Source organism: Catellatospora bangladeshensis, assembly GCF_016862575.1.
In the GTDB taxonomy this organism is placed as follows: domain Bacteria; phylum Actinomycetota; class Actinomycetes; order Mycobacteriales; family Micromonosporaceae; genus Catellatospora; species Catellatospora bangladeshensis.
Window position 1 is genome coordinate 111,849 of sequence record NZ_BONF01000028.1, and the last position, 57,284, is coordinate 169,132.

At 71.8% G+C, this 57,284-nt stretch carries 50 protein-coding genes (1 of these 50 only partly in view); 32 read left to right on the forward strand and 18 right to left on the reverse strand.

What is annotated here, in order from left to right; translation table 11 throughout:
- Window positions 1-276 precede the first annotated feature (276 nt).
- Window positions 277-666 carry a transposase family protein gene (locus Cba03nite_RS40670; protein WP_373315765.1) on the reverse strand — a complete coding sequence of 130 codons (390 nt, stop codon included), beginning with the start codon at window positions 664-666 and terminating at the stop codon, window positions 277-279.
- Window positions 667-810: 144 nt separating this feature from the next.
- Between Cba03nite_RS40670 and Cba03nite_RS23390 the strand changes: the two genes are divergently transcribed.
- Both Cba03nite_RS23390 and Cba03nite_RS23395 read left to right on the forward strand, forming a co-directional pair.
- On the forward strand, window positions 811-1,257 hold the full coding sequence (locus Cba03nite_RS23390) for a peptidase inhibitor family I36 protein (RefSeq protein ID WP_203750040.1): 447 nt from the start codon (window positions 811-813) through the stop codon (window positions 1,255-1,257).
- A gap of 147 nt (window positions 1,258-1,404) precedes the next feature.
- Window positions 1,405-2,721, forward strand: coding sequence for an LCP family protein (locus tag Cba03nite_RS23395; RefSeq protein WP_346112785.1), 1,317 nt, complete (start codon window positions 1,405-1,407; stop codon window positions 2,719-2,721).
- 78 nt (window positions 2,722-2,799) lie between these two features.
- On the opposite strand, the gene Cba03nite_RS23400 is transcribed toward Cba03nite_RS23395, so the two are convergent.
- The gene (locus tag Cba03nite_RS23400) at window positions 2,800-3,582 is read right to left on the reverse strand and encodes a glycosyltransferase family 2 protein (RefSeq protein WP_239125966.1); all 783 of its coding nucleotides are present in this window, start codon (window positions 3,580-3,582) and stop codon (window positions 2,800-2,802) included.
- 22 nt (window positions 3,583-3,604) lie between these two features.
- On the opposite strand from Cba03nite_RS23400, the gene Cba03nite_RS23405 reads away from it, so the two are divergent.
- The 11 genes from Cba03nite_RS23405 (at window position 3,605) to Cba03nite_RS23455 (ending at window position 25,343) form a co-directional block, all read left to right on the forward strand.
- Window positions 3,605-3,760 (forward strand): hypothetical protein, encoded by a 156-nt coding sequence (locus tag Cba03nite_RS23405; RefSeq protein WP_203750205.1) that lies wholly within the window; start codon window positions 3,605-3,607, stop codon window positions 3,758-3,760.
- Window positions 3,761-4,085: 325 nt separating this feature from the next.
- Entirely contained in the window at window positions 4,086-5,510 is a 1,425-nt protein-coding gene (locus Cba03nite_RS23410; RefSeq protein ID WP_203750042.1) for a hypothetical protein, read from the forward strand.
- Window positions 5,507-6,403, forward strand: a complete 897-nt coding sequence (locus tag Cba03nite_RS23415; RefSeq protein ID WP_203750045.1) for a glycosyltransferase — start codon at window positions 5,507-5,509, stop codon at window positions 6,401-6,403. The genes Cba03nite_RS23410 and Cba03nite_RS23415 overlap by 4 nt, the downstream gene beginning before the upstream one ends.
- Window positions 6,384-7,754, forward strand: coding sequence for an oligosaccharide flippase family protein (locus tag Cba03nite_RS23420; protein ID WP_203750048.1), 1,371 nt, complete (start codon window positions 6,384-6,386; stop codon window positions 7,752-7,754). The genes Cba03nite_RS23415 and Cba03nite_RS23420 overlap by 20 nt, the downstream gene beginning before the upstream one ends.
- On the forward strand, window positions 7,754-8,923 hold the full coding sequence (locus Cba03nite_RS23425; protein WP_203750052.1) for a polysaccharide pyruvyl transferase family protein: 1,170 nt from the start codon (window positions 7,754-7,756) through the stop codon (window positions 8,921-8,923). The genes Cba03nite_RS23420 and Cba03nite_RS23425 overlap by 1 nt, the downstream gene beginning before the upstream one ends.
- Before the next feature lie 76 nt (window positions 8,924-8,999).
- Window positions 9,000-10,121, forward strand: coding sequence for an endo-1,4-beta-xylanase (locus Cba03nite_RS23430; protein WP_203750055.1), 1,122 nt, complete (start codon window positions 9,000-9,002; stop codon window positions 10,119-10,121).
- Between the two features lie 134 nt (window positions 10,122-10,255).
- Window positions 10,256-11,794 (forward strand): sugar transferase, encoded by a 1,539-nt coding sequence (locus Cba03nite_RS23435; RefSeq protein ID WP_203750058.1) that lies wholly within the window; start codon window positions 10,256-10,258, stop codon window positions 11,792-11,794.
- A 114-nt stretch (window positions 11,795-11,908) separates the two neighbouring features.
- Window positions 11,909-13,483, forward strand: a complete 1,575-nt coding sequence (locus Cba03nite_RS23440; protein WP_203750061.1) for a S1 family peptidase — start codon at window positions 11,909-11,911, stop codon at window positions 13,481-13,483.
- 308 nt (window positions 13,484-13,791) lie between these two features.
- Entirely contained in the window at window positions 13,792-17,460 is a 3,669-nt protein-coding gene (locus tag Cba03nite_RS23445; protein ID WP_203750065.1) for a M4 family metallopeptidase, read from the forward strand.
- Window positions 17,461-17,706: 246 nt separating this feature from the next.
- Window positions 17,707-19,323, forward strand: coding sequence for a hypothetical protein (locus tag Cba03nite_RS23450; protein ID WP_203750067.1), 1,617 nt, complete (start codon window positions 17,707-17,709; stop codon window positions 19,321-19,323).
- A gap of 464 nt (window positions 19,324-19,787) precedes the next feature.
- Entirely contained in the window at window positions 19,788-25,343 is a 5,556-nt protein-coding gene (locus Cba03nite_RS23455; RefSeq protein ID WP_203750069.1) for an RHS repeat domain-containing protein, read from the forward strand.
- 72 nt (window positions 25,344-25,415) lie between these two features.
- Here Cba03nite_RS23455 and Cba03nite_RS23460 read toward each other — a convergent pair whose 3' ends face one another.
- On the reverse strand, window positions 25,416-26,279 hold the full coding sequence (locus Cba03nite_RS23460) for a hypothetical protein (RefSeq protein WP_203750071.1): 864 nt from the start codon (window positions 26,277-26,279) through the stop codon (window positions 25,416-25,418).
- A gap of 363 nt (window positions 26,280-26,642) precedes the next feature.
- Between Cba03nite_RS23460 and Cba03nite_RS23465 the strand changes: the two genes are divergently transcribed.
- The 3 genes from Cba03nite_RS23465 to Cba03nite_RS23475 all read left to right on the forward strand — a co-directional run bounded on the left by Cba03nite_RS23465 (window position 26,643) and on the right by Cba03nite_RS23475 (window position 29,164).
- The gene (locus Cba03nite_RS23465; RefSeq protein WP_239125967.1) at window positions 26,643-28,100 is read left to right on the forward strand and encodes an MDR family MFS transporter; all 1,458 of its coding nucleotides are present in this window, start codon (window positions 26,643-26,645) and stop codon (window positions 28,098-28,100) included.
- A gap of 151 nt (window positions 28,101-28,251) precedes the next feature.
- Complete coding sequence (locus Cba03nite_RS23470; protein WP_203750075.1) at window positions 28,252-28,671, forward strand: VOC family protein; 420 nt, start codon at window positions 28,252-28,254, stop codon at window positions 28,669-28,671.
- Between the two features lie 10 nt (window positions 28,672-28,681).
- Window positions 28,682-29,164, forward strand: a complete 483-nt coding sequence (locus Cba03nite_RS23475; protein ID WP_203750077.1) for a GNAT family N-acetyltransferase — start codon at window positions 28,682-28,684, stop codon at window positions 29,162-29,164.
- Between the two features lie 35 nt (window positions 29,165-29,199).
- Here the strand turns inward: Cba03nite_RS23475 and Cba03nite_RS23480 are convergent, their stop codons facing one another.
- The 3 genes from Cba03nite_RS23480 to Cba03nite_RS23490 form a co-directional block, all read right to left on the reverse strand.
- The gene (locus Cba03nite_RS23480; protein WP_203750080.1) at window positions 29,200-30,120 is read right to left on the reverse strand and encodes a LysR family transcriptional regulator; all 921 of its coding nucleotides are present in this window, start codon (window positions 30,118-30,120) and stop codon (window positions 29,200-29,202) included.
- A gap of 122 nt (window positions 30,121-30,242) precedes the next feature.
- Window positions 30,243-30,383 (reverse strand): hypothetical protein, encoded by a 141-nt coding sequence (locus Cba03nite_RS23485; RefSeq protein ID WP_239125968.1) that lies wholly within the window; start codon window positions 30,381-30,383, stop codon window positions 30,243-30,245.
- A 195-nt stretch (window positions 30,384-30,578) separates the two neighbouring features.
- On the reverse strand, window positions 30,579-31,244 hold the full coding sequence (locus Cba03nite_RS23490) for a DUF4097 family beta strand repeat-containing protein (protein WP_203750200.1): 666 nt from the start codon (window positions 31,242-31,244) through the stop codon (window positions 30,579-30,581).
- 236 nt (window positions 31,245-31,480) lie between these two features.
- Between Cba03nite_RS23490 and Cba03nite_RS23495 the strand changes: the two genes are divergently transcribed.
- On the forward strand, window positions 31,481-32,221 hold the full coding sequence (locus Cba03nite_RS23495; RefSeq protein WP_203750084.1) for a helix-turn-helix domain-containing protein: 741 nt from the start codon (window positions 31,481-31,483) through the stop codon (window positions 32,219-32,221).
- On the opposite strand, the gene Cba03nite_RS23500 is transcribed toward Cba03nite_RS23495, so the two are convergent.
- The 3 genes from Cba03nite_RS23500 to Cba03nite_RS23510 form a co-directional block, all read right to left on the reverse strand.
- Entirely contained in the window at window positions 32,218-32,673 is a 456-nt protein-coding gene (locus Cba03nite_RS23500) for a DUF3291 domain-containing protein (RefSeq protein ID WP_203750086.1), read from the reverse strand. The two genes, Cba03nite_RS23495 and Cba03nite_RS23500, sit on opposite strands and share 4 nt — an antisense overlap.
- Window positions 32,674-32,704: 31 nt before the next feature.
- The gene (locus Cba03nite_RS23505) at window positions 32,705-33,331 is read right to left on the reverse strand and encodes a helix-turn-helix transcriptional regulator (RefSeq protein WP_203750088.1); all 627 of its coding nucleotides are present in this window, start codon (window positions 33,329-33,331) and stop codon (window positions 32,705-32,707) included.
- Between the two features lie 147 nt (window positions 33,332-33,478).
- Window positions 33,479-34,084, reverse strand: a complete 606-nt coding sequence (locus Cba03nite_RS23510; protein WP_203750090.1) for a TetR/AcrR family transcriptional regulator — start codon at window positions 34,082-34,084, stop codon at window positions 33,479-33,481.
- 70 nt (window positions 34,085-34,154) lie between these two features.
- Here Cba03nite_RS23510 and Cba03nite_RS23515 point away from each other — a divergent pair, with 70 nt between their 5' ends.
- Complete coding sequence (locus Cba03nite_RS23515; protein ID WP_203750092.1) at window positions 34,155-35,072, forward strand: alpha/beta fold hydrolase; 918 nt, start codon at window positions 34,155-34,157, stop codon at window positions 35,070-35,072.
- An 84-nt stretch (window positions 35,073-35,156) separates the two neighbouring features.
- Here Cba03nite_RS23515 and Cba03nite_RS23520 read toward each other — a convergent pair whose 3' ends face one another.
- The gene (locus Cba03nite_RS23520) at window positions 35,157-35,801 is read right to left on the reverse strand and encodes an MFS transporter (protein WP_203750095.1); all 645 of its coding nucleotides are present in this window, start codon (window positions 35,799-35,801) and stop codon (window positions 35,157-35,159) included.
- Between the two features lie 214 nt (window positions 35,802-36,015).
- Between Cba03nite_RS23520 and Cba03nite_RS23525 the strand changes: the two genes are divergently transcribed.
- Complete coding sequence (locus Cba03nite_RS23525; RefSeq protein WP_203750097.1) at window positions 36,016-36,960, forward strand: RNA polymerase sigma-70 factor; 945 nt, start codon at window positions 36,016-36,018, stop codon at window positions 36,958-36,960.
- Window positions 36,961-37,042: 82 nt separating this feature from the next.
- Window positions 37,043-38,239: an NAD(P)/FAD-dependent oxidoreductase gene (locus Cba03nite_RS23530; protein WP_203750099.1), complete on the forward strand. Its 1,197-nt coding sequence runs from the start codon at window positions 37,043-37,045 to the stop codon at window positions 38,237-38,239.
- A 99-nt stretch (window positions 38,240-38,338) separates the two neighbouring features.
- On the opposite strand, the gene Cba03nite_RS23535 is transcribed toward Cba03nite_RS23530, so the two are convergent.
- On the reverse strand, window positions 38,339-38,704 hold the full coding sequence (locus Cba03nite_RS23535; RefSeq protein WP_203750101.1) for a DoxX family protein: 366 nt from the start codon (window positions 38,702-38,704) through the stop codon (window positions 38,339-38,341).
- A gap of 131 nt (window positions 38,705-38,835) precedes the next feature.
- Between Cba03nite_RS23535 and Cba03nite_RS23540 the strand changes: the two genes are divergently transcribed.
- The 9 genes from Cba03nite_RS23540 to Cba03nite_RS23580 all read left to right on the forward strand — a co-directional run bounded on the left by Cba03nite_RS23540 (window position 38,836) and on the right by Cba03nite_RS23580 (window position 46,247).
- The gene (locus tag Cba03nite_RS23540) at window positions 38,836-39,216 is read left to right on the forward strand and encodes a winged helix-turn-helix transcriptional regulator (RefSeq protein WP_203750103.1); all 381 of its coding nucleotides are present in this window, start codon (window positions 38,836-38,838) and stop codon (window positions 39,214-39,216) included.
- Between the two features lie 80 nt (window positions 39,217-39,296).
- On the forward strand, window positions 39,297-39,632 hold the full coding sequence (locus Cba03nite_RS23545) for a gamma-glutamylcyclotransferase family protein (RefSeq protein WP_203750105.1): 336 nt from the start codon (window positions 39,297-39,299) through the stop codon (window positions 39,630-39,632).
- Between the two features lie 75 nt (window positions 39,633-39,707).
- Complete coding sequence (locus Cba03nite_RS23550) at window positions 39,708-40,211, forward strand: helix-turn-helix domain-containing protein (RefSeq protein WP_203750107.1); 504 nt, start codon at window positions 39,708-39,710, stop codon at window positions 40,209-40,211.
- The gene (locus Cba03nite_RS23555; RefSeq protein WP_203750109.1) at window positions 40,208-40,774 is read left to right on the forward strand and encodes a DUF6036 family nucleotidyltransferase; all 567 of its coding nucleotides are present in this window, start codon (window positions 40,208-40,210) and stop codon (window positions 40,772-40,774) included. Before Cba03nite_RS23550 ends, Cba03nite_RS23555 begins: the two co-directional genes overlap by 4 nt.
- A gap of 215 nt (window positions 40,775-40,989) precedes the next feature.
- Window positions 40,990-41,994 (forward strand): ABC transporter substrate-binding protein, encoded by a 1,005-nt coding sequence (locus Cba03nite_RS23560; RefSeq protein WP_203750112.1) that lies wholly within the window; start codon window positions 40,990-40,992, stop codon window positions 41,992-41,994.
- 8 nt (window positions 41,995-42,002) lie between these two features.
- Window positions 42,003-43,031 carry a FecCD family ABC transporter permease gene (locus Cba03nite_RS23565; protein WP_203750115.1) on the forward strand — a complete coding sequence of 343 codons (1,029 nt, stop codon included), beginning with the start codon at window positions 42,003-42,005 and terminating at the stop codon, window positions 43,029-43,031.
- A gap of 10 nt (window positions 43,032-43,041) precedes the next feature.
- Window positions 43,042-44,115, forward strand: a complete 1,074-nt coding sequence (locus Cba03nite_RS23570) for a FecCD family ABC transporter permease (RefSeq protein ID WP_203750118.1) — start codon at window positions 43,042-43,044, stop codon at window positions 44,113-44,115.
- Window positions 44,112-44,888 carry an ABC transporter ATP-binding protein gene (locus Cba03nite_RS23575; RefSeq protein WP_203750121.1) on the forward strand — a complete coding sequence of 259 codons (777 nt, stop codon included), beginning with the start codon at window positions 44,112-44,114 and terminating at the stop codon, window positions 44,886-44,888. The genes Cba03nite_RS23570 and Cba03nite_RS23575 overlap by 4 nt, the downstream gene beginning before the upstream one ends.
- A gap of 39 nt (window positions 44,889-44,927) precedes the next feature.
- Window positions 44,928-46,247, forward strand: a complete 1,320-nt coding sequence (locus Cba03nite_RS23580; protein WP_203750124.1) for a hypothetical protein — start codon at window positions 44,928-44,930, stop codon at window positions 46,245-46,247.
- Between the two features lie 69 nt (window positions 46,248-46,316).
- On the opposite strand, the gene Cba03nite_RS23585 is transcribed toward Cba03nite_RS23580, so the two are convergent.
- The 4 genes from Cba03nite_RS23585 to Cba03nite_RS23600 form a co-directional block, all read right to left on the reverse strand.
- The gene (locus Cba03nite_RS23585; protein ID WP_203750127.1) at window positions 46,317-47,282 is read right to left on the reverse strand and encodes a permease prefix domain 1-containing protein; all 966 of its coding nucleotides are present in this window, start codon (window positions 47,280-47,282) and stop codon (window positions 46,317-46,319) included.
- Window positions 47,279-47,617 (reverse strand): PadR family transcriptional regulator, encoded by a 339-nt coding sequence (locus Cba03nite_RS23590; RefSeq protein ID WP_203750130.1) that lies wholly within the window; start codon window positions 47,615-47,617, stop codon window positions 47,279-47,281. Before Cba03nite_RS23590 ends, Cba03nite_RS23585 begins: the two co-directional genes overlap by 4 nt.
- A 206-nt stretch (window positions 47,618-47,823) precedes the next feature.
- On the reverse strand, window positions 47,824-49,143 hold the full coding sequence (locus Cba03nite_RS23595; protein WP_203750133.1) for an MFS transporter: 1,320 nt from the start codon (window positions 49,141-49,143) through the stop codon (window positions 47,824-47,826).
- A gap of 27 nt (window positions 49,144-49,170) precedes the next feature.
- Window positions 49,171-49,530: a VOC family protein gene (locus Cba03nite_RS23600; RefSeq protein ID WP_203750136.1), complete on the reverse strand. Its 360-nt coding sequence runs from the start codon at window positions 49,528-49,530 to the stop codon at window positions 49,171-49,173.
- A 131-nt stretch (window positions 49,531-49,661) separates the two neighbouring features.
- Here Cba03nite_RS23600 and Cba03nite_RS23605 point away from each other — a divergent pair, with 131 nt between their 5' ends.
- The 3 genes from Cba03nite_RS23605 (at window position 49,662) to Cba03nite_RS23615 (ending at window position 54,130) form a co-directional block, all read left to right on the forward strand.
- Complete coding sequence (locus Cba03nite_RS23605; protein ID WP_239125969.1) at window positions 49,662-52,457, forward strand: ATP-binding protein; 2,796 nt, start codon at window positions 49,662-49,664, stop codon at window positions 52,455-52,457.
- Between the two features lie 65 nt (window positions 52,458-52,522).
- Window positions 52,523-52,849: a PadR family transcriptional regulator gene (locus Cba03nite_RS23610; protein ID WP_203750139.1), complete on the forward strand. Its 327-nt coding sequence runs from the start codon at window positions 52,523-52,525 to the stop codon at window positions 52,847-52,849.
- Between the two features lie 39 nt (window positions 52,850-52,888).
- Window positions 52,889-54,130, forward strand: coding sequence for a hypothetical protein (locus tag Cba03nite_RS23615; protein ID WP_203750142.1), 1,242 nt, complete (start codon window positions 52,889-52,891; stop codon window positions 54,128-54,130).
- Window positions 54,131-54,186: 56 nt separating this feature from the next.
- Here Cba03nite_RS23615 and Cba03nite_RS23620 read toward each other — a convergent pair whose 3' ends face one another.
- From Cba03nite_RS23620 to Cba03nite_RS23630, 3 genes are all read right to left on the reverse strand, one after another.
- Window positions 54,187-55,488 (reverse strand): alpha/beta fold hydrolase, encoded by a 1,302-nt coding sequence (locus tag Cba03nite_RS23620; protein ID WP_203750145.1) that lies wholly within the window; start codon window positions 55,486-55,488, stop codon window positions 54,187-54,189.
- A gap of 157 nt (window positions 55,489-55,645) precedes the next feature.
- Window positions 55,646-57,160 (reverse strand): apurinic/apyrimidinic endonuclease family protein, encoded by a 1,515-nt coding sequence (locus tag Cba03nite_RS23625; RefSeq protein WP_203750148.1) that lies wholly within the window; start codon window positions 57,158-57,160, stop codon window positions 55,646-55,648.
- Window positions 57,161-57,250: 90 nt separating this feature from the next.
- Window positions 57,251-57,284, reverse strand: partial view of a GNAT family N-acetyltransferase gene (locus Cba03nite_RS23630; protein ID WP_239125970.1) — the end only. Its footprint extends 671 nt past the window's final position; 34 of the gene's 705 nt are visible here — the last part of the coding sequence; the start codon falls outside the window, past its right edge; it ends in the stop codon at window positions 57,251-57,253.

Consider the following 57,284-nt stretch of genomic DNA (forward strand, 5'->3'; position numbering starts at 1 on the left):
CCCTCGGGTGTGACGCATCGACGGCTGCGACGGTGGGCGGCGTGCAGTCTGGCTCAGGCCGAGCTGGCCGGCGACGGGGATGAAGAGGTCGATCTCTCGGTTACGCCGGCCACAGGCCAGAGACCCGATGGGAACAGTGTGCACTTACTATCACTGGAGGAACGAAAAGTGTCAATGTTCAACCGGGACTGCCCGGCTCCGGTCAAGTACCCGCGCGGTCGCCCGCGCTCGACGTCCACGCCGTTCCTGTCGCGGGCCTGTGACGACCAGCAGCGATCACACGGGGCCAGCCCAGCGAACAGCTGCGCTCCGGGCCGGCCGGCGGCGGCGGGACCTGTCTGATCGCCCGCGCGTGACGGTGGACGGGGCAACGCCGAACGCCACAGCGAGGGCATCGCGCGAGAAGCCCGTCCGCAGGTGCACGAGTGTGATCACCAGCCGGTCGGCCGGGCACGGTTCGAGGGGTTCGCCCGCGCCCGCCGGCCGCCGACGCCGGCCACCACGCCGGGCGTGCAGCCGGACCTCCCGACCGGCGACCCACGCCGGACCTACCTCGGCCAGGACCGGCCGCAGCTCCTCCGGCGCCCTTTCCGTCGCAGACGAGCGTCCGGCGGCGTCCGGTTTCCGGTCCAAGCCAGAAGGCCGTCGCCAGCCATCTCCTGGCATCAATCCGGAATTCGTCGGCCTCCGCACCCGATGATGGCCGGCCCCAGTTGACTCGGACCGCGCGGGCAACGTCCCCGACGGTTTGGGCGTCGATGACCAGCTGTCGACACGCTGTATCAACGCGCATAGATGAGGAGGAATGCTTTGAGCCGAGGTAACATCTCCCGCGGGATTGCCGCCGTTCTGTCAGGGATGATTCTGCTTTTGACCGGACCCGCAACGGCCGCTCACGCTACGACCGCCCAGACTACGGCGGCCCTGGCGGCCTGGGACTGCCCCGTTGGCGATCTCTGTGTCTGGAGCGGGTATGACGGCACGGGCTCCCGTTGCAACTGGGCGAACGCGGACAACGACTGGATGAACGCTCCGGTCACCTGTTCGTGGTCGGGGTACAACAAGGTGAAGTCCATCTACAACCGCGGGCAGAGCACCTCCTTCCTGGGAGTGATGCTGTACGAGAACATCAATTACAACTCCAACGATATTTGGGGTTGCATTGCCCAGGGCAAAAAGATGTCGTTCATTTCGGGCATCAGTGACGGGGTTTACCTGGCTTCACATCGTTGGACCAATAGCTTCCCGTACTGCTGACGCAGCGATAAGAGGGCTGGCACGCCGGCCACTACCCGCCAACGAGCCGCTGGCGAGAACAGATTCCGCGTAGGCAATCGTTTGGGCTGGCGGTGGGCAGGATGGCCCACCGCCAACCGCCCCCGCCGGAGGCGCTGGTTTCTGAGTGTGGATCAACTCGCAGCCGCTGGTGGCGACGAGGGCTTCGGCGAGCAGGCGCCGCTCGGCCGCGGCTGGGTACTGGTGTCCGGTTTCCACTGCTCACTTCAGGATGGTCCATGTTGGATGCGTCACGCCGTGCTGTCCAGCTCCCCGAGCAGTGCGAAACGGCCACGCGAGGCGGGCCGCAATGCCTGCCAGATGGGAGCGGGTCGTCGGAAAGCGGGCGTTCTTAGTACGCTCGCGGCCATGTCCCGCCGTTCCCCCTCTGTGCAAGCCTCCCAGCCTCCGGCCGCCGACGAGGCACAGATCCTCGAAACCGACGCCGAGCCGCCCAAGACGCCGTCGCGTGGGCGTCGGCGTGCCAAGCGGATCGCTCTCATCGGAGCACTGGTGTTCGTGCTGCTGGCCGGGGGCGGGGTCGTCGCCGTAGGGCTGTACCTGCGCTCGGTGGACTCCAGCATCGAGCGGGTGGACGCCTTCGAGGACATCCCGGAGGCGGAGCGTCCGGTGAAGGCCGAGCCCGAGGTCAAGAACTTCCTGATCCTGGGCAGCGACACCCGGGACCCGGAGGCCACCGCCGGCTCCCGCACCGACACGATCATCCTGGCGCACATTCCCAAGAGCCGCGCCAGCGCTCAGCTGATCTCCATCCCCCGCGACACGTGGGTGTTCGTCCCCAAGTCCAAGAACGGAAACGGCGGCCGCGAAGCGAAGATCAACGCTGCGTTCGCCTGGGGCGGCATCCCGCTGATGGTGCAGACCGTCGAGCGGTTCACCAAGGTGCGCATCGACAACGTGATCGTCGTGGACTTCGCCGGGTTCAAGGAGATCGTGGACGCCCTGGGCGGTGTGGAGATCACCGTCGAGAGCAGCTTCACGTCCATCCATCCGCCGTACCTGCGCTTCAACGCGGGAAAGCAGGTGATGAACGGGGAGAAGGCCCTGGACTACGCCCGCCAGCGCAAGCAGTTCGCCACGGGTGACTTCGCGCGCATCCAGCACCAGCAGCAGGTGATCAAGGCGATCGTGAACAAGGCCAGCTCGGGCGGCATCCTGTCCAGCCCGGCCAAGCTGAACTCGTTCCTGAGCGCCACCGCGGGCGCCGTCTCGGTCGACCGGACCATGTCACTGCTCGACACCGCGATGGACCTGCGCGGCGTCAAGGGCGGCGCGTTGAACTTCTACACCAGCCCTACCACCGGAACCGGGCGCAAGGGCACCGAAAGCGTCGTGCTGGCCGATACGGCGAAGGTGGGGCCGTTCTATGCGGCGCTGCTGGCGGACGACATCCCCACGCTGCAGGCGCTGGCCGCCAAGAAGTGACACCCGAGCGGCTTCGGCGCCTGAATACCGAAGCAACACGGGGGATGGTTCAGTGAACGACCTGAAGGGCGTAGCCGGTCAGCGGGTGGAGTTGTCGCGGCCCCAGCTGCCCTCACGCTGCCGGCGCGCCCGCACGGCGGCGATTAGGGTGATCCCGACGTAGAACACGGCCGCGGGGATGAGCCGGGGCCGGGGCAGCACGACGTCGCGCAGCCAGGACGAGCGCTTGGTCTCCCGGATGCCGGTGTGGGTCGCGCGCAGCCGGACGTTGCCGGCGCGCACCCGGGCCAGCGTGCGGATGAGGTCGCGGGTCCGGACCGGGGTCTGCACGAAGGCGGTCGCCGTCGGGCTCTGCCGCTTCTCGGCCGAGCTGAACAGGGAGTCCAGGAACAGGTCGTCGGCCATCTGATCGGGGAAGGTGCCGAAGCGCGCGCGGCCGGCCTCGGACAGCACCATCGTGCCCCGTCCGAACAGGGCGTCGTCGAAGACCGGCATGCGCGAGTTGATGGCGTAGTAGGCCCGCACCGGCAGGGTGCGGCCGGTGGTCACCAGGCTGCGCCGCGGCATGGCGGCGAGCACCTGCGGGGCGCCGGCTTCCAGGGAGTCGGCGAGTTCGCCGAGTGCGCCCCGGGTGAGCACCACGTCGGCGTCGAGGTAGACCCGGGGGAACGTGGTCGCGGCGGCGTCGCCGGTGTTGAGCGCCAGGGCCTTTCCTGCCTCGGCCAGCTCGATGACGCGTACGTCGCGCCGGGTGCGGGCGATGGCGGCGGTGTCGTCGGTGCAGCCGTTGGGCACGACGATGATGTCCAGTTCGCCGGGAAGCGTGCCTTCGAGCAGGGAGTCGAGGCACCTGCCGATCACTTTGGCCTCGTTGTGTGCCGCGATGACGACGCTGATCGTTCGCGTCGATCGTCTCTCGGTGCTCGATGTCTCGGGCGATTCCGTCGTGGCTGAGGGCGATCCCGTGTGCACGGCCGACAGCTTGCCGTACGCCTTCGGACCTCCGCAAGGCACGGAGCCCGATCAGTTGATCTCCTGAACTGCCGAAAGGCCTTGTGGGGGCGCGGTTCGCTCGATGTCGGCACCGCTGGAGGGACGTTTGTCGATCGGTGATCGAATGTGTCGTGCGTGGATTGTGATCTTGCTGATCTGGGCGCGCGGACTGCGGCGGGAGCTGTTATCGTCTGATCGTTTTTCCTGGCACGGGATGCGGTCCTAAGTGGAAGTGGAGGCAAAATGGACACGTTGGTCGATCTTCCGCGAGGGACCGCTGAAGCAGGCTCTTATGCGGATCATGCCTGTCGCGGCAGGCTCGTCGTCGCGGATGATGTGTTCGCGCACGTAGCTTCTGTTGCAGTCGTCTGGTGAGCGGACACGTCGCCACGCGGCAGCCGGATCTCCTCGGCGTGCCGATCGCTCCGCCTACCCGCCACCGCGGGGAGCGGGTGGCGTGGTTCGCGGTGATGATCGCGATGACGCTGGTCGCGCTGAAGCCGCTGTTCGACGTCTTCAGTGAGAAGGTCGCCGCGGACGTCATCGACCTCGGTGTCGTGCTGACCGTCGCCGGCGCCCTCGCGATGGGGGTGGCGTTCGCCCTCACGGTCGCGGACCTGCGCCGGCTGCCCCGTGCACTGGTGATCGCGATCCTCGCCATCGGCGTGGTCGCGCTGCTGTCGGTGTTCGCGTACGCCGCCAGGTCGGGTCGCGCCGACCTGCTGGCGCTGTTCGACGACCGCCGCACGTCGATCTACGGCGGGTACGTCTCGCCGGACTCGGGCATCCTCACCGAGGCCCTGCGCATGGTTACCGGGTTCGCGCCGCTGCTGCTGATCGCGGTCATGGTCCGGCGGCAGGCATGGTTCCCCGTCAGCCTGCTGCGGCTGGTGGTCGTGTTCGTGGTCGCCGGCGCCCTGGTACACAGTTTGATCGCCTGGCTGCAGGTGGCCGGGGTGGTCCCGTACTCGTTCTTCTTCCAGCTCCCGCAGGGCTTCATCGGGCGCGCGTCGGGGGGCTACTACCACCCGATGTCGCTGGGCCGGGTGCTGATCTTCGCGGTGCTGATGCTGTACATCCTGCGCGACCACCTGCCGCTGACCCGGGTTGCCCGGTACGCGCTCATCGGGCTGTTCACGGCCACCGGCGCGGTCAGCCTGCACCGGCTGACGCTGGTGTGCCTCGCGATCATCATCGCGGCCTTCGAGGTGCCTCGGCTGGGCCGGCTCGTCCAGGCTGCCCGCGGTGCCGCGATCAGCCGGCGGACCGTCGGCGTCACGAGCGCCGTGGTGCTGGTCGTGGCCGGCTTCGCGGCCTGGCTGTGGGGCGCCGCCATCTGGTCGCGGGTCGTGGTGACCTTCACCGAGGTGGGCTCGCTGGACTTCCGCTCCGACGAGTTCATGCATGGGCGGGGCGCGATCTGGGGCGACGTGATCGCGGTGTTCGGCAAGGCGACGCCCGACGTTTGGCTGTTCGGCTTCGGATACGAGCCCTGGGACATGCACAACGACCTGATCCGGATCGCTGTCACCTGGGGCGCCGTGGGCGTGGCCGCAGTGCTGGCGGCGTTCGTCGCGCTGTTCCGGTTCACGGCCCGCCAGTGCGACCGGACCGGCCGCCACACGCTCGTCGTGCTGTACGTCACGATGTTCGTCTTCGGGCTGACCCAGAAACCGTCGTCCTATCCGTACTTCGTGTGGTTGTTCCTGTTCTGCCACCTGCTGATTCTCGCGCTGCACGGCGGCAGGGCCGCCGCCGCCGCCATGACCCGCACCGAGAACACGGACCCGGCATGAGCACCGAGCTGCCTACGCGCCAGTCGTACCCCGCTGTTCCGCGGCCGCGCCCGGCTGAGCCGCCCCCGTTCGCGGAGCACCTGCCGCAGGAGGCCGAGCCTGTCCCGGTGAGCCCGACGTTCTCGGTCTGCATCGTGGTGCGCGACCGGCCGGTGCTGCTGGTGAAGGCCGTCGAGAGCGTCCTGACCAACCGGTTCACCGACTTCGAGATCATGATCGTCGACGACGGCTCGCAGATCCCGGTCACCGACGTGCTGGCCGAGGCGGATGTGCTCTTCGACAGCCGGATCCGGGTCATCCGGCAGCCGCCCACCGGCATCGCGCCCGCGCGCAACGCCGGGCTGCGGGCCGCCGCGGGCCGCTACATCACCGTGCTGGACTCCGACGACGAGCTCGGCCCGGACGCGCTGCTGCACCTGGACCGCCTCATCAACAGCACCGGCACGCGCTGGGTGTACGCCGACTACGAGGAGCTCTACCCCAGCGGGTCGCGCAAGCGCATCCGGCTGCCCGAGTACCCGTCCGCACACGGCATGCTCATGGGCGTGCTCACCCGGCCGCGGCTGCCGTTCAAGCACTCCGGCACCACGATCGAGCGCAAGCTGCTCGAGGAGATCGGCCACTACGACGAGTCGCTGCACATCTTCGAGGACATCGAGCTGATGCTGCGGGCGCTGCGGGCCGGGGTGCACCCCCGGCACCTGGCGCACCCGATCATCGTCTTCCGCCGCCACGACGGCAACATCACCCGTAACCGGCTGGACGGCCTGGGGATCTGGTTCTCGCTGATCGAGACGTACGGGCCGCGTAACAAGCTGTTCCGCCGCTCGATGATCAAACTGCTGCGGGCGATGAGCGAGATCGGAAAGTGGCTTGTCAGCATCGGTCGCTGACGAGGCGGGCGCGCCGTCGTCGGCGCCGCCCCACACCCGGCTGCGCCGCACCGCCCTGAGCCTCGGCGTGCTGGCGCTGAGCCAGGCCGGTGTCACGCTGGCGGCGTTCGGCACGCAGGTCGTCCTCGCCCGGGTGCTGCCGCTCGCCGAGTTCGGGTTCCTGATGACGGTGCTCTCGCTGATCTCGGTGACCGCTCCGATCGCCGTGGCCGGGGTGCCCGAGCTGTGGCTGCAGGTGTTCGGCCGGGAGGGCGCGGGCGCGTTCGGCTGGGTCCGGCGCTCGCTGTGGATGGTGCTGGGCGGCAGCGTGGCGCTGTCCGCGGTCCTGGCCGGCTGGGGGCTGCTGGAGGGCGCGGGGACGACCCACGGGGCGGTGCGGATCATGCTCGCCTCCGTGGTGCTCGCCCAGTCGGCGGCCGCCGTCGCGGCGTCGGTGCTGCAACTGCAGGGCCGGTACACCGCCGTCGCGGTGCTCCAGTTGCTCCCGCAGCTGGGCCGGATCGCCGTGGTCGGGCTGGCCTGGTGGCTGCCGCTGCCGGTGTCCGGCGTGGCGCTGGGCTACGCGGCCGTCGCGCTGCTGACGGTCGTGACCTGCGTGCCGGCCATCCGGCCGTTCTGGCGCGGGCGTACGCGGCTGGAGGGGCATGGCCTGGTCGAGGCCGGGTCGCCCGTGCCGCCGCGGTGGGGGGCGCTGGCCGCGGCCGCGACGCCGTTCGTGCTGGGCAACGTGTTCTACCTGCTGGGCATGAACGGCGGCACGGTGGTGATCGGCGAGTTCCTGAGCCGTGAGTCGGCGGCGCTCATGGCCGTGCCGATGAGCGTGCTGGCGGCCGTCTACCTGATTCCCCGCGTGGTCTTCCAGCAGTTCCTGCTGGGCAAACTGCACCGCTGGGCGCGCTCGGACAACGAGGCGATCCTGATGGCCTACCGGATCGGCTCGACCGGCATGATCACGTTCGGCGTGCTCGTCGCCGCGATCGTCGCGGTGGGCGGCTGGTTCGCCATCCCGCTCGTGTTCGGCGAGCAGTACCAGGAGTCGGCCGTCATCATGGCCGTCATCGCGGCGGCGATCCCGCTGCGCTTCGCCGGTGCGGGTGTCGCCTCCCTGCTGACCAGCGGCGGGCTGCTCCGGCGCAAGGTCGTCTACCAGGGCATCGCGGCTCTGGTCTACGTGGCCGGGCTGGCGGTGACGCTGCCGCTGTACGGGACGACGGGCGGCGCGATCACCACGGTGGTGGCCGAGGCGGCCCTGCTCATCCTGTTCTGGCAGGAGGTCGTCCGGCACGTGGTCGCCGGTGCCGACGTGCCGGGCTGGGCACAGATCCGCAAGCGACTGATGAGGGACGGCTAGTGCGCACCGACGAGGGCGGTATCCGGGCGGCGGCGAAGAATCCGCTGGTGGTGGGCTACTACGGCATGCAGAACGTGGGCGACAACGCCTTCTGCGTGGTGCTCGACCGGGCCCTGACCGAGTACTGGGGCGCCGAGCGGCCGATCTTCGCCGCGCCCCCGATCGTCGACCTGCCCGCGGACCGGACCCGCATCGACGCGAAGTGGTATCAGGACGAGCACGGTCTGAAGAACCGCGTCGGCTCGCTGCTGAGCAGGGCGAGCCTGCTGCGCGAAGCCTCGATGGTGCTGTTCGGCGGCGGCTCGGTCTTCCGGGAGATGGGGCCGCTGAGCGAGAAGCGGCTGTACTCCCTGGTGTCGCGCGCGTCGTCGCGGCCGCTGGCCGCGGTCGGGGTGTCCATCGGCCCGTTCCTCGACCCCGCCTCCCGGAAGCGGCTCACCGAGGTCATCAAGACCATCGACTACATCGGCGTCCGCGACCAGGCGTCGGTGGAGCTGCTGCGCCAGGCCGGGTACACCGGGCAGGTGGTGGCCGCAGGGGACCTGGCCGGGCTGCTGCCCGAGGCGCTCGGCGAGGAGCTGCCGCCGATCGCCCGGCCTGCCCAGGGCGTGCGGCCGCGCCTGGGAGTGACGCTGCTCGGCATCGACTACGAGGCGGCCGGCCGGGAGGCGCAGCAGCGCGAGGACGTCCTGATCGAGGGCGTGCGCGAGTTCGTGCGCAAGGAGGCCGCGGACGTGACGATCTTCGTCTTCAACACCCACCCGGTGCACGGCGACGTGCGGGTCAGTGAGCGGCTGCGCCAGGCGCTGGAGGGGCTGTGCGACGTGCGGGTGGTGACGGCCGCGGACGGCGTGCGAGCCACCTGGCAGGCGATGAAGGACTGCCATGTCGGCCTGCACATGCGCCTGCACGGGGCGATCTTCTCCTACGTCGCGGGCGTCCCGTTGGTGCTGGTTCCCTACCAGCCCAAGTGCGAGCACCTGCTGGACGAGCTGGGGCAGCCGGCGCAGCTGCGGCTCGGCCGGGTCCCCGACCGCCCGGACGCGGTGGTGGCCGCGCTCGCCGCGAGCCTCGACGCGGGCCGGCTACCCGCGCTGGCCCGCGAGGAGTTCGCGCACCGGGCCCGGCTCAACTTCACCGCCGCCCCGTGGGCGGTTCGCCGCTCGTGATCCAGCCGGATGGTCCGTTGCTACCGTGGCGCCTGACATCCGGGCAGCCGTCGTACCAGAGGAGAGGCGGTCGACTGTGAACCGCTTCCTGCGCACCGACCGGGCCGCGAACATCTTCGCGGGGTGCCTGGTGCTCGTCGTCGCGGCCGTCGCGGTAGTCCTCGCCACCGGCAGACCGGACGCGCACCCGGCGGCGGTGCCGCCGTCGCCGTCCCCGTCGCCGCGTGAGCCGGCACTGCGGACGTTCGCCCCCCAGCACCTGCGGGTCGGCGCAGCCGTCGACGTGAAGGCGCTGAACACCCACGAGGCCTACCGCAAGGTGCTGGCGCGGGAGTTCAGCGCGGTCACCGCCGAGAGCGCGATGAAGTGGGGTCAGCTCGAACCCAGGCGGGGGCAGTACGACTGGGCGTCCAGCGACCGCCTGGTCGAGTTCGCCGTCGCCAACGGGCAGTCCGTCTACGGGCACACGCTGGTGTGGCACACGGATCTGCCCGCCTGGCTGCCGCGAGACGGATCGCGGGAGGAGCTGCGCGAGCTGCTGCGTGAGCACATCACCACGGTGGTGTCCCGCTACCGCGGCAAGGTCTGGGCCTGGGACGTGGTCAACGAGGTGCTCGCCGACGACGGGTCGATGCGGGACACGGTCTGGCTGCGCGAGCTGGGCCCGGACTACGTCGCCGACGCCTTCCGCTGGGCGCATGCCGCCGACCCGCAGGCGGTGCTGTTCATCAACGATTACGGCGCGGAGGGCCGTGGCGCCAAGGCCGACGCGCTCTACCGGCTGGTGGGCAGGCTGCGCGCCGCGGGCGTTCCGGTGCACGGGGTGGGGTTCCAGGCCCACCTGCGTGCGGACACGATGCCGCCGGGGATGGAGCAGAACCTGGGCCGCTTCGCCAAGGCGGGCCTGCGGCTGGCCGTCACCGAACTCGACGTCCGGGTCCGGCTGCCGGTGACCGAGAAGAAGCTGGAGCAGCAGGCCGGCGTCTACCGGCGGGTCCTGCAGATGTGCCTGGACCAGCCGGCGTGCGTGTCGTTCACGGTGTGGGGCTTCACCGACGCGTTCAGCTGGATTCCGGGTTACCACCGCGGCTACGGGGCGGCGTGCCTCTACGACTCCGGCTTCGCCGCCAAACCGGCGTACACAGCGCTGCGCACGCTGCTCACGCAGCGCCGTGTCATCGCGAGCGCCTCCCCGTGAGGTCCCGGACGGCCGTTGGGGCCCACCGCCTCTAGGCGGCTCCGGGTGGATTGCATACAGTGCTCACCGCGATGGTGCGAGTGCCGCGATCGGGACACATGGGAGGCGCGACAGTGACCATGGAGACCAGGGCCATGCCGATCCTGTCGGACGGGCAGCGGCCCGAGTTCGACCCCGAGCTCGGGGTGATCGTCCCGCCGGCGAACGGCATGCCGCGGTCGGTCTTCGCGCGTTCGGAGGCGCCCCGGGCGACCTGGCACCGGCCTTATGTGGCGTGGCTCGTGCTGCTCGACCTGCTCGCCGCGCTGGCCGCGGGCAGCACCGCGATCGGCCTGTTCGAGAAGGCCGACGCGGGTTTCCGGGACGACCCCGCGCTGGGGGGTCAGCTCAGCGTGTTCCTGCTGGTGGCCAACATCGGGGTGCCGGTCGGCTGGGTGCTGCTGCTGTGGTCGTGCGGTGCCTACCGTCGGCGGGCGCTGGGCATCGGCACCGAGGAGCTGACCCGGGTGCTGCGGGCCACGCTGGCCATGGCGGCCACCGTGTCGTTCCTGGCGTTCGCGTTCAAGAAGGACCTGTCCCGCATGACGGTGGTCGTCGTGATCATCGCGATGCTGGTCTACACCCTGCTCGGGCGGTTCGTGGCCCGGCTGCTGCTGCACCGGCGGCGCCGTTCGGGCAAGCGCGCGTCGCAGCGGATGCTGCTGGTGGGCACGATCTCCGACGCCATGGCCGTGTACTCGGTGGCGACCCGCAACCCGGCCGCGGGCCTGCGGCCGGTCGCGATCCACCTGCCCGCCTACCCGCGGGCGGACGAGAAGGTGGAGGCCCCGATCCCCGTGTACGTCGGCTGGGAGCTGGTGCCGCTGGTCCGGGAGATCGCCGCGGACACGATCGCCGTGTGCGGTCCGGCCAGCCTGGAGTCGTACGAGCTGCGCAAGCTGGCCTGGCAGCTGGAGGGGACCGGCCTGGACCTGGTGGTGGTCCCGCAGGTGACCGACGTGACCGGCCCGCGCATCCACGTCCGGCCGGTGGAGGGTCTGCCGCTGCTGAACGTGGAGGAGCCGACCATCTCGGGCCTGGCGCTGCTAACCAAGGGCCTGCTGGACCGGACCTGCGCGCTGCTCGGCCTGCTGCTGATGAGCCCCTTCCTGATCGCCGTCGCGGTCGCGATCCGGCTCACCGACGGCGGCCCGGCGATCTTCCGGCAGACCCGGATCGGCTACCAGGGCAAGGCGTTCCGGGTCTGGAAGTTCCGGACCATGTACGTCGACGCGGAGCAGCGGCTGGAAGCGCTGCGCGAGCAGAACGAGAGCGACGGGCTCCTCTTCAAGATCAAGGATGATCCGCGGATCACCCGCATCGGGCGCTGGCTGCGCGCGCGGTCCGTCGACGAGCTTCCGCAGCTGGTCAACGTGCTGATGGGGCAGATGTCGCTGGTGGGCCCGCGCCCGCTGCCCACCGAGGACGACGCCTACCAGGGCGACGTGCGCCGCCGCCTGCTGGTGCGCCCGGGCATCACCGGCCTCTGGCAGGTCTCGGGACGGTCCGACCTCAGCTGGGAGGAGGCCGTCCGGCTCGACCTGTACTACGTGGACAACTGGTCGCTGGCCTACGACCTGGGTATCCTGTGGCGCACCGTCAGTGTCGTGCTGGCCAGCCGGGGCGCCTACTGATTTCCGGTCCGATGTGTCCGGCCCCACTTCGGCAGGGCGAGCCCGCCCGGCGCCGGGTGTAATACCCTGCGACAGATCCCTCTGCCGGACCCCTCATCCCTCCCGGAGATCGATATGGCCTTGCGCGCGGCGTCGACGCGCTCCCTGGGTGCTCTGCTGGCGGCGACGGTGCTCGTGCTGGTGCCGGCTCCAGCGTCAGCCGCCGCTCCGGAGTATTCGCTGGAGGAGCGGGCGAACGCGATCGTCACGCCGTCCCTGGTCTTCCTGGAGGGCCGGTACAAGGGTTACTTCCGGGACCGCACCAGCGGCAAGGCGCTGTCCGACGAGCCGGTCGTCGCCAGCTTCCGGTGCAGCGGGTTCGTGGTGAGCGCGAACGGCTGGGTCGTCACCAGCGGCCACTGCGCGGATCCCACCCCGGAATCGGTCGTGTGGACGGCCGCGTACTCGCTGGCCTGGGCCAAGGTCCGGCAGAAGGCGCTGGCCGCCAACAAGGTGGACAGCTACGCCGCCCAGGTCGTGTCGACCGCCACGTTCACCAGCGTCGCCGACGAGGCCAACGTCCGCGGGCTGCTCTGGGGCCAGCTCGGCATCGCGACCGCGGGGCTGGAACAGCAGCCGGCGCTCCGCGGCGAGGTGGTCACCGCGACCAAGGTGGACGAGAGCGACCTGGCGCTGGTGAAGCTGGCCGCGGACAACCTCCCGGTCCTGCTCGCGGACAACTTCGAGATCAACCCGTCGGCTAGCTTCTTCACCGCCGGCTACGGCACCGGCGACGCCGATGCCGTATCGGGGACGTACACCGTGCGCACGGGTACCAGCAAGATCGCCGGAACGGACAAGTCCGGCCCCGCTCCGCGCTACCGCATGGACGCCGACCTCGGCGGCAACAGCCACGGCGGGCCCGTGTTCGACTCGGCCGGGCGCGTGGTCGGCATGATCAACGCGACGATTCGGGGAGACAAGCGGAACCGCCTGATCACCGACTCGACGACGATCAAGTCGCTGCTGGACAGCGTGAACGTCGCCAACACCCTCGGCCCGGCCGACCAGGCATACCGGGCGGGGCTCGACGCCTACTTCGGCGGGCGCTACCAGGAGGCGATCAGCCAGTTCGACAAGACGCTGAGCGCGTCGCCCGCCAACAGCCTTGCCGCCAGCTACCGCCAGCAGGCGGCCGAGCGGCTCGCGATCGAGGGCGGCGCGTCCGACGACGCGCCGAACCCCCTCTTCAGCCCCGTGGTCGCGGCCGTCGCCGGCGCGCTGGTGCTGGGTGCGGCCGGGGTCGTCTTCGCCCTGCTGCTGCGGCGCCGCCGGCGGCCCGGATACGGCCCCGACAGCCTCATGCCGGTTTCGGCGAACCCGTGGGCGCCGACCTCGGCGCAGCCCTACTCGGCGCAGCCCTACTCGGCCCAGCCCGGCACATGGTGGCCGGGCCAGAACGGGGAGCAGGGGGCGGTCATGATCCCGGCTCCGGAGCACGTGCCGACCCCGCACCCGCCGGTCCCCGCGGACCAGCAGCCGACGGCGAGCCAGATCCCGCCACCGCCGTACGGGAACCAGGCCGTGCTCCCGCCCGCCGCCGACCCCGCGGCCCAGGGCCCCGCCGGCGTGCCGCCGGCCGACCCGAACGCCGGCCGTGACGCCGCCGGCCCGCCGCCGGCCAACCCATGGGGTCCGACGCGGCCGTGAGCGGCCACGCTTCGGAAGGTGCCGTGACGTATCCGTCGTGACGTTGCCCGCATGGGCCGCTCCGCCGGCGGGTCTGCCCATGCCCGTCGGGGGACCGGCACAGCATTGCGTTCGTCGTCAAGTCCAGCGACGTATAAGTGGTACTGATCACAGATGCTCCGCTATCTGTCCACAACGGACGGTCATTTCCACTGTCCAACCCCCTGAACCCGGAGCCTCAGCGGAATTCATCCGAGCATAGGTAAATCCACAAGTTTGCCCCTGGCCCAGTACGGTCCCTCGGTCACCTCACTACCCGGGGGTTCTTCTTGACCGCGCTCCGATGCTCTGCCGCCAGGCGGCTGACCATTCTCCTCTCCTCGGCGCTCGTGTCGGCCGGCCTGGTGGCGCCAGCCCCAGCCACGGCTGAGCCGGCGCCGGACTCCGGCACCGTCTCGCGGGACGTCACCGGCCGGGTCCGCTCGGTCGGCCCCGCCGCCGGGAAGACCATCCGGGCCAGCCCGCTCGCCGGGCGCTCGACCACCTCGCCCGAGGACGCCGCCCGTTCGCACCTGCGCCGCTACGCCGGCCTCTTCGGTGTCCAGGACGCCGAGCGCGAGCTCGGCCTCGTCCGCGCCGAGACCCAGGGTGGCGCCAAGGTCCTGCGCTTCCAGCAGACCCGTGAAGGGCTTCCGGTCATCGGCGGCGAGCTGAACGTGCAGATCGACGACGACGGCAGCCTCATCGGCATGAACGGCGAGGCCACCGCGGCCGCGGCGTTCAACGCCACCGCCACGGCCACCGCCGCCTCCGCGCAGGCCACGGCCATCGCGGCGACGGCCAAGGCGGACAAGGTGCCGGCGACGACGCTGACGGCATCCGAGCCCGTCCTGTCGGCGTACGACCCGGCGCTCGTCGGCGCGTCCGACGTCCGGGGTGCCCGGGCCGTCTGGCAGGTCGAGGTTCGCAGCACGGCCGACCGCGAGATCCGGCGGTACGTGCTCGTCGACGCCGAGGACGGCCGGGTCGCGCTCAGCTTCTCGCAGACCGCCCACGCCAACGGCGCCCGGACCGTCTGCGACTTCGACAACGTCACGTCGGCGACGAACGTCTGCCTGAGCGCGAGCGGCCCCGTCGCCCGGGTCGAGGGCCAGGCCGCGACCGGTGTCGCCGACGTCGACGCCGCGTACGACCTGTCGGGCGCGTTCCGGGACTTCCTGACGACCCTGGGCCGCAACAGCATCGACAACGCCGGCATGGACCTGGTCTCCGCGGTGAACTTCTGCCCGAGCGGGCTGGCCTGCCCGTACGCGAACGCGTTCTGGGACGGCGCGCAGATGACCTACGGCGCCGGCTACGCGTCGGCGGACGACGTCGTGGGCCACGAGTTCACCCACGGGGTGACCCAGTACACGTCGAAGCTGCTGTACTACAGCCAGTCCGGCGCGATCAACGAGTCGATCTCGGATGTGCTGGGCGAGGCGTTCGACCAGCTCCACGCCGGCCCGCCCGCAGGCGACGACAGCGCCGGGGCCAAGTGGCAGCTCGCCGAGGACCTCTCCGGCGGCGCGATCCGCAACATGGCCAACCCGACGCTGCTGGGCCAGCCCGACTCCACCGACAGCCCGCTGTGGAACTCGGAGCCGTACGACAACGCGGGTGTGCACATCAACAGCGGGGTGGGCAACAAGACGGCCTACCTGATGACCGAGGGTGGCACATTCGGCGGGTTCACGATCAGCCCGATCGGTGACGTCGGCAAGACGGCGCGGATCTGGCTGGCGGCGCAGAGCCTGCTGACCTCGGGATCGGACTACACCGATCTCGCGTACGCGCTGCACCAGGCCTGCATCAACCTGACCAAGGACACCTCGCTGGGTATCACGCAGGCCCACTGCACGTCCACGCTCTACGCCACGGGCGCGACCAAGATGTCGACCCCGCCGGTGGTGGACGGGTACCTCCCGCAGGCGCCGCGCTGCACCGCCCCGGCGGCCAGCACCAACGTCCTCTGGGACAACTTCAACTGGCCGGCCAGCAGCACCCTCTTCACAGGCTGGTCGGAGTCGGGCAACGCCTCGATCGACGGCAGCGTGCGCCCGAGCCACTCGGCGGGCAACGCGCTCTACATCCCGGAGCCGTATCCGGACGACGCCGCCTCGACGCACTGGGTCGAGCGCAGCGCCTACCTGCAGCTGCCCGCCGCGGGCCCGGTGTACGCCCACTTCAACCACCTGTACGCCTTCGACTACACGTACGCCGACGGCCTCAACCCGGCGGGCTTCTACGACGGCGGGCGCGTGCTGATCCAGACCGAGGGCACGTCCGCCTGGACGGCGCTCACCACCGGCTGGGTCAACGGGCCGAACAAGACCCTCGCCACAGGTGGGGGCGGGTTCTTCAGCGGCGACAGCCGCGGCTGGACCTCCAGCCGGGTGGACCTGACCGCCTACGCGGGCCAGAAGGTCAAACTGCGGTTCGAGATCAAGACCGACGGCGTCGACGCGATCACCGCGGCGTACGGCTGGTGGATCGACAACCTGCGGGTCTACACCTGCTCGGGCAGGCGCCCGCTGACCAACGACATCAACGGCGACGGCTACGGCGACCTGGCGATCGGCGAGCCCGGCCGTTCGGTCTCCGGCCAGCCCGGCGGCGGCGACATCCGTACGGTCTGGGGCAGCACCTCCGGCCTGGACACGCTGGGCAACCAGCTCTACAGCCAGGACAACGCCTACGTCGCGGGCAACTCGGCCACCAACGGCAACTTCGGCGCCGCGGTCGCGACCGCGGACGTCGACGCCGACGGGTTCGCCGACATCGCGGCGGGTTCGCCCGGCAGCCCGGCCAACGAGGGCGCGCTCACCCTGCTGCGGGGAACGGTGTGGGGTCTGACCGCCCAGGGGTCCGCCTCCATCGCGGCCTCGGCGGCCGTTCCGGGCACGGGCCCGCACCGCTTCGGCGCGGCGGTCGCCGCCGGTGACTTCAACGGCGACGGCTTCGGCGACATCGCCGTCGGCGCGCCGGGCAACTCCGGCAACCGCGGCGGCGTGAAGGTGCTCTACGGCTCGACGAACAGGCTCGTCGTCACCGCCGCCACCGCCAACTGGTTCACCCAGGGCGCGGCCGGCGTTCCGGACACCGCCGAGGACGGCGACCTGTTCGGCGCGGCGCTCGCCGCGGGCGACTTCAACGGCGACGGGCGCACCGACCTCGCTGTCGGCGCTCCCGGCGAGGGCATCGGCGCTGAGGCCGGGGCGGGTTCGGTGACGATCCTGCTGGGCTCGGCGACCGGCATCACCGGCACCGGGTCGCAGGTGTTCAGCGAGAACACCGCGGGCCTGACGGAGACCAGTGAGGCCGGGGACCAGTTCGGCTTCGCACTGGGCGCCGGTGACGTGACCGGCGACGGCAAGGCCGACCTCGTGGTCGGGGTGCCGGGCGAGGACGTCGGCACGAGCGCCGACACCGGCTCGATCCTGCTGTTCCGCGGTGCCGCGGCCGGGCTGACCAGCACGTCGAGCCAGGTGCTCTACCAGGGCCACGTGCTCGTTCCGGAGACCGCCGAGGCGGGCGACCGCTTCGGCGCGACGGTCGCGGTCGGCGACCTGAACGCCGACGGCAAGGCCGACGTCGCGGTGGCGGCACCGAGCGAGGACCTCGACACGGTGACCGACGCGGGTGTGGTGTTCACCCTGCCCGGTTCGGCCGGTGGGCTGGTGACCGGCGGCACGCTCTGGCGACAGGGTGCGGGCGGGGTGCCGGAGACCGCCGAGGCGGGTGACCAGTTCGGGTCGGTGCTGCTCGCGACGAAGATCCGTAACAGCACCAAGTTCGACCTGATCGTCGGTGTTCCTTTCGAGGACACCCCGACCTATGTCGACCAGGGAACGGTTCACCTGCTGACGGTCACGGCGACGGGTAACCAGGCGTTCAGCCAGGGCGGCATGATCGGCGGAGGTATGGCGTCGGCGAACTTCGGCGGCGGCCTCGGCTGACGAGCAGATGACAGCGAACGGGCCCGCCACTCGGTGGGCCCGTTCTTCTTATGGCGCGGTGATTGTCACCCGGGGTGACCGTTACAATCACACAGAAGAATGTCTCACCGGTGTTGACTCCAGTTTGGATCCACTGTGGTGTGACGATTCTCCCTGGTGGGAGGTTTCCGGTCGGCAACTGTTGATGGCCGAGCCGCACGGGCTGTACTCTCCTCGCGATTTGATTGGCCGTCGGGGGAGGAAGCCTTGCGCCCAGATGAAGAGCGCGCGCTTTACGGTTTCACGGACGACGACGGCCGACCCGACCCTGCCACTGCGCAAACCGCTGCCGAGTACGTCGCCCTGCTCGGCGCGTTCGTCGAAGCGTCCGGGCTGTCAATGCCGGAGATCGAGGAAGTCGCCAGGTCCAAGGGCTATGTGCTGCCGGAGAAGGCCCTCGCCGCGGCCTTGAGCCGGGACACCCTGCCGGACGAGAGGCTGGTCGTGGCGTTGGTACGCGCCATCGGCCTCAACGACCGCGAGGTCAAGTACTGGGCGGAGGCGTTGTGGCGCCTGGAGTCCCGGACCCCCTACGACCCTGATCAGGAGCCCTGGCCGGAGTACGAGCCCGAGGCGCCGTACGACAACGGGCGGACCTACGCGACCGAGGACGATCGCGAACCCGCGGAGCCCCACGTGGTTCCGGCGCCCTACGGAGTGGGCCACGTCCCGGTCGCCGACGAGGCGTACGGAGAACCTCGTGCGGCAGCGGTGTACGACGAGGCCGGCCTGCCCCCCGACGCGGACGAGCGGTACGAGGAGGGCCCGCAGCCCTACCGGACCGGGCAGGATGCGCACGTCGACGTTGATCACGTTGTCGAGCCGTGGTCTGCCCGACAGCCGTACGACGTCGTGCCGGAGTACGCGCGCGGCGGCTATGACGAGCCCGATGTGGAGGCCGGGCCGGCCGACACGCGGAGCTACGCGGAGGACGCGCCGCAGGCGTCCCACGGGCGACGCAGCCGCGGCGCGCGGGCGGGCCTGCACCGGCTCGCCGACAGGGACGACGACGGCGAGGACGACGGCGCCGGGCGCCGGGACGACGAGCGGCCCGTGCGGCACGAGGAGGCCCGCGACGGCCGCCAGGTGCGGCGCGAGCGACCGCGCGTCCGCGGTTCCGCCTCGCGGTCGACCGGCCGGGCCGACCGGAGGCCCAAGCTGCCGCTGCCGCTTCCGGTCGCGGTGGGACTGTCCGCCCTGCTCGGCGTCACGGTCATCGGCTGGATGGTGATCGGTGGCGGCGGCGAAGGGCAGGTGCCCGGCGGCAACGCCGCCGCCGCGCCGCCGCCCGACAGGTCCGCCGGTGCGACCGTGCCCGGTGGGGACCTGCCGAGTGAGTCGGCGGTGGTCGTTCCCGGGAGCAGCGTGCCGCCGCCGACCGGTCCGAGCGGGCAGCCGACCACGCAGGGGCCGCAGCCCGGCGCGCAGCCGACCACGCAGGGGCCGCAGTCCGGCGGGCAGCCGACCACGCAGGGGCCCAAGCCCAGCAACTCGCCGGCCCGCACCTACAACACGGCGCTGAGCGGCACGGGCGGCACCACCTGCAGCAGAGAGGGCGGGCAGTGGCGGGTCCGGATCTCGGTCAACGTCACGGTGAGCGATCCGCCGCCCGGCGTCAGCCCGCGCGGGCAGGGCGGGCCGAGCGGTTCGATGCAGAACTTCTCGCTTTCCGGGGGCGGCTCCTCGTTCAGCGGTTCGACCACCGTCGCGGTGGGTCCCGACTCCTCGCCGAACGTGGGGACCGTGCAGTGGGTGGTGACCATGACCGTGCCCGGCGGCCAGACCGTCCGCGACGAGAACTACGAAGGCTACAGCTGCGCCTGACCGGCCCGCGCGGGGGCGATGAGATCGAGTCGGTCCGAACCCGCCGGCCGGGGGAGCGTCCGCATGTTAGCGCTCTGCCGTATTGGGATAACGCTCAGTAATGAGATTCGGCGACTGCCCGCTCGCAGGTAGCCGCCGGTCAGCTGTGAAAGCAAGCTCAACCGTTACAAACATGCTGTTATCAAATTGTGATTAATCACTGTCGGTGATCCCCGGGAGGGCTCAGCCCCTCCCGGGGAGCGTTCATGCCGAACGTCGGGTCCAAAGCCGACATTCACCGTCACTGTCGGGATTGGTCGGTCGACGAAGGGCCCGGCCGATCGATTTTCGGAGGGCTCGGCATCGTCGGTTATGCCATAGCCTCATCACGCTTTTGGTGATTTCCGTCAATCGATTCGGGAGGATCGGTGCGCGAACGTCTTGGTTCGTTGACGCATAGACGTGCCTGGTTAAACGTCGGTGTGGTGTCGGTGCTGGCAGCCGGGTTCGTGGTGGGTGTCTCCCCATCCGCGGCGCTGGCCGTCGACGGCCAGCCCCCGGAGCAGCCCGTCTCCACGTCGCCGTTGCCCTATCAGGCCCCGCAGGTGACGACCATGCCGCAATGGTCGGCGCCGTCGGCGCCGGCGTGGCCGGTCGCCGGTTCGGCGGTGGTGAATCTCGGAAGCGGCGCGCTCGCGTCGACGATGAGCGGCGACATGGGAATCGCCAGCACGGTGTCGCCCGGTGGACTGCCCATCACGGTGACCGTGCCCACCTCGCTCAGCGAGGCGGAGATGGAGAAGCGGGTCATGAAGGGTCAGCGGGTCCAGGCCCAGGCGTCCCTCTCGGGAACGCTGACCATCTCCACTTACGCCCAGACGGCATCGCAGTCGCTGGGCCTGCGCGGCGTGATGCTGTCGCTGTCGACCAGCTCGACGTTCTCCTCGCCGGCCATGTTGCAGGTGGCGGTGAATTACAGCGCCTTCGCCCGGGCGTTCGGGGCGAACTACGGCGACCGGCTGCGGCTGGTCGCGATGCCGGCGTGCGCGGTGACGACCCCGACGGTCGCCTCCTGCCGGACGCAGGTTCCGCAGGGCGTCAACAGCATCGCCACCGACCTGGTCTCGACCACCGTCGACCTCGGCACGGCGTCCGCCGCCGCTGCCGGCGCCGGCGCCACGATGACCGCCGCCGCCGGCCAGCCGATCGTGCTGGCCGTGATGGCCGGCGAGTCCGCGGCCACCGGCGACTGGTCGGCCACGCCGCTGTCGCAGACCGGCGACTGGGCCGCGACCCCGTACGCGGACGAGAACGGCTGGTCGGCCGGCTCGGTGGCGGGTGACTTCACCTACAAGGTGCCGGTCCAGCTGGCGCCCGCGCCGGGTGGGCTGGAGCCGGAGGTCGAGCTGACCTACTCCTCGGCCAGAATCGACGGGTTGACCAGCTCGAAGAACACCCAGGCCTCCTGGGTCGGCGAAGGCTGGGACTACCACCCCGGATACGTGGAGCGGGCCTACCGGCTGTGCCGCAACGACGGTGTCTCCTACACCGGCGGCGACCTGTGCTGGGTGGCCACCTCGCCGGTGACGCTGTCCCTCAACGGGACGACGACCCGGCTCATCGCCGCGGACACCGGCTGGAAGGCCGAGGACGACTCGCTGGGCTGGAAGGTCGAGCGGGTGACCGGACTCGACAACGGCGTCCGTGACGGCGAGTCCTTCAGGGTGACCACCCCGGACGGCACCCGCTACTTCTTCGGGTCCAAGCGCGCCGGCGGGCCGAACAACGGCGGCGACTCGACCGGCAAGTACGGCGGCCCGCTGTCGGTCGAGGTGTACGGCAACAACGCCGGTGAGCCCTGCTACAGCAGCAGCGGCTTCGCGGCCTCGCACTGCCAGATGCCGTACCGGTGGAACCTGGACCGGGTCGTGGACGTCCACGACAACGTCATCGACTACGAGTGGTACCGCGATCGCGGCAGCTACGGCGGCAACAACGGCGCCACCGTGTACCCGTACGACCACGGCAGCCGGCTGACCGCGGCGGTCTACGGCGCGAACCTGACCATCGGCAGCGCACACACCGGCCGGGTGCAGTTCAACGCGTCCACCCGCTGCACCGGCACCACCACGACCTGCAACCCGGCCACCCCCGCCAACTGGGTGAACTGGCCGGACACCCCGTGGGACCAGTTCTGTGCCGTGGGCGTCACCACCTGTGCGCAGTTCACGCCGACGTTCTTCAACCTCTACCGGCTCGCGTCCATCGAGACCCAGGTGTTCCAGCCGGGCTCGGGCACCTGGGGCACGGTCAACCAGTGGCAGCTCACGCACACCTACCCGACCCACTCCGACGGCACGTCGCCGTCGCTGTGGCTCAGCCAGCTGACCCGCCCCGGGTTCGTCAACCCGATCGTCCTGGCCGGCACGGACCTGGCCAACCGGGTCGACTACGGCACGGGCAAGCCGGAGATGAAGCACTGGCGGCTCTCGCAGGTCGACAACGGGACCGGCGCGATGACGCAGGTGACCTACTCGGCCCAGGACTGCACCGCTTCCACCCTGCCGACCGAGGTCGACTTCAACCCGAAGCGCTGCTACGCGCAGAACAACAACGGGCTGTCGTGGTGGCACAAGTACGTCGTCAACGACGTCACCTCCACCGACTACGTGGCGGGCGGCCGGACGGAGCGCTGGCAGTACGGCTACAGCACGCTGGGGTCGTCGGCCACCACGTTGTGGAAGCACGACCAGGCGTGGCACACCCCGACGTGGTTGCGGACCTGGTCGCGCTGGGCCGGCTACCCGACGGTCACCACCACCCACTCCGACTCCTCGGGCAACGGTCCCCAGGAGGTCTTCGAAACGCTGTTCTATCGAGGGCTGCACGGTGACTGGACCGCCGCCGGCGGCTGGGGGACCCGGCAGGTCAACCTCATCGACGACGTCGACGGCGCCCGGCCGGACAAGGAGTCGCTGACCGGCAGGATCGCCCGGATCAGGACCTTCGATGGGCCGGTCAACGCGGGGCGGACGAACTGGACGTCGTCGGAGTGGCACATCTACTCCGTCACGGCCACCGGCTCACTGGCCTTCGCGGCGCCCAACCCGACCATCTACGCCGCTCGCATCCGGGAGACCGAGCTGCGGCGGCTGACCAAGATGGCCGACGGGTCGCAGCGGGAGAGCAGGGTGCGCACCGACTTCGAGGGCACCTACGGCCTGCCGACCAAGGTGACCGACGAGGGTGACACCGCCGTCTCCACCGACGACAACTGCACCATGACCGAGTACGCCACGGCCAACACGACCAAGTGGCTGATCGGCCTGAAGAAGCAGGAGTGGACCACCGACTGCGCCGCCACGCCCACCGCGCAGTCGGTGCTCAAGGCGTCGCGGACCCAGTACGACGGCCTGGTCTACGGGGCGGAGCCGACTCGCGGCCTGCCGACGCTGGAGCAGGGCACGAAGGCGGTCACGGCCTACCCGCTGGTGGCCGGCGACTTCCAGCAGACCCAGCGGTCCACCTATGACGGCTACGGACGGGTCCTGGACTCCTTCGACGCCCTGGACCGGCAGGTCACCACGGCCTACACCCCGGTCACCGGCGGCCCGGTCACCAAGAAGACCGTCACCGGCCCGTCGACCAACGGCCAGCGCTGGGACACGGCGATCAACCTCGACGTCCGCAACGGCCGGCCGACCGCGGTGATCGACGTCAACGGCAAGGTGATTCTGGCCTCGTACAACGCGGACGGCCGGTTGGCCAAGATGTGGCAGAACAACCGGGCCAACGGCGGCACCTCCGGTGTCGTCCCCGATATCGAGCACGTCTACAACCTCGGCGCGCCGGCGACGGTGACGACCAAGACGCTCATGCCCAACGGGCAGCAGCTGCAGTCGTTCGAGATCTTCGACGGCCTGCTGCGGCCGCGGCAGAAGCAGACGCTGTCCGCGACCACCGGCGGTTCCAAGATCGAGGACACCGTCTACAACGGCATCGGCAAGGTCGAGAAGACCACCATGCTGTACGCGGCGGAGGCGCCCTCGGGGACGCTGCGCGGGGTCGACGACCAGAACGCCAAGAAGCAGACCCGCTACGTCTACGACAACCTGGGCCGGGTCACCAACGAGCAGGAATGGTCCGGCAACGGCACCACGGCGAGCCAGCTGTGGCAGACCGTCACCGCCTACGACGGCGAAAAGAAGATCAGTGTCACCCCGCCGTCCGGCGGCACCGCCACCACCACCTTCAAGGATGTGCGTGGCCTGGTGACCGAGCTGCGCCAGCACTCCGACGGCACCCCGGCGGGTGCGGTCGCGGCGACCACGACCTTCGGCTACGACCGGCTCGGTCAGCTGACCCAGGTCAAGGACACCGCGAACAACATCTGGAGCTACACCTACGACCTGCTGGGCCGTAAGACCCAGGCCGTGGACCCGGACGCCGGCACCTCGAACTTCACCTACGACGCGGCCGGCCAGGTGCTGTCCGCGACCGACGGCCGCAACAAGTCGCTCCACTACACCTACGACGGCCTGGGCCGGACCACCCACCTGCGGGAGGACTCGGCCACCGGTAACCTCCGGGCGTCGTGGACGTATGACGGCGCGGCGCGGGGCAAGCTGGTCTCGGCCACCCGGTACGAGGGCGGGCAGAGCTACGTCCAGACCATCACGGGCTACGACGACGGCTACCGGCCGCTGTCGGCCACCTACACGGTGCCCGGGTTCGGCACGGGCGGAGCGACGCTGACCTACGCCACCAACTACACCTACAACATCAACGGTGACCTGAACACCCAGACCTTCCCGGGTGTCGGCGGCCTGCCGCAGGAGACGGTGACGCGGCAGTACAACGCGATCACCGGCCTGTACAAGGGTCTGACCACCAACGAGAGCCAGGCGATCTACCTGGACAACACCATCTACCAGTTCGACGGGCTGGTCTACCACCGGTTCCTGGGCGGCGCCGGAAAGCACGTCCGCCTCCAGACCAACTACAACACCGCGGGCCGGCGCATGTCGAGCATCCTGCTCAACACGGAGACCCCCGGTGTCGCGGGCGACTACGGGAACTCGAAGCTCGCCAACGACGAGTACCTCTACAACCCGGCGGGCGTCCTCACGTCGATCCGCAGCACCGTCAACGCCGTGGCCGAGCAGCAGGAGTGCTTCCGCTACGACGCCCAGCAGCGGCTGAGCGAGGCCTGGACGCAGCTGCCCGGCTCGTGCACCACCGCGCAGCGTGGCGGGCCCGAGCCGTACTGGCGGCAGTGGACCCACAACGCCCTGGGCAACCGGCTCACCGAGACCGACAAGGACCCGGCTGCCGGGGACACCACCTGGACGGACACCGTGGGTGCCGCCGGGTCGGTAGCCCCGCACCAGGTCAAGACGATCACGGGGAGCGGTCCCAAAGCCGGGCCGACCCGCACCTTCAGCTACGACGCGGCCGGCAACACCACCAGCCGGACCACTCCGAGCGGCACCACCCAGACGCTCACCTGGAATGCCGAAGGACGTCTCAGCACGGTCGTGGAAGGCGGTGTCACCACCACCTACATCTACGACACGATGGGCAACCGGCTCGTCGCCAGCAGCCCGAACAAGAAGGTCCTGTACCTGCCCGACGGCACCGAGCTGGTGAAGATCGGCACGGCCAACCCGCTGGGCAACCGGTACTACGACGGCGTCGCGGTCCGGGACAGCACCGGACTGCGGTGGATCTTCGCCGACCACAACGGCACCACGGTCGCCCAGATCGACCCGAGCACCCTGAGCATCGTGCGTCAGCGCAGCATGCCCTACGGCCAGCTGCGTGGCGCCCCGGTCTCCGGATGGAAGGGCACCCAGGGCTACAACGGCGGGACCAGCGACGACAGCGGCCTGATCCACCTCGGCGAGCGGGAGTACGACCCCACCACGGGCCGGTTCATCTCGGTCGACCCGTTGCGGGATCTGACCGACCCGGAGCAGTGGAACGCGTACGCGCTGAACCCGCTCAACACCGACGACATCCTGTCGTGGGCGACGAGCTGAGCGTCCGCCTGAGGTGAGTGGTGCGGGGCGGTCCCTTCGGGGCCGCCCCGCACCCTGCGACGCCGTCCGCGGTCAGCTGGCGCAGATGCTCTGGCCGACGATGAAGTCCCAGTCGGCCGAGGTCGGCGCGTTCTCCGCGACGAACGCGTCGGTCTTGTCGGGCAGCACTCCGCCGCCGCCGTACGCGTACGCGTGCGCGAACTGCAGCGCGACCTCGGCGGGAGCCGAGAACGACGCCGCGGCGCCCGCACTGAGCAGCGCCTTGCCGGGCGGGCATGCCGCTGTCGCGTTCTTCGTCGACTCCGAGTCGTCCTGCGGGCTCGGGGTCATGACGATCTCGTAGCCGGCCGGTGCGGTGGCGCATACGGCCCAGGCCCAGATGCTCCAGTCCCCGCTGTAGCCGCCGGGTTCCTCGTGCGCCTGCGCGTAGACCCGGGTGCCGTCGGTCGAGGCCCGCATGACCTGCAGGCCGGCGTGGCCGTAGGCGTTGTACACGGTCGCGCCGCTGCCGACGACCTTGCGGCCGTTGGTGCAGGTCGCGGTCGCCAGCTGCACCGAGGCGCTCGATGACACCGTGTACCCGTAGGCGATCGTCATGTTGGCCAGCGCGGGCGCGCAGATGGCGGTCGCGCGGGCGCCCCAGTCGTCGAGCGCGCCGGTCGGATCGTTCACGGTGACCTCGTAGAAGTCCTCCCCGTACAGCGGCCTGACCGGCTGCATCTGGGTGATGACGAGGCCGTCGTTGATCTGGCTGCCGAGCACCCCGCCGCCCCCGCCGATGACCCGGGTGCCGGACGGGCAGGTGGCCCGCTCAGTCTTGCTCGTCGCCGGACCGAAGTTGAAGGAGGCGGTGTCGTCGGTCACGTCGGTGATGCCGGACACGGCCTGGGCGGGCACGGCCGTGAGCGTGGTGGCCAGGATGGCGGCGAGGGCCAACCCGCTCGTCAGGAAGGCGCGGCGCCGACGGACATGCGGTCTGGATGTGCCGGTCATGGGTGTCCCTTCGCAGCTGACGAGGCCGGGTGCCTCGCCCGCAGAGGTTCGCAGGCGCCCGTCAGCGTGGCGTCATGGCCGCGTCATCCACCCCCGCGCCTCCGGCGCGGCTCCGGCCGCTCAGGCGTCGTCACCCGGACGGGTCAACGGCTGGTTAAACCGGGTGATGTTTCTCGGAACTTGCTGCAGTGTGGGTCGCTGCGATGAGTTTTGTCGGTGCGACCGGTCAGTGTTGGTATGACGACGACCGCCGCCAGGTCCACCGGCCCTGCCCGCTCACTCCCCCCACAACCCGATCGAGGTACCGTGCCCAGCCAGCTGCTCGACTCACCCGCCAAGTCCGCGACCCCGATCTCAGGTGGCACGCCGCCCGTGGTCCGGCTGCTCGTGCTGGCCACGTTCATCGTCATCCTCAATGAGACGATCATGATCAACGCGATCCCGAACCTGATGGACGCGTTGAAGATCACAGAACAGACCGCGCAATGGCTCTCGACCGCGTTCATGCTGACCATGGCCGCAGTGATCCCGATCACCGGCTGGTTCCTGCAGCGCGTGTCCACCCGCGGCGCGTACGCCACGGCGATGGGCCTGTTCCTGCTCGGCACCGCGTCGGCCATCGTCGCGCCGAGCTTCGAGGTGCTCCTCGCCGCCCGCATCATCCAGGCGTCGGGCACCGCGGTGATGATGCCGCTGCTGATGACCACGCTGATGCACGTGGTGGCCGAGCGGGACCGGGGCAGGGTGATGGGCAACGTCAGCCTGGCGATCTCCGTCGCGCCCGCGATGGGCCCGGCGCTGTCCGGCGTGATCCTCAACTTCGGGTCCTGGCGCCTGCTGTTCGCCGTGGTGCTCCCCATCGCCGCCGTGATCACCTGGGGCGGCCTGAAGCAGCTCCAGAACGTCGGCGAGCCCGAGGTCAGCACGATCGACTGGTTCAGCGTGGCGCTGGCCGCGCTCGGCTTCGGCGGCCTGGTCTACGGGCTCAGCCGATTCCAGGGCGGCAACATCGGCCTCGCCGCCGGCATCGTCGCGGCCGGGCTGGCCGCCATCGCGGTCTTCGTCTTCCGCCAGCTGTCGCTGCAGAGGCACGGATCGCCGCTGATGGACCTGCGGACGCTCAAGCACCGCACGTACACCGTCGCGCTCATCCTGATGTCGGTCGCCTTCATGGCGATGCTCGGCTCGATGATCCTGCTGCCGCTGTACCTGCAGAACCTTCGCGGGCTCAGCGCCCTGCAGGCCGGGCTGCTCGTCATGCCCGGCAGCCTCGCCATGGGCCTGCTCGGGCCGACCGTGGGCCGCCTGTTCGACCGGTTCGGCGGCCGGGTGCTGGTCGTCCCCGGCGCGATCGCGATCAGCCTGTCGCTCGCCGGCTTCACCCAGGTCTCGATGACCATGCCGTACTGGCAGCTCCTCGCGCTGCACGCGCTGCTGATGATCGGCCTTGCCGCGACCTTCACGCCGGTCTTCACGCTGGGGCTCGGGGCGGTCCCGCCGCACCTGTACGCCCACGGCAGCTCGATCCTGGGCACCTTGCAGCAGGTGGCGGCCGCCTTCGGCACCGCGCTCGTGGTCACGGTGATGAGCGCGCGAGCCGAGTCGCTGAAGGCGGAGGGCGTCGCCGCCGCGGCCGCCAGCCTCGACGGCATGCGGCTGGCGTTCGTGATCGGCGTGGTGCTGTCCGTCGCCGTGATCATCACCGCGCTGCTCCTCCCGGCGAGGGCGGACAGCAGCGCCGCGGGCGTGGGGCACGGCCACTGAGAGCAGCGCGGATCCGGCGGCAGGCCGGGCCGGGCCGCAGCGCCGATAACACAGCGGTTATCCGCCTTTGCGGGGTTCGCCGTTGATCGGCGCCGGCCCGGCCGCGATCGTGGAGTCGTCACATGATCGTGGTTCGCGCCAGGAGGTACGCATGAAGTTCACGTTGGTCGGCATGGCGGTCGCGGCGGAGTCGCCGGCCGCGAGCGCGGCGTGGTTCGCCGAGCATTTCGGGTTCGTGGTCGGGGTCGACCTGGGCTGGTACGTCAACACCCAGCACGCCGAGCACCCGAACCTGAGCCTGGACTTCGTCCAGCGCGACCACGCGTCGTGGCCGGAGGCGACCCGTGGCCGGACGGTGGCCGGCACGCTGCTGGCGTTCCTGGTGGCCGATGTCGACGCCGAACACGCCCGCCTGTCGGCCGCCGGGCTGGAGGTGGTCCTGCCGCCGGTCACCGAGCCGTGGGGGCAGCGCCGGTTCCAGCTCGCCGGACCGGACGGGCTGCTGGTCGAGGTGCTGCAGTCGGTCGCGCCGGATCCGCGGTGGCTGGCCGACAACGGGTTCGGCGCCTGAGGTGGCCGTGATGATCGAAACCGAGCGGCTGCGGCTGCAACCGCTGACCCGCGAGCAGGCCGAGCAGGTGGTGGCCGGGGAACGGGCCGGACAGGCCTGGTCGGCGGGTTACCCGCGCGAGGACGACCAGGACGTGGCCCGGATGGCGCTGGCCCACCCGGCGGCCGAGCCGCCGTTCGGCCCGCTGCAGATCGTGGCGCGCGACAGTGGGCTGGTCGTCGGCGGTATCGGCTTCTTCGGCCCGCCGGACGCCGACGGTGTGGTCGAGCTGGGCTACGGGGTGGCGCCCGAGGCCGAGGGGCGCGGCTATGCCACGGAGGCGCTGCGCGGCCTGCTGCGGTATGCGTTCAGCACCGGCCGGGTGCGCCGGGCGATCGCCGACACGGCCCACGGGAACGTCGGCTCGCAGCGGGTGATGGAGAAGGCGGGCATGCGCCAGACCCGCTCCGACGACCGCCTGCGCTACTACGAGACCACCGCCCCCGCGGCCTGACGGATCGCGGGGACCTCGCCTCGACGGCGGCGGCGTCAGTGCCCGGCGGCGCCGTCGCGAGGCGCGGCATAGACCCGGGGCCCCGACGCCGCCGCCACCTCGACGAAAGCCTGAGCCCGCGGATGCAGGTCGCCGGTACGCCATACCAGCGCCCACTCGGTGACCGGCGCGTCGTGGATCGGCACCCACACCACGCCCGGGTGGGAGAAGTAGTGCAGCCCGTGCTCGTTCATGGGTGTGACGCACCGGCCCGCCGCCACCTGGGTCAGCACCTCGTGGAACGTCGTGACTACCGGTCCGCGGGGCACCGGCTGCCCGCTCGGCGTTAACCGCGGCAGCATCGCCTCGGTCCAGTAGCCGGGCGCGGGCGGCGCGGGGTCGACGACCGTGCGCCCGGCGAAGTCCTCCATCGACACCGCGCCGCGGCCGGCCAGCTCGTGACCGGCCCACACGCCCATCAGCCGGCCCTCGGTGAGCAGCACGGGCCCCTCGGTCAGGTCGGGTTCGCGCACCTGCCGCCAGACCAGGATCAGATCGAGCTCGCCTGAGCGCAGCGCCGCGAACGGATCGCTGAACAGGATCTCCCGCGTCGCCACGTCGCATCCCGGACTGCCGGCCGTGAACCTGCCGATCACGTCGCGGATCTCGTGTCCGACGACCCCCATGACACCGAGCCGTACCGTCCCGGCCATACCCCGGGTCGACTCGGACGCGCGTGCCAGGCCCTTGCGGATCGCGTCATACCCCGCACGGAGATCGTCTCGCAGCTGCTCGCCCAGCGGCGTCAAAGTCACGGCGCGGCTGGTGCGCTCGAACAGCGTCCCGCCGATCCGGCGTTCCTGCACCTTGATCGCCTGGCTCACCCGCGCCTGAGAGACGTGCAGCCGCTCGGCGGTCCGGCCGAAGTGCAGCTCCTCGGCGAGCGTCAAGAAGATCTCGATGTCGCGCAGCTCCACGCATTCTCCCGCCGCATGACACTCAGTTCATGGACCATCCGGATCCAGGTCATGGATGCTACCGGCCATGGGAGCTGGGTGGAGCCGGCGCCGGCCGAGCCCGCCCGGTTCGCGCCGGGGGATCAGTCGCGGCTGACGCGGCGGGAGTTGCGCTGCGCGTCGTCGGCGATCAGCACCGTGGCGACCAGGCCCGCGACGACGATGCTCAGGAACCAGGTGTCGTCATCAGACAGCCAGGCGGTGAACGGCGCATACGCTGCCATCAGCAAGAACGCGGCCCACAGTCCCCGCCGCTGTCCGCGGCTCAGAAATCCAGTCACCCGAAGAGGGTGCCACCGTCAGATGACGATCGTGCACACTCGATCGGATGAATCTGGTCACAATCAGGTTTAACCACGGGACTGAACAGTGCGGCGGAGCGCCCTCCCGGCGGGGAGGGCGCTCCGCCGCGGTCTGGGTCAGAGGCTGCGGGCGGTGATGTCGCCCTGCGAGGTGGTGGCGTGGATGTCGAGCGTGGTGGTGCCGTCGTTGCGCAGGCCGTTGCTGATGCGGCCGTAGGTCGTGCCGGCGTCCAGGGTGGCCGAGACGCCCACGGCCGCGGTGACCGAGATGTCGCCGGACTGGGTGCGGAGCACGACGGTGCCGCGAACGGCCTCGCCGATCCGGATGTCGCCCCGCGGGGTGCTGATCTCCGCGGGCCCGGTCAGCCGGCCGACCTCGACGTCGCCGTCGACGGCGGTCAGCCGGACACCGGCGGCCTCGTCGATCTTGATCTGGCGGTACGCGCCCTCGAAGGCGACGTCGCCGAGGCGCCCGACGCCGCGCAGCTCGGCGGCGGCGGTCCGGCCCTCGACCCGCGACCCCGCGGGCAGCTGGACGGTGACCTCCACCGATCCGGACTGGCCGAAGAGCTGTTTCTTCGGCTCGGCGGTGTGGATCCGCAGCACGCCGTCGGCGTACGCGACGCTGGTCTGCGCGGCGGCCTCGACGTCGCGGCTGCTGCCCGGGTCGGCGGGGCGGACTTCGACGACGGTGTCGGCACGCGTGGCGGCGATGAGCTGCACGCGCCCGGCCGGGATGTCGAGGACGGCGGCGATCGGGGCGGGGGTGTCGAACTGCTGCATCATGCTCTCCGATGTTCGGAAGGTTGTTTCTGACATCGGAAACGCTACGTTGCTTTCCATCCGGCGGCAACTAAGTCGTTGCACTTTGGATCTGAAATCGCAGGTGAAGAGGCAGAAAGTGTTGCAATGGACTTGATTTGAATGCAACACTGTTTCCATCGTGTGTTGCAATGGATGGGAAGTGAACGCTATAGTGCGAGGTCGGTGGCCAGCACGGGGAACACGAGGAGATCGCGATGCCGGGAGGCAGGCTCAGCCAGCAGGAACGTCAGCAGATCGCGTCGGGGCTGGCCGACGACCTGCCGTACGCCGAGATCGCCCGGCGGCTGGACCGTCCGACCTCGACGGTCACCCGGGAGGTGATGCGCAACGGCGGCCCCCTCGCATACCGGGCCGAGCTGGCGCATCGCGCGACGGAGCGCCGCGCCCACCGGCGCAGGCCCGCCGCCACGCGCGGGCCGGCGTCGGCTCCGCACCCGCACGGGCGTGACGCCGCGGCCGTCGCGGATTATGAGGAGCAGCTCACCACGGTCCTCGTGGCCACGGGTGTGCCGAGGATGGCGGCCCGGGTGCTGACCGTCCTGTTCACCGCGGACGCGGGCAGCGTCACCGCGTCTCAGCTCGCCCAGCGGCTGCAGGTCAGCCCGGCGTCCATCTCCAAGGCGATCGCGTTCCTGGACAGCCAGAGCCTCGTCCGCCGGGAGCGCGACGAGCGCCGCCGCGACCGCTACGTCGTCGACGACGAGCTCTTCTACCAGGCGACGATCGCCGGCGCCCGCTCCAACGACCAGCTCGTCGCCACCGCCCGCCAGGGTGCCGCCGTCCTCGGCGCGGACAGTCCCGCCGCCCAGCGGCTGGAGAACGTCGCCCGGTTCCTGGACTTCATCAGCGAGAGCATCCTCCGCGCCGCCGAGCAGGCCCGCGCCGTCCTGCACACCAAACCCGCGCCGGCCGGCTCCGATCGCGAGCGGACCTAATCGGAGGCGGCGCCAGCCGGTGCGAAGAACTCCTTGAAGGTGAACGCCTGCGGCCCGGCGCCCTGCTCGCGGAGCGTGGCGAGCCGGGCCATGCCCTCCGCGGCGGTCGGCCGATGGCCCTCGGCGACCCACCACATCACGCTGTGGACCTGCACCGACCGCTGGAACCACTCGCGGCGCCGCTGCAGCACGCCGAGGTGGCGGGACCGGTAGACGTAGTTCCACAGGTCGTCGCGGGTGCGCCAGACGGACATGTTGATCAGCAGGTCGTCGCCGAACTCGTGCTGGTAGGCCACGGCCGAGTCGGTGCCGTCCGCGACGAGCCGCCACACGAACCCGGGCGCCGCGTCGGCGAGCGCGTTGATCGGGTCGAGCAGGGCGATGAACTCGGCGACTTCGGGGGCGTCGGCGGGGGCGACGAGGCGCCCGACGTTCAGCTGCGCGAGATGCATGGCCCGAGCGAACCACTCGCACCGTTCTATGTCAACGATTATTGTTTTTAGAGAACGAGACGCAGCACTCGCCGGGGCGCGGGTCCAGCTCCGCGGTCGCGTCCGCCCCCGCGATCCCCTGGCACAGCGCCAGGTTCATCGTGCACACGAGCAGCGGCTCATCCTCGGCGACCTGGTGGAAGGGGCAGTTGCGCAGGCGTACCCGGCCGTCCTGTTCGTAGGGTTCGTAGCCGCGGGCCCGCAGGGTGTCCAGCCAGCCGCCGGGCCGGTGGGCGCGCTCGCCCGCCACGCGGGCCGCGGCCGCCGCGTGATCGCCGGCGTCGGCGCCCTGCACCGCCTCGGCCAGCAGCGCCGCCAGCTGCCCGTAGTCGCGGGCGGGCAGGCTGACCTGCCGCGGCGTGCGCCCGCGGCGGTAGACCTTCGCGGGGCGGCCGCCGCCCGGACCGGGGCGGGCGTCGGTCAGCCGCATGAAGCCGATCTCCAGCAGGCCCGCCTCGGCCAGCTTGTCCAAGTGGAAGGCGGCGAGGGTACGCGAGATCCCCACGCCCTCGGCGGCCTCGTTGCGCCCCACCGCGTGCCCCCGGGCCGCCACGAACTCGTACAGCGCCCGGCGTACCGGCTCGTGCAGGGCGGCAACCGCGCTGAGGTCGTCGTTCACCCCCGAATTGTGCCCGGCGGGCGACCGGCCGTGCACCACGCGGTGGGCCGGGGTCTTGCCGCGAGTCCCCGGGTGCGGTATAGCTTGAGTGGGCAGGGAGCGGGTTCTCCCTGCCCACCACATTCGCCGACCGTCGTTGATGGACGGTCAGGCGCGCCGCTCGTGAGCGAGCAGCCGGGCCAGGTGACCGTCGACGATGCCCAGCGCGTCGGCGTAGGGCAGCGCCCCGATCAGCACCGGGTGCCGCAGGCCGTCGAGCAGCGCCGCCAGCTCGCGGGCCGCGGTGTCCGCGTCGAGCGGCCGCCCGCTGTGCCGGAGGATGCCGCGCAGCGTGTCGACGAAGCCGGTGTACGCGGGCACGAGCGCGGCGGCCAGGGCCGGGGTGACGGCGGCCCGGGACTGGAAGGACAGGCCCACGCGGGCCTCGAGGCTGGTGGCGTCGTCATGGGGCAGGTATTCGGCGGCCACCGCGCGCAGGGTCGCCAGGGGTGTCGCGGCGGGCTCGCGGGCGACGCGGGCGCGGATCCGCTCGGCGAACGACCGGTGCACGTCGAGGTTCAGCCACTGCTCCAGCGCGTGCAGCAGCATCGCGTCCTTCGACGCGAAGTAGTGCTGCACCGCGCCCAGCGACACCCCTGCCTCCTGCGCGACCTCGCGCATCGAGACGGCGTCCAGGCCCTGCGTGCCGGCGATGCGCAGCAGCGCGCCGACGATGTGCCGGCGCCGCTCGTCGTGGTCGACCCTGCGGGGCATGTGGGGGCCTCACCTTCCCGTGTACAATACGAGTGTATTGCAAAAACGCGCCGCGCGAAGAGGAACACCCATGACCGTGCAGACGACCCACCACGGCGACGTCGCCGTCGCCTACGAGACCTTCGGTCCGGCCGGGGGCGAGCCGCTGCTGCTCATCATGGGCCTCGACTACCAGATGGTCTGGTGGCCGGACGGATTCTGCCAGGCGCTGGCCGACCGGGGCTTCCACGTCGCCCGCTTCGACAACCGCGACGCCGGACTGTCCACCCATTTCACCTCGCCGGCGAAGGAGAACCCGTTCCGGGTGCTGTTGCGGGGCAGCCGCCGGCCCGCGTACGGCACCGCCGACATGGTGGGCGACGGCGTGGCCGTCATGGACGCGCTCGGCTGGGAGTCCGCGCACGTGTTCGGCGCGTCGATGGGCAGCGCGCTCGCGCTGTCGACCGCGGTGCTGCACCCCGGCCGGGTGCGCTCGGTGACCGCCGCGATGGGCGGCCCGCTGCGTGGCGCCGCCGCCCTGCGTTACCTCAACTTCGGCTTCTTCCTCCGGGCGGCCCGCATCAAGCACCCCGCCACCGACGAGGGCGCGATCCGCACCCTGGTCGACCTCGCCCGGCTGCTGGCCACGCCGCACCACCCCTTCGACGAGGGCTGGGCCCGCGAGGTCGCCGAGATCAGCCACGCCCGCTCACCGCGCGACCCCGGCACCACGCAGCGGCAGACGTACGCGCTGCGCGCCGCGGGCGCCCTCACCGGCCGCATGCGCGACATCGCCGTGCCCACGCTGGTCATCAACGGCGCGGACGACCCGCTGATCCGTCCCGGCGCGGCGGCCGCGCTGGCTCGCCTGGTCCCGGGAGCGCGGCCCGTCGTGTACCCGGGCATGGGGCACCTGCTGCAGGAACACCTCTGGGACACGATCGCCGACGAGGTCGCCGCGCAGGCAAGCACGACGGCCGGGACTCGCCTCACACGGCGCGGTGCCTGACCGACGCGCAGGGTCGGGCCACGGCCGCCCGGATGATGTGCCGTGATCCCGTTGCCGGTCGGCCTGTGCGCCCGCCGCGGCAGCTCAGGGCCGTGGCGCGGGCGGCTGGGCGGGAGCCGTGCGCCGCGTCGACACGATGATGCCGATCACGACGGCGACCAGGAACGCCACCGCGCCCAGGGGCAGCGCCAGCAGGAACGGCCACCGCCAGCCCAGGGACCGCGCCCCGGCCGCGCCCGCCACGGCCCCGAGCAGCATCGCCAGCACCCCGAGGGTCGCGCCGAGCGGCGTCAGCCATACCCGCGCGGCGCCCACGCGAGCGACCAGCGCGGCCGTCACGCCCCAGGCCAGACCGGCGCCGAACCCGCTCACCGCGCGGCCGAACAGCAGCGCGCCGCCCGCCGGGGCCAGCGTGATCAGCAGCGAGCCGAGGACCAGCAGCGCGATCGCGCCCAGCGTGAGGGCGGTCGGCCACCGCGGGCCCAGCCGCAGGCCGAGTGCCACGGCCAGGGCCGCGGGCAGCAGGTACGCGCCGAAGACCCAGACGGCCGCGGCGGCGGGCAGTTGCAGATCGAGCTGGAGACCGGTCAGTTCCGGACCCACGGTGATCGTGAGCAGGAAGGCGCCCAGCGCGGCGGCGAGCACCGGCCCGATCAGCGTCCAGACCGGAGGGCCGGGCGGCGGCGTGGGCGAGGTCTGTTCGGCGGTGCCGGGCAGTGGAGAGGTCATCCGGCGAGCATAGGAGCCCAGGTCTGCACCAGGTAGCCCGGTTTGACAGTGATCTGGTCCCCTTTGGAGCGTTAACCGACGTGGCATGCCACGGGGGCCGGATGCGGCCGCGACGGTTCACCACGCCATCCCGGCTCGCGGCCGTGCTGACGCCGGTCGCCGCCCGGGACAACATCACACCGGCGGCCCGCCCGGGGCGGGTTACGCTCGGGCGGTGCCGCTGACCGTGCAGGACGTCGACCGCTTCATGGCCGCCAGGCCGCGCCTGGAGGCCATCGCCTACCGCCTGCTCGGCTCGGCCGCCGAGGCCGAGGACGCCGTGCAGGAGACGTTCCTGCGCTGGCAGGCCGCCGACCCGGAGCGCATCGACGTGCCCGAGGCGTGGCTGACGAAGGTCCTCACCAACCTGTGCCTCAACCAGCTCACCTCGGCGAGGGCCCGCCGGGAGAGCTACGTCGGGGAGTGGCTGCCCGAGCCGCTGCTCGGCGGCGACCCGATGCTCGGCCCGGCCGACACCGCCGAGCAGCGCGAATCCGTCTCGTACGCCGTGCTCACGCTGATGGAGCGGCTGTCCCCGAGCGAGCGCGCCGTGTACGTGCTGCGCGAGGCGTTCGACTACCCGCACCGCGACATCGCCGACATCCTCGACATCTCCGAGGCGGCCAGCCAGCAGACCTTTCACCGCGCCCGCAAGCACGTCGCCGACGGCCGGATCCGCGTCGAGATCGACCAGGCGGCGGCCCGGCGGGTGGTCGAGGAGTTCCTCGCCGCGGCCGCGAGCGGACAGCTGGACTCGCTGGTGCGGATGCTCACCGCCGACGCGGTGTCGGTCGGCGACGGCGGCGGCAAGGTCCCGGCCCGCACCAAGCCGTTCGAGGGCGCGGTCGCGGTGGCCAAGTTCCTGTGGGGGCTGTTCAAACCGGCCGAGTCCAAGCGCGCCGTGCTCGGCGGCTCGCCCGAGATCCACGTGTGGACCGCCAACGGTGCGCCCGCCGTCCTGGCCGTGCTCGACGGCCGGGTCGTCGGCGTCATGTGCCTGGAGGTCACGCCCGACGGCATCGCGGCCGTGCGCAACCAGGTCAACCCGGACAAGCTCGAGCGCGCGACCGCGCAGTGGGCCGCCGCCGAGCACGGGGAACCCCTGTTCCGCGCCTGGTGACCTGGTTCACATCGCATACCTGTCAGGAAACGGCGGGCTGCCCGGTTCAAGGGGCACAACCGCGAACGACAGGAGCAAGGACATGCGCCACCGCATCATCGTCCTCGGCGCTGGCTACACCGGCGCCTCCGCAGCCGGCCGCCTCGCCCGGCGGCTGCGCCGCGACGACGTCGCCATCACCCTCGTCAACGCCGAGCCCGACTTCATCGAGCGGGTACGCCTGCACCAGCTCGCCGCCGGCCAGGACCTCAAGCCCCGGCCGCTGGCGAAGATGTTCGCCGGCACCGGCGTCGCGCTCCGCGTCGCGAAGGTCACCGCGATCGACGCCGACCGCAGGACCGTGACCGTCACCGGCGCGGACGGCACCGAGCAGCTCGCCTACGACACGCTCGTCTACGCCCTCGGCAGCGGCTGGAACGCCCAGGCCGTGCCCGGCACCGCCGAGCACGCCCACGAGGTCGCCAGCCGCCCCGGCGCGCTCCGGCTGCGCGAGCGCCTGGCCGGTCTCGGCGCCGGGCAGGCGGTGACCGTCGTCGGCGGCGGCCTCACCGGCGTGGAGGCGGCGACCGAGATCGCCGAGGCCCGCCCGGACCTCGACGTCGCGCTGGCCGCCGGTGGCGGGCTCGGCGACTGGCTGTCGCCCAAGGGCCGCACGCACCTGCGCAAGGTCTTCGGCGGGCTCGGCATCACGGTGTACGAGAACGCCGCCGTCACCGCCGTCGCGGCCGACCACGTGGCCACCGCCGACGGCAGGGCCATCCCGGCTCAGGTCACCGTGTGGACGGCCGGCTTCGCGGTGCACCCGATCGCGGCGGCGACCACCCTGCAGCTCACCGGCACCGGCCAGATCCAGGTCGACGACACGATGCGCTCGGTGTCGCACCCCGACGTGTACGCGGTCGGCGACGCGGCCCTGGCGATGGGCCCCGGCGGCAAGCCGCTGCGCATGTCGTGCGCCTCGGGCGTGCCGATGGCGTGGCAGGCGGCCGACGCGATCGCGGCCCGCCTGACCGGCGGCAAGCTGCCCAACATTCCGATCCGCTACTTCAACCAGTGCATCTCGCTGGGCCGCGCGGAGGGCCTGATCCAGTTCGTCACCGCCGACGACCAGGCCAAGCCCTCGGCGCTGACCGGGCGCCTGGCCGCCGCGTACAAGGAGCTGGTCTGCAAGGGCGCCGCCTGGGGCGTGGCCAACCCGACCGTGGGCATGCCCACCCGCCGCCGCCCCGTCATCCAGCAGCGGGCCGCGGCGGGCCGCCCGGCCAGGGCGACGGCATAGCCGCGCCCACCCGTGAAGATCGCTGTTTCGTGTCGGAACCCCTGCGCCAGACCGCAGATCTTGACACGAGACAGCGGTCTTCAACGGGTCGAGGGCCGGTCAGAGCCAGGTCGTGGCGAGCCAGGCGGCGGCCGCGGCGGTGATCAGGAGCGCGATGTTGAGGCCGATCAGGCGCCCTTCGCCGCGGGACACGTGCACGTAGATGCCGCCGACCTGGATCAGGACGAGCCCGACCGCCGCCGCGACGGCGAGCCAGGCCGCGATGCCCGTCAGCGGCGGCAGGATCAGGCCGATCGCGCCAAGGATCTCCAGCGCCCCGATGGTCCTGACCAGCGGCATCGGGATGGTGTCGACCCAGCCCATCATCGGCTGGAGCCGCTCCCGGCTCTGGACGGCCTTCTTGCCGCCGGCGTAGAGGTAGAAGACCGCGAGCAGCCCGGCCACGATCCAGTAGGCGAGTTCCACGGTAACGCCCTTCGACGAGAGGTGTACGCCGGTGACCAGGTTGGTTACCGTTCGTAAGTCGCCTCATGATGCGTGTTCGCGAGGAGGCTTACAAAAGGCACATGCGTGTGCGCCAGGCACAAGGGGTTGTCATGTCGGACTACGAGCACACGTGCCTCATCAGGGGCGACGGCGGGGCCACGCTCCGCGCGATCCTCGACCAGATCTGCAACAAGTGGACGCTGCTGATCGTGGCCACCCTGGACCGGGGCACGCTGCGCTTCACCGACCTGCACCAGCAGATCCCCGGCATCTCGCAGCGCATGCTGACCCTGACCCTGCGCAACCTGGAGCGCGACGGCCTGGTCGCCCGGACCGTCTACGCCGAGGTCCCGCCCCGGGTCGAGTACGAGCTGACGCCCGTCGGCAAGAGCCTCATCCCGCCCGCGCTGGCGCTGGCCGGCTGGGCCATCGAGCACGTCCCGCACATCGAGGCCAGCCGGGCGGCGTACCAGCCGAAATCCGGCCGGTGAGGTGACCGCGCGGGGTCCTACCGGGCGGGACGGGGACGCACCGTCGTTCGTCACGCCGGGTGGCCGGGCATGATCGGCGTATGCCTCTGCTCTTCTCGTACGGAACGCTGCGTGATCCCGCCGTGCAGCAGGCCAACTTCGGCCGCCTGCTCGACGGCCGCGAGGACGCGCTGCCCGGCTACCGGGTCGAGCTGGTGGAGATCACCGACCCCGACGTGCTGGCGGTGAGCGGCCAGGACCACCACCCGATCGTGATGCCCTCCGGCGACCGCGCCGACCAGGTGCCCGGCACGGTGTTCGAGGTGAGCGACGAGGAACTCGCCGCCGCCGACCTGTACGAGGTCGACGACTACCGCCGTGTGCTGGTCGAACTCGCCTCCGGCGCCCACGCCTGGGTGTACGTACAGGCTTCGTAGGCCGATGGCCCTGCATCTTCCAGCCGATTTCCAAGGTTGTTGCGTTTTTGGTGTTTGTTGAGGCATGGTGGACGTATGGAGGACAGGCGCGGTGACCTGCTGACGACCACAGAGGCGGCGGCCCTGCTGCGATCGTCCCGCCAGCATGTCGTCGACCTGTGTGAACGCGGAGTCCTCCCCTTCGTGCGGGTGGGCACGCATCGTCGGCTGGCACGGGCGGACGTGCTCGCGATGCTGCGCCCGGAGTTGACGCGCGATCAGCTGAAGTCGCTGTGGCTGCACCGCGCTGTAGCCGGCCGCCTCGTCGCCGACCCCGACGCAGTGCTGGACAGGGCTGCCAAGAACCTGCAGCGGCTGCAGTCGGTACATCCGGACGGCATGGCCGCGATGTGGCTCGATCGATGGCGGCAGGTTCTCGAAGCCGGAGTCGAGGCCGTGCTCGATGTCTTGACCTCGCGGAGCCGCGACGCCGCCGAGCTGCGACAGAACTCGCCCTTTGCGGGCGTGCTGCCCGAGGGCATGCGGCAGGCCGTGCTGACCGCCTTCGCCGAGCACTGGCGACGGGAGCGGACGGCGTGAGGCGCGCGCAGCTGGAGCACGTGCTGCGGGCAGCGTCACAGATCGCGCAGGAAACCGATGTGCTGGTCATCGGCAGTCAGTCGGTTCTCGGCGCGATACCTGAGGACAGACTGCCCGCAGCCGCTACGGCGTCGATCGAGGTGGATGTCGCCTTCTTCGACGACCCGGATGACCTCAAGGCAGATCGCGTGGACGGTGCGATCGGCGAGTTGTCGGCCTTTCACGACACCTTCGGCTACTACGCCCAGGGCGTGAGCGTTTCCACGGCGGTGCTGCCGGCCGGCTGGCGAGAGCGTCTCGTCGTGGTCGATACGCCGGGCACCGCACCGGGGCGCGGCCACGTGCTGGATCCTCACGACTGCGTGGTGTCGAAGCTGGTCGCGGGCAGGGAGAAGGATTACGTCTTTGCGGCCGCGTTGTTGGAGCATGGACTGATCGACGCCACGGTTCTCGCTGAACGGGTGGAGACGCTCGACGTGTCCGATGGGCACCGACAGCGTCTGCGTCAGTGGATCGATTACCACGCGGGACTCGGTGGCGACGGAGCTTCGGCTGGCGTGTGACGCCGAACCGCCCTGCGGACATCTCACTCGCGCCGCGGAGAGTCCGACGCGAACTGGTGCAGACGTTCGCTCTCTCGCGGTGCTCTGCCGCCTTTGAGCGGCTCTTTACCAATCTGGAATGTGACCCAGGCCACTTGGAGGGTTCCCGGCGCGAGTAGGGGTGGTTAGCCTTACCTAACTTTAGGTTGCCCTTCCTTCGTGAGAACGGAACCCCCATGCGCACCTGGCGTCCGATACTGGCCGTGGCGGCCCTGAGCCTGTCGCTCGCCGCCTGCGGCTCGACCGACACCCCCGCCGAGACCGCCGCCTCGGCCGGCCCCTGGCAGTTCACCAACGGCAACGGCGAGGTCGTCAAGGCTGACAAGACCCCGACCCGGATCATCGCGCACGCCGGTGAGGCCGCCGCGCTGATGTCGTTCGGCATCAAGCCGGTCGGCATCTACGCCGACGAGCCGGTCAAGACCGACCCCAACCTCAAGGGCCTGGACCTGACCGGGATCGAGATCCTCGGCGAGGAGTGGGGCAAGATCGACGTCGAGAAGGCCGCCTCGCTGCGCCCCGACCTGATCGTCGCCGACTGGTGGCCGGCCGAGAAGGCGCACAGCGGCCTGGAGGAGGGCGTCGACGAGAAGAGCAAGAAGCTCAAGGAGCTCGCTCCGATCGTCGGCGCCTCGCAGGGCAAGTCGATCCTGGACCTGGCCGAGGGCTACGAGAACCTCGCCAAGAGCCTCGGCGCCAAGGTGGACGCTCCCGAGATCGCCGCGTCGAAGAAGCGCTTCGAGGACGCGCTGGCCAAGTTCAAGGAGGCCACCGCGGCCAAGCCGAACCTGACCGTGCTGGCCATGTCCCCGTCCGACGACAAGGTCTACGTCGCCAACCCGGCGTACGCGCCGGAGCTGCTGGACTTCCAGCAGTGGGGCCTGAAGGTCGTCAACCCCGACACGCCCGACCCCGGCTTCCCGTACTGGGAGAACCTGAGCTGGGAGAACGCCGACAAGTACCAGCCCGACCTGATCCTGTGGGACGGCCGCTCGTACACCGAGACCGCCAACGCCGAGTGGGGCAAGAAGCAGCCGACCTGGTTCGCCATCAAGGCCGCCAAGGCCGGCGCGGTCGTCTCCTGGCCGGCGTACTGGCTGCACACCTACGGCCACTTCGCCACCGAGCTGGAGAAGCTGACCACGGCGATCAAGGCCGCCGACGAGAACATCGGCTCCTGAACCTCCGCATGAGAAGCGCAACAGTACGGGCACGGCGAGCACTGGCCCTGGGGCCGGGGCTCGCCGTGCTGTGCGTCATCCTGGCCCTGGTCGCGTTCCTGAGCGTCACCCTCGGCTCCCGCGACATCGGCCTGCCCGAGGTGCTGCGCGCCCTGGCCGGCCTCGGCGGCGGCACCGCGATCGAGGACACCGTCACCCTCGAACTGCGCGTGCCGCGCACCCTGCTCGGCATCCTGGTCGGCGCGGCGCTCGGCGTGGCCGGCGCGATCCTGCAGGGCGTCACCCGCAACCCGCTCGCCGATACCGGCATCATGGGCGTCAACTCGGGCGCGGCGGCGTGCGTGGTGCTGGCCATCACCGTGCTCGGCGTACGCGGGGTGAGCGTCTACATCTGGTTCGCCTTCGCCGGGGCCATCCTCGCCACGCTGCTGGTGTACGCGATCGCGTCGCTCGGGCGGGAGGGCGCCACGCCGGTCAAGCTCGCCCTGGCCGGGGCGGCGGTGACGGCGGGCATGGGCTCGCTGACCACCGGCATCGTGATGACCAACGTGGACGCCCTGAACGAGCTGCGCTTCTGGCAGGTCGGCTCGCTGGCCGGGCGGTACGCCCCGATCCTCACCGGGGTCGCGCCGTTCCTGATCGCCGGGCTGATCGCCTCGCTGGCCTGCGGGCGGGCGCTGAACGGGCTGGCCCTCGGCGAGGACGTGGCCCGCGGCCTCGGCCAGCGCGTCGGCCTCACCCGCGCCGCGGCGTTCGCGCTGGTCGCGGTGCTCGCCGGGGCGGCCACGGCCGCGTGCGGACCGATCGTGTTCGTCGGGCTCATCGTCCCGCACCTGGCCCGGTTCATCTGCGGGCCGGACTACCGCTGGATCCTGCCGTACGCGATGCTGCTGTCCCCGATCATCCTGCTGCTCGCGGACGTCGTCGGCCGGGTCGTCGCCGCCCCCGGCGAGCTGCAGGTCGGCGTCGTGCTCGGCGTGCTCGGCGCGCCCGTGTTCGTCGGCATCGTCCGCTACGGCAGGTTGTCGGAGGCCTGAGATGACCGCGATGATCACCCCTGTCACCGAGACCCCGCAGGTCCGCGAGGCGGGTGCCACCGCCAGGGCGCTGCGCGCGACGCGCCGCCGCCGGGCGGTGCGCGCGCTGACCGCCACCACCGGGCTCACCGCCGTCGTGATCGGCCTGTTCGTGCTGACCATGATGGTCGGCAGCTTCCGGCTCACCGCGCAGGAGGTCGTCACCTCCGTGCTGCACCTGGCCGACAACCCCAGCGTCGACTTCGTGGTGCGCGGCCTGCGGCTGCCCACGGCGCTGTCGGCGCTGACCGTCGGCCTGGCGCTCGGCTCCTCCGGCACCGTGTTCCAGCAGCTGCTGCGCAACCCGCTCGCCTCGCCCGACTTCGTCGGCATCACCGCCGGGGCGAGCCTCGCGGCGGTCACCGGCATCGTGCTGTTCCAGGTCGGCGGGCTGGCCGTGTGCCTGCTCGCGCTGGGCGGCGCGATCGCCGCGGCGCTGCTCATGTACGTCCTGGCCTGGCGCGACGGGGTCAGCGGCTACCGGTTCATCCTCATCGGCATCGGCGTCGCCGTGTTCTTCGAGGGCATCACCGGCTACATGCTGACCAGGGCCGAGCTGTTCGAGGCCCGGCAGGCCATGCACTGGCTGACCGGCTCGGTCGGGCAGGCCAGCGACGCCGAGCTGAAACTGCTCTCCGCCGCGCTGGTGGTGCTGCTGCCGCTGGCCGTGCTGCTGTCGCGGCGGCTGCGGGTGCTGGAGCTGGGCGACGACTCGGCCCGCGCCCTCGGCGCGCGCGTCGAGCGGACCCGCGCGCTCCTGCTGGGCACCGCCGTGCTGCTGGTCGCGCTGGCGGTCGCGGTGGCCGGGCCGATCGTGTTCGTCGCGCTGGTCGCCGGGCCGATCGCCAACCGGCTGCTCGGCCCCGCCACCGGCGGCATCGCCGCGGCCGCGCTCGTCGGGGCGGCACTGCTGCTCAGCGCCGACCTGATCGCCGTACACCTGCTGCCGACGCCGCTGCCGACCGGTGTGGTCACCGGCGCGGTCGGCGCACCGTACCTGCTGTGGCTGCTGGCCACGACGAACCGACAAGGAGCGGGCGGATGACCCGACTGCGCGCCGAGGGGCTCACCCTCGGCTACGACGCCCAGCCGATCGTGCGCGACCTCGACGTCACCGTGCTCGACGGCAAGGTGACCGCGATCGTCGGCGCCAACGCCTGCGGCAAGTCCACGCTGCTGCGCGGCCTGGCCCGGCTGCTGCGCCCGCGCGCGGGCACGGTCGTGCTCGACGGCAGGGCGATGGCCGAGCTGAGCACGCTGGAGGTCGCCAAGGTGCTCGGGCTGCTCCCGCAGGCCCCGGTCGCCCCCGACGGCATCACCGTCGCCGACCTGGTCTCCCGCGGCCGGTACCCGCACCAGGGCTGGTTCCGCACCTGGACCGACCGCGACCACGACGCCGTCGCCCGCGCCCTCGACGCGACCGACACCGCCGACCTGGTCGACCGGCCGCTGCGGCAGCTTTCCGGCGGGCAGCGCCAGCGGGTATGGGTCGCGATGGCGCTCGCCCAGGACACCGACCTGCTGCTGCTCGACGAGCCCACCACGTTCCTGGACATCAACCACCAGGTGGAGCTGCTGCGCCTGCTGCGCAAGCTGAACGGGGAGTCCGGCAAGACGATCGTCGCGGTGCTGCACGACATCAACCTGGCCAGCCGCTACTGCGACCACATCATCGCGATGGCGGGCGGCGCGATCGTCGCCGAGGGCAGCCCGGCCGAGGTCATCACGGCTGAGCTGATCGCGAAGGTGTTCGGCCTGGAGTGCGTCGTCCTCACCGACCCGGTGGCCGGTACGCCGATCATCGTCCCGGCCGGCTAGCGGGACACACGGCACCGCCCTAATGGGCGACCATGAGCCATGTCCGAACCCGCGCCAGACCGCCCGTCCCGTGCCGTCGTCCAGCTCGTCACCACCGGAGCGGTGGGCATCGTCGTGCTGCCCGTCATCGGGATGGCGGCGCTGTGGGCGGGCTTCGTGGCCGCGCTGCCGGGCCTGATCACGGCAGGTGTGGTGGGACTGTGCGTCATGCTCGCCTGCCTGATCGCGACGGTGGCGGTCACCCGTGAGGCGACCGTCCTCGGCGAGAGCGCCGGCCGGCGCCTGCTGTGGGCGCTGCTGGTGCTGGGCGGCGGTCTGGCCGGGTGGGCCTTCGGCTGGGCGGTCGGCGACGCCGGATGGCTCGGCTCGTCTTCGGGCCGGCTGTTCGGCTGGGTGCCCTTCGTGCTCGCAGCCGGGGTGCTGCTGCGCAGGCGGGTGTACCGGTTCGCGGCGCTGGGCGTGCTCGTGGCGCTGGCGGCCACCGGTGTGGTCCTGCTGCGCCAGGTGTCGCCGGGCGAGCTCGACGCCCGGCTGCTGGCCGAGGGCGTCTACCGCGACAGCGCGTACGCCGTGGCGATCCCGGGTTACCGGCCCACCGACCGGGACTACGGCGACGGCGTGGGCGGGGGCGAGTTCCAGCCGGTGGATCCGGCCGCGGTCCCGGCGCCGAAGTTCATCTCGGTCGTCGCGTATCGGCAGGCCTTCCCGAACGAGCAGCTGTGCGGGCAGCCCACCGCGATCGATTCGCGCCTGTACTGGGGCGAGTGCGCGAAGGAGCCCGGCGGTCTCGTATACCGGCACAACGAGATCATGCACGGCTACCAGGTGCGAATCGGACAGCGATACGTCGAGGTGCACGGGACGCCCGGCGTGCCGCACGAGCTGCTGCGCCAGGCCGCCCTGAGCCTGCACCCCGCGACCCGCGCCGAGCTGGGCGGCGCCGAGCCGACGGCCGATCACTTCGCGGTGACGGTGCCCGGCTACGTCGGGCTGCCCACCGGGGCTCCGGTGGGCATGAGCTTCCGCCCGGCGAACCCCGCTGGCAACGGCCCGCGCAGCGTCGTCATCCGGCTGTATGCCCAGGGCGCCGCCACCGACGTCTGCTTCCGGACCACCGAGTGCACGCCGGACGGCGACGGCCTGACCTATCTGCGCTACGAGGAGGAGCACGGCTTCACCGTCCGGCACGGCTCCATCGACGTCCTGGTGCTGGGCGGGCTCAGCACCGACCGGGCCCTGCTGCGCCAGGCCGTGCTGGACGCCCGCCCCGCCACCGACGACCAGCTGCGACGAGCGCTGCCCCCGCAGCGTCCAGGCACCGGCATCGAGCGCTTCCGCGACTGGCTGCGCTCCCTCTGACCGGTCCGCTCCGGGACGCCGAAGCTCCCGTCACGCCGCTCGGGCAGTGTGACGGGAGCCTTGTCGCGGTCAGGCGGCGGTGACGCCCCGGCGGCGGTAGTCGGTGTAGGCCTCCACCAGCGAGGTGATCGCGACGATCACACCGGCGATCATCATGCCGCGGTGGGTCCACTCGACCGCGACCGGCGCCCAGCCGAGGGCCTCGGCGAAGGCCGGGTTGAGCAGGTGGGACGTCGCCCCGGCCGCGATCAGCGCGGCGGCGCCGGCCAGGTCGACCAGTAGGATCACCAGTGCCCGGGAGAGCTGCCAGCGCAGGTAGAAGCGCAGGTAGCGGGTGACCAGACCGATCAGGACCAGCGCGGCGAAGGCGTAGACCGCGCCGGTGTCCCACAGCCACGGGTCCAGCGGCCCGACCGGGTCCCCGGCCGCGTCGCGCACCGGGCTGGCGTACGGGGAGATGAGCAGCGCGACGACGAACACCACCGACAGGGCGGTCGTCGCGATCAGCTCGCCGAAGCGCGCCCGGCGGCTGGGCGCGGTGCCGTCCGGCAGCGCGTCCGGCGTCCAGTCCTGGCCGGTCAGCGGGTTGCGCACGCCGCCCCGCTCGATCGCCACGAAGCCGATGGTGACCCAGAAGAACAGGTGCATCGCCGTGGTGATGACGGAGCTGATGCTCGTACCGATGATCGTGCCGACCTTCGCGCCGCCGAGCACCTGCGCCAGCGCGACCGCGCCGGCCACGGCGGGCAGCACGATCGCGGCGAGCGTCTTGAGTAGCCGCGTGTAGTCCAGGAAGTACGCCGGGCCGATGAGGTGCTGGGGCGAGTCGGCGTAGCCGGCCGCGAGCCGGGCCGGGTCGCCGAGGTCGCGCAGCACCGCGTACTCCGCGGCGGTGGCGTCCTCGCCCGCGTCGACCCGCCGGTCGACCGCGTCGGCGATCGAGGCGCGCAGCTCGCGCTCGATGTCGGCGCGGCGCGCCTCGGGCAGCCGGGTGACGGTCGCGGTGACGTACCGGTCGGTGAGGGTGGCGGTCATGACTGCTGTCCTTTCAGGGCGCGGAAGGCCTGGTCGAGGGAGTCCCAGTCCCGGGTGAGGGCGCCGGCCATGGCGTCGCCCTCGGGGCTGGTGCGGTAGAACTTGCGCGGCCGGGCCTCGTCGGTGTTCCAGTCGCTGACGAGCAGGCCCTGCTTTTCCAGTCGGCGGAGCAGGGGGTAGAGCGTGTTGGCGTCGACCGCGAAGCCGTTGCGGTCGAGGTCTTCGAGCAGCGCGTAGCCGTAGTTGGGCTGGCGGAGGATCAGCAGGCAGGCAAGCACGACGGTGCCGCGCCGCAGCTCCTGCAGGTGATTGCTGAGCAGTTCATCGCCGGACATGCATCACACGATAGTGTGTGCCACACAATATCGCAACCGAAGCCCATAGTGTGTCGTGACATCGCAATTCGGCGGGCCGTTCCGAACCGTGCCCTTCCTGACCACTGCGGTCCGGGGTGCCGCACTTGATCGCTGTTTCGTGTCAGGAAGTGGGGTCTGGCGCAAGGTTTGGACACGAACTCGCGATCATGGACAGGGGAGTCCGGTCAGGACACCGGGTGGCCGAGTGCGGGGCGGGGTGCGAGCAGGCGGGCGGCGGCCACGGCGGTGCCGAGCGCGATGGTGAGCGCGGCCGAGAGCAGCAGCGTGGGCTGGGCGCCCAGCGCGGACACCGCGGGGCCGCCGGCCAGCACGCCGAGCGCGGTCGCCGGGAGGGTGAGCGCGGTCCGCGTGGCCAGCACCTGGCTGAGCAGGTGCGGCGGGCTGGTGCGCTGGAACAGCGCGGTGCAGATCGCGGTGAACGGGCCGTAGATCAGGCCGCCCACGGCCAGGCCGAGCAGCCCGGCCCACGCGGTGCGGGTCAGCGCGAGCGGCAGCAGCGCCGCGCCCCACCCGACGATGATCACGACGACCACCGTGGACAGACGCAGGTGGCGAAGCAGCCCGGCACCGAGCCCGCCGACGACCGAGCCGACGCCGAACGCGGTCCAGTACGCGCCGAGCAGGGTGGGTGCGCCGTGCAGGTCGTGCGCGACGTAGATGGGCAGGGCCACCTCGACCGGCCCGTACAGGAAGAAGAAGACGCAGGTGACGGCGAGCAGGCCGAGCAGCCGGGGCTGCCGCCGGATGACGCGCCAGCCCGCGGCCGCCTGCCGCTCGGGCTCCGCCGGGGCGGCGGGGGCGGCCACCCGGCGGCCGGTGACCGTCGCGGCGCTGATCGCGAGGATCGCGAAGCTCGCCGCGTCGATGCCGATCACCCAGCCGGGCCCGGCGAACGCCGCCACGACTCCGGCCAGCGCCGGGCCGACCAGCACCGCGGCCTGCTGCAACGTCGAGATCAGCGCGTTGCCGGCGAGCTGCTCCTCCTCGGGGAGCAGCTCGGCGACCAGCGTGTAGGTGCCCGCGCTGCCCCAGGCGTGCAGCAGCGACGACCCGGCCAGCAGCAGCACGTAGCCCAGGGCGCTCAGGTGTCCGATCACGGCGAGCACGGCGATCGTGCCCAGGGCGAGGGTGCGCAGCGTGGCGTCGACGGTGACCAGCCGGGCGCCGCTGAACCGCCGCACGAACCGGCTGAACAGGGCCGCGCCGAGGGTCGCGGGCAGGGCGTACGCGGCCACGGCCAGCCCCGTCCACACGGCGGCCTGCGGTCCGGGCACGAGCTGCACGGCGAGCCAGGCCACCGCGACCATGCTCATGCCGTCGCCCAGCGCCGAGGCCGCGACGCCGGGCAGGATCCGGCGCAGCTGCGGCTGGCGCAGCACCGGTGCGTACGTGCGCAGATGGGCCCGGGCTCCGCCGCTGCGGCGGGCCGGGGGCGCCGCCCCCTCCTCGGCGGGGGCGGCGGCGCTCACCACGGACTCGTTCATCGCGGTTCTCCTTGTCCGGGCGGGGTTTCAGCTGTCCTGGAGCAGGCCGAGCACGTTGCCGTCGGGGTCGGTGACGGTGGCCACCAGCCGGCCGCCGCCGACGTCGTGGGCGGCCTCCCGGACGGTGGCGCCCGCGGCGGTCACCTCGGCGAGCTTCGCGGCGAGGTCCGGCACGTGCCAGTAGGTCACCGGCGAGGTCATGCCCTGCGGGCCGCCGCCGGGCACCAGCCCGATGTGCTGCCCGGCGGCCTCGAACCCGACGTAGAAGGTGCCGTCGGTCTGCGGCGCGACGCCGAGCAGCGCGGCGTACACGGCCTTGGCCGCGGCGAGGTCCGACACCGGGTGCAGCACGGTCCGGACGCCCTGGGTGGGGGAAGAGCCGTTCATCGTTCACTCCTTGCTTCGCGGGCTTGCTGAACTGCTCACAGCATTTCGCCGGAGGGGGTGCCGCCACATCCGTGCCGTCCACGGAACCGGCCACGGAGAGGCGCACGGAACGTGTACGCGAGAATGATCGTGTGACGGTGACGGTGGACATCTCAGCCCGTGAGGCCGAAGTGCTGGGGCTGCTCGGCGAGCACCTCAGCAACGCCGAGATCGGGGCCCGGCTGTTCATCTCCGTACGCACTGTGGAGAGCCACGTCTCGTCGCTGCTGCGCAAGCTGGAGGTGGCCGACCGGCGGGCCCTGGCGCAGCGCGCGGCCGAGCTGGTGGGCCCTGGCCGTGCGCAGCCGGCGCCGGTCCTGCCCACCCCGCTGACCTCGTTCGTGGGCCGGGCGCAGGAGCGCGCCGAGCTCGCGGACCTGCTCAAGAATCAGCGGCAGGTCACCGCGCTCGGGCCGGGCGGGGTCGGCAAGACGCGGCTCGCGCTGACCGTGGCCGCGCAGGTCGCGGGGGAGTACCCCGACGGGGTCTGGTTCGTGGACCTGGTGTCGGTCACCGACCCGGGCGCGAGCGTGGTCGCCGGTGCGGTCGCCACGGCGCTGGGCCTGGGTGAGCAGCCCGGCCGGGCCATGGACGAGTCCGTGGTGGCCGCCCTCGCCGACCGGCACGCGCTGCTCATCCTCGACAACTGCGAGCAGGTGCGCGACGGGGTGGCCCCGTTCCTGGAGCGGCTGCTGGCGGGGGCGCCCCGGGTGACGGTGCTGGCCACCAGCCGCGCCCGGCTAATGGTGCCGTTCGAGCGGGTGTATCCGGTGCCGCCGCTGTCGCTGGCCGGCGACGGCGACTCGGACGCGGTCGCGTTGTTCTTGGACCGGGCCGCGGCCGTGGGCCTGTCGCCGGATCCGGCGCAGCACGAGCACATCGCGCAGGTGTGCGCCCGGCTGGACGGCATGGCGCTGGCGATCGAGCTGGCCGCCGCCCGGCTGCCCACGCTCGGGCTGGACGGGCTGACCGCGGCGCTGGCCGACCCGCTGCGCATGCTGGCCGGGGGCTCGCGCGCCGACGAGCGGCACCGGTCCGTACGCGCCGCGCTGGACTGGAGTTACTCCCTGCTGGACCCGGCCGACCGGGCGCTGCTGGCGCGGGTGTCGGTGTTCGTGGCCCCGTTCACCGTCGGCGCGGCGGCGCAGGCGGCCGGCACCGACTTCGCCGACGCGGCCGACGGCCTGGCCCGGCTGGCCGAGCAGAGCCTGCTCACGGTCACCGTGGCGGCGGGCGGCACACGCTACCGGGCGCTGGAGACGGTCCGCCAGTACGGCACGCAGCGCCTGGCCGACACCGGTGAGCTGGGCGCCGCCCGCGCCCGGCACCTGCGGTGGTGCCAGGGTGCCGCCGCCGAGCTGGCCGTGGTCCGCGAGGACTGGCGGGCCCGGTTCGACCAGGCCGCCGACGACTTCCGGGCTGCCCTGGCCTGGGCGGTCGAGCAGCCCGAGCAGCGGGCGAACGTGTACGACCTCGCCCGGCGCATGGCCGAACTGACGTTCACCCGCACCTACGTCGGCGAGTCGCAGCTGCGCTTCGAGCAGGCGGCCGCCCTCGCCGACGACCCGGCCGACGCCGCCGAGCTGCTGCGCCGCGCCGCGGCCGTGGCCGGTTGCCGGATGCGCGGCGACGACATGTACCGGCTCCACCGGGCCGCCGCCGACGCCGCGCTGGCCGCCGGGCAGCCCGCCCGCGCCGCCGCGGACCTGGCCACGGCCGGTAACAACAGCTACCGGTTCTGGAGCAAGTTCGAGGCGCTGCCGCCGCGCGACGAGGTGCTCGGGCTGCTCACGCGGGCGGGGGAGCTGGCCGGGGACGACCCGGCGGCCCTGGCGGCGGTCGCGCTGGCCGAGGCCGGGGTGCTCGCCGACGCGTACGGGGCCGCGCAGGGCCCGGCCGTCAACACCGTCGCGGAGACGGTCGAGCGCGCCGAGCGGGCCGTCGAGCTGGCCCGGCGCACCGGCGACCCGCTGGCCGAGTCGGCCGCCCTCGACGCGCTCACCGGCTCGCGGAGCTGGTCCGGCGACACGTTCGGGGCGGCGGCCACCGCCCGGCGGCGCACCGAGCTGCTCGCGTCCCAGCCGGACACTCCGGAGGTCACCCACGAGCTGCTCGATGCCCTCGGCAACGCCACCGAGGCCGCCCTCGGCGCGGGCGACCTGGCCGGTGCCCGCCGCTGGGGGCGGCAGCTCGCCGACCATCCGCTGCTGGCGGAGGTGGGGCACCGCGCCACGAGCTGGCTGCTGGTCACCGGCGCGATGGCAGGCGACGTCGGCGAAACGCTCGCCCTGGCCGACCGCTTCCTGGAGGCGTGGGAGCGCAACGGCCGCCCGGCCCGGTCGGTGCTCGGCCCGGCGGTGGCCGCGATCTCGATGGTCCACTCGCTGCGCGGCGACGACGCCGCCCGCCGCGAGTGGGACGAGATCATGGGGCAGCTCGGCGCGCCGCCGGAGCACGTCTACGGCTACGGCGCGGTGTACGACGCGATCCGGTCGCTCCACGAGGGACGGCCGGAGCAGGCGCTGGAGCGGATGGCGCCCGAACCCGCAGACGTGTGGAAGTGGGTCTGCTGGATCTGGCTGCACTGGTATGCCGCGCTGCGGGCCGAGGCCGCCGTGCTCGCCGGGCGTCCCGATGCCGCGGCACGGCTGGCCGCGGCACGCGAGGTCGTCGACGGGAACCCGGTCGCGGGCGCCATCGTCGAGCGGGCCCAGGCGCTGCTGGACGGGGACGCCGAACGGCTGCTCGCCACGGCGGATGCGTTCGAGGCGGCGGGCTGCCGCTACCAGTGGGCGCGGACCCTGGTGCTCGCGGGCGGCGAGCCCGCCGAACGCGGTCTGGCCGCACTGTCCGAACTGGGCCTGACCCCGCCGGCCCCGCGCCGCTGACCCGTCCGTGCCATCCGCCCGGCAGGGGCTTGCGCAATAACTCTATCTAGGTAGATATTAGCGGCATGGTACGCGTACGACAGCCCTCACCGCAGACCGCGGCCGTGCTCGCCGCCCTCGCCGAAGCGGGCGACGGTTGGAGCCACGGCTACGACCTGTGCCGTGCCCTCGGCCTGAAGGCGGGCACCGTCTACCCGATCCTCATCCGCCTCGCCGAGCGCGGGCACGTGGACACCTCCTGGGAGACCGACCCGCCGCGCGGCCGCCCGCCCCGCCACCTCTACCGGCTCAGCACCGCGGGCGCGGAACTGGCCCGCTCGCTGGCCGCCACGGCCCCGGCCCCCGACAGCGCCGCCCCGGGCGCCGCCCGGCTCGCCCCGCGCACCGCCTGACCTCGACCGTCCTCTCCGCCCAGCCGTCCGGAGGCCCCGATGCTCGAATTCGTGCTCTTCCTGGTGGTGTTCGCACCGGCACCGCTGCTCGCGATCGTCGTGCTCACCGTGCGCCTGCGCGCCGCCGCGCGCGAGGGCGGCGTCCGGGGCTTCGGCGCCCGCACCGTCGCCGCCCTGCGGGGCGGCACCCGGCGACCCGCCGGGCGGGCGCTGCTCGGCGTCGCCGCCGCCGCCGCGCTGCTCACCGCCGCACTCGAACAGGCCTACCTCGCCTCGGTCGCCGAGGGGCCAGGCTGGGGGACCGACGTCGCCCTGCTCACCGTGGTGCTCGGGCTGCTGGCGCTGCTCGGCTGCGGCGCGCTCGCCGCACTGGCCGCGGCCGCCGTGGCCCGCGTCCGCGGCTTCGGCGCCGGGACCGTCACCGGGCTGCTCAGCCTCGTCGCCATCGCGGCCGGGACCGCCGCCGCGCACCTGCCGTTGCAGGCCCTCTACCGTGCCGATCCGGCGGGGTTCCCCACGGTGCCGAACCTCGGCGAGGGCGACCTCCTGCTCCCGTTCCAGGTCTTCCTGGTCTCGTTGACCTGGGCGCTGCCGTGGCCCGTCCTGGGTGCCGGATACGGCGCCCGCCCCGCGCCCGCCGGCGCGCGGCCCGCCGCGCGCGATCTGTGGCAGCTGCTGCTCGACCTGGCCACCGCCGACCTGCCCGCGAGCAGGGCCGCCTGGGGAGCCGCGCTGCGCGCCGAGCTCGCCGCCATCGACCCGCCCGCCGAGCGCCGCAGGTTCGCGCTCGGCGGGGTATGGGCAGCGCTGCGCGCAGGCCGGGCACCGGGTGCCTGGGCGCCCGCCCTGGCCGTGGCCGGCATCGCGGCGGCCGCAGTGTTCGCCGCCTCGCGCTGGTCGCTGGCGCATGAGCGGGGCGGCGTGCTCAGCTACTGGATCAGCGTGCCGGCCACCCTGCTGTTCCTGGTCGCGCTCGGCACCGCCTGGCGGCAGCGGTCCTTCGGCGCCGGCCTGCGCACCGGCGCCCTCGCCGGGCTCGCCGCGATGCCGGCCGTGCTCGCCGTCAGCATTCCCGAGGCCGTGGTCTGGTTCCACCGCCGGGCCGGGTACCTGAGCACCGGCGACGCTGTGCCGCCGAGCTGGCAGGACGCCGTCAACGACGTGCTGCGGCCGGAGTTCCTCCTCGGCATGGTGGTGTTCTGGGTGATCGGGGCGGCCGGGGGCGCGGGCCTCGGTGCCGCACTGGCGCGCCTGCGTACCCCCGGTGTGGTCGGTAGCTGACCGCACCACGGCGGCTGCCGCACCGACACCAGTGCGGCAGCCGCCGGACTTGCCGGTCAGAGGTCGGGCGCGGTGAGCGCGATGCGGTCGGTGGCCGAGGGCCAGTTCGGCACCACGTACTGGAACGTGCCGCCCCCGGCGCGGGACTGGACGGTCACGGTGATGCTGCCGCTCGCGCCGGCGTCGGCCGGGATGTAGACGTCGGCGGCCGAGATGAACGTCTCGTCGAAGTCGGGCAGCGCGGCCGTCAGGTCGGTGCGCCGGTCCAGGTGCTGGTCGTGGGCGAACATGCCGATCACGCGCTTGTCGCGGGGCGCGGTGACGCCGTTGAGGATGTTCGTGCCGTTCACGGCCAGCGCGTCGCTGCCCGCGCCTTGGTCACCCCACCACTCCTTGTACCGGGTGACGGTCAGCGCGCTGTGCCCGGGACCGACCGGCACCCGGGCGCTGATGCCCTCGCCGGGCCGGTTGGTGAGCAGCCGGATGAGCCGGTCGGTGCGCCGGAACGGCGGCAGGTACTGGTGCTGCACCTGCCCGCCCGCATGGTTGACGGCGAACTCGTAGCGGGCGTTCGGGTCGGCGGTGAACGGCCCGAACGCGGCGTCGGTGCCGATGGTGAACTGCGCCAGGGGAGTGGTGGTCAGGCGGCGGCCGGTCGCGGCGCTGACCTCGTACACGTCGACCCGCACCCCGGACGCGGCGGCGTTCGAGGGGAACAGCACCGCCTTGCCCGACAGCGTGACCGGCCCGGTCTCGGCCGTGACAGCGGTCGTGGCCGGGCTCGCCCCGGTGAAGAAGCGGAACATCTGCGTGAAGCTCTGCGTCGAGGTGACGGTCTGCGTGTGGGACTGGTCGCTCTGGTACACGTTGGTGGCGCCCCAGATGCGCCGCAGCGTCGAGCCCTCACCCCAGATCGCGAGCGTGGACACGCCGCCCGGGCGGCTGAACGCGGTCGCCCCGTCGAGGTTCACGTAGTGCGCCACCTTCGCCGCGCGCGAGCGCGTGTCGAGGAAGCTGTGGCTGAGGAACGTGCCCAGCGAGTGGGCCACCAGGTCGACCTGCGCCGCCCCGGTCTGCTGGCGCAGCTGGTCGATGCGCTGCTCCAGCCGGGTGAGCACCTGGGCGCTGGTCTCGGCGGTGAAGCTGTAGTCGTAGTCGATCGCGTCCACGAAGCCGACGGGATAGCCGTTGCTCGCGAAGCGTTTGGCCTGCGTCTCGAACTGCGCCGCGGAGCCGGCGGCGCCGTGGAGGAAGATGACCGGCCGTGGGGCCGCGGCGGCGGCCGGTCCGGCGGTCACCGCCACCGCCGCGCCGGACAGCAGCGTGGCGGCGGCCAGCGCGATGAGGGCCTTTCGCATGGATGCACCTCTCATTCACCAATGTGGATGATTCGAGGCGATGCTATGGCCGCGGCAGTCGCCGCCGGGTCGGCGAAATCACCTGCCTTGTGCCGAAGGCGACGACAGGGCGGCTCCCCGGCCGGGGAGCCGCCCTGCGACAGGCGTTGGGGACCGGTTACTGGTACGACACGAACACCGGCGACGGCTCGACCGCGAAGGTCTGCTTCGGGGAGAACGTCGGCTTGTCCTCGTCGTAGAAGTTCTTCCAGCCCCACCAGACCTGGGCGGGAGCCCCGGCGCGCACGTTGTCCCAGGTGGCCATCTTCTCGCCGGCCGAGCCGAAGCCGTCCGCGTGGATCACCACACTCAGTTCGTCGGCGCTGGTGTCGATGGCTGACCGGCCGGTGATCATGTCGGTGCGGAACTGGTGCAGCATCAGGATCTTCTGCGGCAGCTTGTTGGCGCGGGTCAGCTCGGCCAGCCAGGCGGCCGTCTTGTTGATCTCGTTGCCGCTGACCGAGCCGATCTGCACCATGTGGATCTGGTGCGGCGCCAGCCGCCACTCCGGGTCCAGCGCGAGCCCCACGTGCGGCTGCTTGAGCAGCTCGGCGTACCGCTTGGCCTGGGTGAGGAAGTCGGTCCGGCCAGGCTGCAGGTCGAGCAGGACGTAGATGCCGGCCCGGCCCGCCGCGTCCACCCACGGCCGCAGGTGCTCCACCGTCGACTCGTTGGAGTAGTCGCCGTCCGGCCCCGGGTCGCTCGACGCCACCGTCGTGATGATCTCGAACGCGGGCACCACCGGTTCCTTGACCAGGGCGCTGTACTGCGCGGCGACCTTGCGGGCGCGGGTCACGGCCTTGTCGACCGGCTGCTCGCCGAGCGAGCCGAGACCCGCGTCGCCCGGGTGCCCGTACAGGGCGATCATGCGGCGGTTCGGGAACACCACCTGGCGGCCGCCGGGCAGCAGGATGCCGGTCGCGGCGGTGTCGATCCGGTTGCGCAGCCGGTCGGCGGGCCCGAAGGCGCTGCCCAGGCCCAGCACATGCGTGCTCTGACGGGCGGCGATCGTCTTGATCACCTCGTCGTCGGCGCGCGGGTCGGGATCCTTGACTACGAGGACCTGGGCACGGCTCGCCTTCGCGGTGGCGGTGGCCGCCGCGGCCTCCGGCCGGTCGAGGGCCAGCACCAGCAGCTTGTCCAGCGGCGCCGCGGCGCCGAGCCGGGGCAGCTTGCCCGCCTGGTACGCCTTTACCTCGGCTCCCTCGACGGGGTGCTCCTTCGCCCAGCCGGCCGCGGCGTCGCCGACCGGGATCAGCGTCTCCGGCGCCAGCCGGGCGAGTTCCTCGCGCAGCGCGGCCGCCGTGGCGTCCCCGGCCGTGGTGAGCAGGACGGGCACGCCGAGTTCGACCGCGGCCGCGCCCGCGTTCGCCATGCTCGCCTGATCCTGGTCTCCCACCAGGACCACGGCCGGGGCATGGCTGAACAGCGCGCGGCTGGCCTGCAGGGCGAGTTCGGCGCCACCGGCGCCGGCCGCGACGGTCGTCACGTCGGCGGGCAGGACGGTCCGGGACGTGGCCCGGGAGCTTGAGTCGAAGGCCGCCACGGTGCATCCGCCGGTCAGCAGGACACAGGCGAGCAGGGCAGGACGAAGCCTGGACAGGACCATGGTGCGCCTCACAGGGTTCAGCAACCACGAAGTGGACATTCTGCTCAAAAGGTAACGTCCTGATCGCACCCTGTCCGGCGATTCGCCAATCGCCACGAACCAGCAGGTCGCGGCTCAGCCGGGCGCTGCCGGACCGCGCCGCGCCGGG

Coding starts and splice junctions, on each gene's coding strand:
- Cba03nite_RS40670 (WP_373315765.1), bottom strand. CDS start 666: ATGCCAGGAGATGGCTGGCGACGGCCTTCTGGCTTGGACCGGAAACCG.
- Cba03nite_RS23405 (WP_203750205.1), top strand. CDS start 3,605: ATGACGACGCTGATCGTTCGCGTCGATCGTCTCTCGGTGCTCGATGTC.
- Cba03nite_RS23415 (WP_203750045.1), top strand. CDS start 5,507: ATGAGCACCGAGCTGCCTACGCGCCAGTCGTACCCCGCTGTTCCGCGG.
- Cba03nite_RS23435 (WP_203750058.1), top strand. CDS start 10,256: ATGCCGATCCTGTCGGACGGGCAGCGGCCCGAGTTCGACCCCGAGCTC.
- Cba03nite_RS23440 (WP_203750061.1), top strand. CDS start 11,909: ATGGCCTTGCGCGCGGCGTCGACGCGCTCCCTGGGTGCTCTGCTGGCG.
- Cba03nite_RS23470 (WP_203750075.1), top strand. CDS start 28,252: ATGAAGTTCACGTTGGTCGGCATGGCGGTCGCGGCGGAGTCGCCGGCC.
- Cba03nite_RS23475 (WP_203750077.1), top strand. CDS start 28,682: ATGATCGAAACCGAGCGGCTGCGGCTGCAACCGCTGACCCGCGAGCAG.
- Cba03nite_RS23485 (WP_239125968.1), bottom strand. CDS start 30,383: ATGGCAGCGTATGCGCCGTTCACCGCCTGGCTGTCTGATGACGACACC.
- Cba03nite_RS23490 (WP_203750200.1), bottom strand. CDS start 31,244: ATGCAGCAGTTCGACACCCCCGCCCCGATCGCCGCCGTCCTCGACATC.
- Cba03nite_RS23495 (WP_203750084.1), top strand. CDS start 31,481: ATGCCGGGAGGCAGGCTCAGCCAGCAGGAACGTCAGCAGATCGCGTCG.
- Cba03nite_RS23500 (WP_203750086.1), bottom strand. CDS start 32,673: ATGCATCTCGCGCAGCTGAACGTCGGGCGCCTCGTCGCCCCCGCCGAC.
- Cba03nite_RS23510 (WP_203750090.1), bottom strand. CDS start 34,084: ATGCCCCGCAGGGTCGACCACGACGAGCGGCGCCGGCACATCGTCGGC.
- Cba03nite_RS23515 (WP_203750092.1), top strand. CDS start 34,155: ATGACCGTGCAGACGACCCACCACGGCGACGTCGCCGTCGCCTACGAG.
- Cba03nite_RS23520 (WP_203750095.1), bottom strand. CDS start 35,801: ATGACCTCTCCACTGCCCGGCACCGCCGAACAGACCTCGCCCACGCCG.
- Cba03nite_RS23530 (WP_203750099.1), top strand. CDS start 37,043: ATGCGCCACCGCATCATCGTCCTCGGCGCTGGCTACACCGGCGCCTCC.
- Cba03nite_RS23540 (WP_203750103.1), top strand. CDS start 38,836: ATGTCGGACTACGAGCACACGTGCCTCATCAGGGGCGACGGCGGGGCC.
- Cba03nite_RS23545 (WP_203750105.1), top strand. CDS start 39,297: ATGCCTCTGCTCTTCTCGTACGGAACGCTGCGTGATCCCGCCGTGCAG.
- Cba03nite_RS23550 (WP_203750107.1), top strand. CDS start 39,708: ATGGAGGACAGGCGCGGTGACCTGCTGACGACCACAGAGGCGGCGGCC.
- Cba03nite_RS23560 (WP_203750112.1), top strand. CDS start 40,990: ATGCGCACCTGGCGTCCGATACTGGCCGTGGCGGCCCTGAGCCTGTCG.
- Cba03nite_RS23565 (WP_203750115.1), top strand. CDS start 42,003: ATGAGAAGCGCAACAGTACGGGCACGGCGAGCACTGGCCCTGGGGCCG.
- Cba03nite_RS23570 (WP_203750118.1), top strand. CDS start 43,042: ATGATCACCCCTGTCACCGAGACCCCGCAGGTCCGCGAGGCGGGTGCC.
- Cba03nite_RS23575 (WP_203750121.1), top strand. CDS start 44,112: ATGACCCGACTGCGCGCCGAGGGGCTCACCCTCGGCTACGACGCCCAG.
- Cba03nite_RS23580 (WP_203750124.1), top strand. CDS start 44,928: ATGTCCGAACCCGCGCCAGACCGCCCGTCCCGTGCCGTCGTCCAGCTC.
- Cba03nite_RS23585 (WP_203750127.1), bottom strand. CDS start 47,282: ATGACCGCCACCCTCACCGACCGGTACGTCACCGCGACCGTCACCCGG.
- Cba03nite_RS23590 (WP_203750130.1), bottom strand. CDS start 47,617: ATGTCCGGCGATGAACTGCTCAGCAATCACCTGCAGGAGCTGCGGCGC.
- Cba03nite_RS23595 (WP_203750133.1), bottom strand. CDS start 49,143: ATGAACGAGTCCGTGGTGAGCGCCGCCGCCCCCGCCGAGGAGGGGGCG.
- Cba03nite_RS23600 (WP_203750136.1), bottom strand. CDS start 49,530: ATGAACGGCTCTTCCCCCACCCAGGGCGTCCGGACCGTGCTGCACCCG.
- Cba03nite_RS23610 (WP_203750139.1), top strand. CDS start 52,523: ATGGTACGCGTACGACAGCCCTCACCGCAGACCGCGGCCGTGCTCGCC.
- Cba03nite_RS23615 (WP_203750142.1), top strand. CDS start 52,889: ATGCTCGAATTCGTGCTCTTCCTGGTGGTGTTCGCACCGGCACCGCTG.
- Cba03nite_RS23620 (WP_203750145.1), bottom strand. CDS start 55,488: ATGCGAAAGGCCCTCATCGCGCTGGCCGCCGCCACGCTGCTGTCCGGC.